We start from the raw sequence: 57,671 nt of genomic DNA, 5'->3' as shown, positions 1-57,671 counted from the left end.
CGCAATGCAGCGCCTTCACGTTGACCGGAATCGCGACGTGCGCGCCGAACTTCTGCGCCTGCACGAACGCGCGGCCCGCCAGTGCCTGACCGGAGATGCCGGTCGGAAAGCCGAGATAGTTTTCGATTCGCGAGCTCGCGCCGGCCTGGCCGCCGGGCGCACGGCTGTCGAGCACGATCACCGAAAGACCTTCCGACGCCGCGTACACTGCAGTGGCGAGCCCGGCCGGTCCTGCGCCCACGATGGCGACGTCGTACACCATCGAGTCGTTCAGATCCGGCAGCAGACCCAGCGCGGTTGCCAGTTCGGGCATGCTCGGACGACGCAGCACCGAGCCGCCCGGGCAGATCACGAGCGGCATGTCTTCCGGCTGCGCGCCGAATTGCTCGACGAGACGCAGTGCTTCCTCGTCGCACTCGTCGATGGTGGAGTGCGGATGGCCATTGCGCGACAGGAAGCCCTGCAGCATGACGAGCCGCGCGTCGGTACTGCTGCCGATGAGGATCGGGCCGCCCGCGCCTTTTTCGATCAACGACACGCGCCGCAGAATCAGCGCGCGCATGATGCGCTCGCCGAGTTCCGCTTCAGCAACGAGCAGCGCGCGCAGCTTCTCCGGGGGAATCAGGAGCGCTTCGACATGGCTGAGCGCCATGCCGCTGACGAGCGCATGGCGTCCGGACAGTTGGCCGACCTCGGCAAGGAAATGCCCCGGTCCATGTTCGCCGATCACGACTTCGCGGCCGATACCGTCGCGTTGATAGATTTTCACGCGCCCTTCGAGCAGCACGAACATGCCCGGCCCCGTGTGGCCGGTCTCGAACAACAACTCGCCCGACTGCCATTTGCCCATTTCGCCGAACTTGCGCACGCGCTCGATCTCCGCCGCGGTGAGCGCGGGGAACATCTGATGCATGCGAGTGGACAGATTGGAGAAAGGCGCGTCGGCGACTACGGCCTCGGGCTGTACTTCGGGTTCTGCAGTGGAAAGCATCGAACCGCTCCTTCGGTGTTCATTGATTGACTGAACGAAGGCGCGACCACGCACGTCCGGCAGCGCGAACAGAGGCGCCGCGGCGTTAAACCGCTTTGGGCGCGATATGCTCGACGGCGGCTTCGGGCGGCGGCATGCCGGGCAGGGCCTCGACGGGCCGACCGGAGTCGCGCCAGGCTTCCATGCCGCCGCGCAACGGCAGCACATCGTCAAAGCCTGCTTCGTTCAACTGCTTGGCCATCCATGCGGCCGAAATTTCATTGGGACACGAACAGTAGATCACCAATTTCTGGTCACGCGGATAAGCAGCGACGATCTGGTCCAGTTGCCGTTCGTCGGCGAATTGCGAGCCCGGAATCACAAACGGGTCGAGCTTGCGTTTCTCGTGCGAGCGAATGTCGAACAGCACCGGCGTCTTGCCCGCGGCGACCAGCGCGGCGAGTTCGTCCACTTCCATACGCGCGGACGCGAGCTTGTTGATGAGCTGACGACGGCGAATCCAGCGGTACACCGCATACAACAGCAACAACGCGATCGCGACGGCGCCGGCTGTGCGCCCGAGCTGCCCCGCCGCAGCGAACACCATGTCGATCTGGTGCGCGAACAACGCACCGACGATCAGTCCGGTGCCCGACCACAACGCGGCACCAATGCTGTCGTAAGTGAGAAAAGTGCGGTAGCGCGTGCCCATGGCGCCCGCCATTGGAATCGACACGATCGACAAACCGGGGACGAACTTGGCGACGGCCAGCACGCGCACGCCCCAACGTCCGAAAAAACGCTCCGTTTTCTTGACGCAGGTGTCACGCGAAAGCGACAGCCGGCAGATGGTTTTCAGAGTGTTGCCGCCGTACACGCGGCCGGCCAGATACCAGGCGCTGTCTCCGATCAGCGTCGCGAATATGGACAGCACCAGCACCGGCAGCAATTGAGTGCCGACAGAGCCCGGATGCATTGCAGCCATCGCGCCGAACAACACGAGCGACGGCATGGCCGGCACGGGCAGCCCGATGGAGGCGGCGAGCACGTTGGCAAAAATGAGCGCCGGGCCGTATTGCTCGACGAGATCATGTAGCATCGACTTACATCCGCGGCCTTTTCAGGCCCGGTGCGCAGTAAAAGAGCAAAGGAGAATGGAGCGATTATGGACCATTTTCAAGGTATGCAAAGCCCTTGAAAATCAGCGGTTATTCGGGGTTGCGAGGTAAGCGCCGTTTGCCCGGCGGCCTGAGCGCGCAGGCCGCGGACAGCAACGCAGCGCAACCCGAACTGAATGAATAACACGTGAAGCTCACGAAGCCGCAATCGGCGCGGCAGTGAGGGTAACGGAAGCGGCGCGCGGCGAGTGCGACGGTTCACGCGGCGCTGTACCGCGCTCATTGCACCCACCGCGTTCACTGCATGGTGGCGCCCGTGCCTTTTTCCGCTACCGGTTGCAGTTACTGACGATGGTTGTGCTGTTCGCCCGGCAACTCGGCGCCGTGCGCGCGAATCGCGGCAATCAGCTCGGCCGGCGTGATCTCGTAGCGCACTTCCCGATGTATGCCTGGCTTGCGCTCATCGACCTCGATCAGCAGGATGCCTTTGCCGTCTTCTGTCGACTCGAGGCGCAGCGTGCGCAGTTCGCGCCCGGTTGCGTCGTCGTATTCGGTGAGCAGGGCCATTGACCCGGAGGACCCGGTAGTGCGCATCGAAGTTGTCCTTGTTCCGTTGTTGATCGAATCATTGTACGGGCAGCATGGCGCGCCGTCTGTCGCGCAAAGTTGACGCTTGAGCGATAGACCGACGCCGCGACGGCGGCCCTCAGCGCATTGAGTTTAACGCGACTCGTCGCCACGACGGCTGCATTTTTCCTGCCCCGTGGCGGTGCAGCCGTTGTTCGCAACTGTCACGCGCGTGACGTGCGGTAGGGATAGACGCAGTGGGCGGGCGAGTGCACCGTGATCGGCAAAAACGCCCGATGCGAGGGGCGCGCAAGAAGCGGTGCGCATCGAAAGGCCATGCGCGGCGCCGCCTGGCGCGCGATGCTATTGTGGGTGGTTGCGCTCTGCGCGCAAGCGCTCCAGTTCGCGCATCTCCTCGCCGCGCAAAGGCGCGTCGCCGTCAAGAAAGAATTCGTCCAGCTGCGGCGGCGCGATGGCGGTGCCGCTCAACATCGCATGAACCTGCCCGCGATGGTGAAGCTGGTGCACGAACAGATGCGGCAACACCTTGCCGACGCTCTCGCGCTGCACGCCGACCGCAGGCCCGCGATCGATCCGCACCTCGCGCTGCAAGTCGTCGCTCGCGAGGGATTCACAGAAGACAAGCAACTCCTGATCGCTGTGCGCCTGGGCATGCCACAGTTGCTCCGCACTCGAATAGGGCACTTCGTCGTCGAAAATCGCAAGGCCTTGGCCGCCGTCGATGAGCGCGTCGAAGTAGTAGCGATCCACCAGCAAGATGTGATTCAACGTGAGTTGCAACGACGGAAAGAAGCTCACCCTGCGCGCTGCGAACGCTTCGTCGGTCAAATTCAGGCACGCGCGATAAAGGCGCAAATTCGACCACGCGTTGTTGCGCGCCATCGCGGTGAAATGCGCACACAAGGCATCGCGCGGTGCGGTGCCTCGCGAATCGGAAGAAGTCATGTGGGCCTCCATGAATACTGCCGCGCGTGAGTCGGCGAGCGTGAGTTTGCGCGCATAAACCGCCGCATGCCCGCAACGCGTAGTCGGTGCGCTCAAACCGCCGTATGTCGGAACGCATAGGCGGCGCGCATAAACCGCCGAAGTCCGGACAGCGTCGTGCCGCTCTTACATCGCCGCATGGCGCGACGCATACTCTGCGCGCATAAGTCCTCGCGCTTCAGACACATCGCCGTGGCCGCGCCAAGCCTCCGCGCTCCAGACAGCGCCGTGGCCGCGCCAAACCTCTGTATTCCTGACACGGTCGTGGCCGCGCCAAGCCTCCGCGCTCCAAACAGCGCCGTGGCCGCGCCAAACCTCTCTATTCCTGACACCGTCGTGGCCGCGCCAAGCCTCCGCATTCCAGACATCGCCGTGGCCGCGCCAAACCTCCGCGCTCCAGACAGCATAGTCGGCGCACAAAAAAACGGCCCGTCTGCCTGGACGGGCCGCTGAACGCCGTTGTTACTCGGGTCAGTCTGCCCCTTACATCCATTGGGCACTGACGCTTGCATCGTGAGGCGTCAATACGTTGCTGTCGAGGTGGGAGTAATGCCGATCTTTCAGACCAATGCGTCCTCGTCCTGTCCGAGTGCCTGAACGTCGTCAGCACCGCGTGCAGATTGCCGGGGCGCGCTTGCCGGGACATCCGGTCCGGCGTCGGCTGAAGCCCGGCGACGGGCCGGCGCAGCGGCATGCGAGGCAGAGAAAGAGGCAGAGGCCGGCGCCGCCGCCGGCTCTGCCACGGTGAACAGGCGCACCGCCTCGCTGAGCACATCGGCTTGCGTGGCCAGACGCTGCGCCGTTGCCGCCGCCTGCTCGACGAGCGCGGCATTCTGCTGCGTGGCGCCGTCCAGATGCGACACTGCCTGGTTCACCTGGCGAATGCCCTCGGCCTGTTCGCTGCTTGCGTTCGCCACTTCCACGATGATTGACGACACGCGTTCGACCGCTTCGTCGATGGCACGCATTTGCGAGGTCGTGCGGGTGACCAGTTCGGTGCCCGTCGCAACCTCGGCGGCGCTTGCTTCGACAACCGACTTGATTTCCTTCGACGACGCCGCGCAACGTTGCGCGAGCATCCGCACTTCGCCTGCGACCACGGCGAACGAGCGGCCCGCTTCGCCCGCGCGCGCCGCTTCGACCGCGGCGTTCAGCGCAAGAATGTTGGTCTGGAAAGCGATGCCATCGATCACGCCAGTGATATCGGCGATACGTCGCGAGGCGGCTGTAATGCCGGCCATGGTCTGCTCGACCTGACCGGCGATCCTGCCGCCCTCCGCCGCGGCGGCCTGAGCGTCTTTCGCGAGATCGAGCGCGCGCACACTGGCGTCTGCGTTCGCTTGCACGGTGGTGGTCAGCTGTTCCATCGTCGCGGCGGTTTCCTCCAGCGAGGCCGCCTGCAATTCCGTGCGGCGCGCAAGGTCCACGTTGCCGCTCGAAATTTCGCGCGCGTTGTCCAGCATGCCGTTGATCTGCTCGCGCACGTCGTAGACGATCGCTGCCAGGTTGGCCTTCAACTGATTCAGTGCTTGCAGTACGTCGCCCAGATCGTCATGACGCGCGACTTGCAGATCGACGGTCAGGTCGCCGGCGGCGAGGCGGGTGGCGAAGCCGCGCATGTCATGCACCGGTGCGCCGACGTGCTTTGTTAGCAGGCACCACGAAACGAAACTAACGGCGCTTGCCGCGGCGAACGCGATCCAGAACTGCGTAGGCGGCGCACCTTGCCACGCGGCGAGGCCAGTCGCTGCGAGCGCGACCGGCGTGAGCGCATAGCCGCCAGCGGCGCGCGTCGCCACGGGCAGACGCGTCAGCGCCTGCAGACGCCCGCGCAGCCCGGTGCGTACCACGACGCCGCGCAGCAGCTTCACGCCGCGCGCTTCGCCCGCCCGCATGCGGGCGTACAAGGCTTCGGCGGCGCGCACCGCGTCGCGGGCGGGCTTGATACGCACGCTCAGATAACCGACCACAACGCCTTGCTTTACCACTGGCGTCACGTTCGCTTGAACCCAGTAATGGTCGCCGTTCTTGCGGCGATTCTTAACGAGGGCAGTCCACGGACGGCCATCGCGAATCGTGGCCCACATATCCGCAAAGGCTTCGCGCGGCATGTCCGGATGGCGGATCAGGTTGTGCGGCTGGCCGATGAGCTCGTCGTGCGTAAAGCCCGACACGGCGACAAAGGCCGGATTGCAGTACTCGATGCGGCCGGTCAGGTCGGTCGCCGAAACAAGCATTTGTGACGCGGGGAATTCGTACTCGTGCCCGGTGACAGGCTGGTTATTGCGCATGGCTTTCCTTGCTGTACTGTCGCCGCGCAGGGCGCGGTCTTACGTCGTTGCAAGGAATAACGGCATTGGCCCTGATGTCTTGAGGGATTCCCACCATTCCACTCAGGTTTATATGCGCCCGCGCCGTTAACGCAGGGTTCGGGTGAGTTGGCGCCGGAGCTGATTTACCAGTGCCGGATGCATCGCGCGGCACCTTCAAAACGACTACACTGCGCCGATGTAGGCCAGCAGACGTGGTTCGCCGGAAATCGCAGCGGTCTGCCTGCGGGAAGCGCAACATACTCGAGCCGATGCAAAAAATCCTTGATCGTACTCAAGAGTCACTCGCTCAAGCGTTTGCCTCGCTCGCAAAAAATTCGAAACGCCAGCAGCGGGTTTATCTCGCGACAATCGGCCTCCTGATGCTGATGGTGGTGGTCTTCGCGCTCGTGCTGGCGGTGGTTGCTGCGTTCAAGCAGCTCGAATACCGCCGTTCCTACGCCTCGCAGAATGCCACCGACCTGTCGCTGCTGCTGCATCGCGAAGAGTCGTTCCTGCGGCGCGCCGAATTCACCCTCGACTATTACTACAGCGCGACCGACGTGCGGCGCGCGCCCGAAGCGGTGGAGCAATCCATCGCGCAGAGCGGCGTGGCGCGCGGCAAGGTGGATCGGGTTGATGCGGACTTCGACATCCTGGTTGGACCGGCCACGCGCGCCGCCTGGGGCACGCCATCCGGCGACAAACTCGGGCGGCTCTACGAAGCGGCGCAATCCACGCTGGTGACGCAGCAGGCGTTCGAACTCGCGCAGCGCTCAACGCTGATCGGACTCGATGACGATTACGCCGTGCTTCTGCCTTCGCTCGCGGGGTCCGCGACGGATGCCGCCGCCGGAGCAACCCATCTCGCTACGTCTGCGTCGCAGGTGGAGGTCATCGCCAGGTTGCGCGAGGCGATCGAGCGCGAACTGCAGGCGCAAACGGGCAAGCGGGTGCCGGCTAAGGGCGAGCGCGTGTGGGTAGGGCCTTATCGCGACCCACTGGGCAACGCGCAGGTGATCTCCGCAGTGAGCGCGTATTACCAGGGGAACACGCCCGTCGCGCTGATCAGCGCAAGCATTCCGCTCGATGTGCTCGCCGCGCGCATCGCGCCGCCAGGCGGTGCGGGCATGACGCTGCTGATGTCGCCTGAGCGCCGCACCCTCGTGTCTTCGGCGGCACTCGACGCGCGAACCAGCGCCATGCTGCAACAGACGGTGGCCGCATCTGCGCCGCACGCTTTCCACTTCGGCCCGGAAGGGGCGGTTTTCCAGGAGCCGTTGATGCCCGGCTTCGGCTCGCTCGTCGGCTATGTGCCTTGGGGCGCGCTGGCGGCGGCGCTCGGCTGGCAACTGGGCGTGATCGGCGGACTTGCGTTGCTGGTGCTGCTCGCAATTGCGCTGACGGCGCGCTTTTTCGGACTGCGGCTTTTGCGCAGTGCGTTCGCCGAGACAACGCGCGCGCTGGAAAGCGAGACGCTCAATCACATCCTGGTGAGCGCGACGCCGATCGGGCTGTGCATCGTCCGGCGAAGCGATTATTCGATATTGACCGCGAACGCGCTCGCGCTCGAGCTGCTGCATATCGAGCCGGGCACGAGCCGCCTGCCGTCGCATATTGCCGCCGAGTTCCTTGCCGAGGCGCCGCATCAGGATTCGGCCGCGGCGTTTGCGCGGGTGGCTGCGTTTGTCGCGCCGGCTGAGTCGCTGCAGCCGGCGCATGCCGCGACCGCCCAATCTGGCGACGCTTCGACCTCGGCTGAAGCCGGCGCGCAGCCTGCCCAGTTCCTGCAGTTCACCTACGCACCCGCGCGCTATGCGGGCGAGGACGTGTTGTTCTGCGCGGTGCTCGACGTGACTGCTCAGCACACGCTCGAGCAACAGTTGCGGCACGCGCAGCAGACATCGGAAGCGATGATGCGTGCGCGCACGAATTTCTTTGCGGCGATGAGCCACGAAATCCGCACGCCATTGAACGCGCTGCTCGGCAACCTGGAGCTGTTCGCGCGCACGCCCGGGCTCGAGGCGCATAGCCAGCGGCTTGCCAGTCTGAACGTGGCGGGCGATGCGTTGCGCCGTGTCGTGAACGACATTCTCGATTTCTCCAAGATCGATGCGGGCGAAATGCTGCTGGTGCGCGAACCGTTTGCGCTGCTCGACGCGTTCGAGAACATTGCGCTTTCGTATGCGTCGATGGCCGGCGATCGACCCGTGCGCTTCTATTCGCTGCTGTCGCCGACGCTGGATCGCACTGTGGTGGGCGACAGGCTGCGCATCGCGCAGGTCATCAACAATCTGTTGAGCAATGCGTTCAAGTTCACGTCGAGCGGCAAGATCACGCTGCAGGCGGAAGTCGTCGGCAATGCGGAGGGTGAGCCGGTTTTGCACTGCCGCGTGTCCGATTCGGGGCCCGGCATGAGCGACGAGCTGGTCGCGCGCCTGTTCAAGCCGTTCGTGCAAGGTGAGGCGGGCGTGTCGCGCGGCGCGGAAAGCACCGGCCTCGGGCTCGTGATCTGCGCGCGCCTGTGCGAACTGATGGGCGGCGCGATTTCGGCGGACAGCGTGGTGGGCGTGGGCAGCGTGTTCAATGTATCGATTCCGCTCGCCGCGACACCGGACGAGCGGCCGGCGCAGCCGCAGCGAGCGGACCGCGGACCGCTCCTCGCGCTGTTCCACGACCGCCAGGTCGTCGATCTGCTTGGCCGCTGGCTCGAACATTTCGGCTGGACCGCCCACGTCGTGTCCACGTTGGCGGACGCGCAGGCGTGGTTGCGGGTCAACCGGCCGAAGGCGCTGATCGTGTCGGGCGCCTACGATCTCGCTACGATTGCTGGCTTGCGTGCGTTGCAGCGGGTGGGCGTCGTCTGGATCACGCGAGAGGGGCCGCATCGGCCGCAGGCGCGCGGCGAGGGCGTGCTCGAGGTAACCGAATTCAGCGGGACGGCAGTCCGCACGGCTATCGAGCTGGCCGCTGAAGGCATGCCGGTTGCCGCCCCTGCATGCGCGGCGTCTGACGCGCAGCCTGGCGCGGTCCCTGCGCTAGCCGCGCCTCCCGCATTGCAGGGGCTTGCGGTTCTCGTCGCTGAAGATAATCCGCTGATACAAAGTCTGATCGCCGAACAGCTTGCCACGCTCGGTTGCGCGCCGACCGTCGCGGCGGACGGCGCGCAGGCGCTCAGCCTCTTTCAGTCGACGCGGTTCGACGTCGTGCTCACCGATATCCACATGCCGGACATGGACGGTTACGGACTCCTCGCCGCGCTGCGCAAGCGCGACGCGCAGGTGCCGGTGCTTGCGTTCAGCGCGGTAGCCGAAAATCACGAGGCGCAGAGCTGGCTCGAGCGTGGCTTTAGCGGCCATGTGTCGAAGCCTGCTTCGTTGGGCGAACTGGAGGCCGCGTTGGTTGCGGTAGCGCCTGCGATGGAAGACCGGGTTGTTCGAGCAGGCGCGACAGAGGGGACGACAGAAGGAGCAACAGCGGTTGCGACGGCGGGTGCCAGAGCGAGTGCTGCAGCGGTTGCCACAGCAGGCGCCGCAGCGCCCGGCGTCATCCACGCCGCCGCGTCCGGCGCCATGCCTCGCGCCGACCATGCCGACCACGCCGCCGCGCCCGAGCCCGCGTCCCGGTCCACATCCACACTGCCATCCACGGCGGCGGCATCCACTCCGCCCGCCAAACCCGCCCCGCTCGCCGCCGACGACAAAGCCCGCTACACAGCCATGCTCAAGGAGCATTTGCGCAACGATCTGCCACGGCTTCTCGCCATCGTCGACGAAGAAGACCGGGAGGCGCTGGCCGGCTGGGCGCATAGCGCGAGCGGCGCATTTGTCATCGTGCAGGAGCCGAGGTTCGTCGAAGAGTGCAGGCAGTTGCAACGGCTATGCAACGACAGCGAACGCTGGACCACCGAAATGGACGAGCGCGCCATTTCGCTGCACGACGCCTTGTGCGACCACTATGGAATGGACGAAGAGTCGGCGCATTGAACCGCGCCCCACGCGCCGCGCTTAGCCGGGCCGCCGCGCGATGAAGTCGATTTCCACCAGCGCGTCGCGCGCCAATGCAGTCACGCCGATGCAGGTTCGCGCAGGCAGGGCGTCGGCGGGAAAGTACGCGCGGTAGATTTCGTTCATCGCCGCATAGTCGCGCTTGAACTCGGTCAGGAAAATGCGCACGGCGACCACGTGTTGCAGGCCGAGACCGAGGCCATTCAGCACGAGCATGAGGTTGTCCATCACGCGTTTCGTCTGCGCGACCACGCCTTCGGGAAGCGGTGCGGCGTCGTCGGTAGGCGAGGTCGGCATCTGGCCGGTGAGGAACACCCAGCCGTCGGCTTCGGTGGCGTGTGAGAAGGGGCCGACCGGCGTGGGGGCGCCGGGGATCATCCAGAAAGCGGGGGTCGGGCTCATGGAGCGTGCACCTCAAGGCTGCGAGTGTCGGGTGCACACCATAACCGGTCAAAAGTGGCGATGCCGGCGCGCCGACCGGCATCGTGCTCCGCAACCCGTTTTAAACCAGCCCGGTCGCGTAATAAACGCCGATCACGAAGAACACCGCCAGCGTCTTGATGACAGTGACCGCGAAAATGTCGCGATACGACTGACGGTGCGTGAGTCCGGTCACGGCCAGCAACGTGATCACCGCGCCGTTGTGCGGCAGCGTGTCCATGCCGCCGCTCGCCATGGCGACCACGCGGTGCAGTACTTCCATCGGAATGTGCGCGGCTTCGGCGCCCTTGATGAACACGTCCGACATGGCCGCGAGCGCGATGCTCATGCCGCCCGACGCGGAGCCGGTAATGCCCGCCAGCGAACTGACCGACACGGCTGCGTTGACAAGCGGATTCGGAATGCTCTTGAGCGCGTCGCTGACCACGAGAAAGCCAGGCAATGCAGCGATGACACCGCCGAAACCATATTCCGACGCCGTGTTGAGCGACGCCAGCAGCGCGCCCGCCACGGCTGCCTTGGTGCCGATTGCAAAGCGCTCGCGCACGCGACCGAAGGCAGTCAGCACGACGAGGACGATGCCGAGCAGAAGCGCGCCTTCGACAGCCCAGATGGCAACCACGGTCTTGATCGTCGTGGTGAGCGGTGCGTGGACGCCCGGCAGGATATCCGGCGCGACGGTGTACGAGGTGCCGTACGCGGTCGGGATCCAGCGGGTCAGCGCGAAATTTGCGACGCCCACCAGCACGAGCGGCGCGATGGCCAGCAGCGGATGCGGCAGTTGCTTCGACTCCACACGCTCCGGCTCGTTGACGAGCTCCGTGCCGTAGCCCTCGCCCGCCGCCATTGCGGCGCGACGGCGCCACTCGAGATAGCTCAGACCGACCACGATGATGAACAGCGAACCGATCACGCCGAGCGCGGGCGCAGCCCACGACGTCGTCTTGAAGAACGTCGTCGGGATGATGTTCTGGATCTGCGGCGTGCCCGGCAGGGAATCCATCGTGAACGAGAATGCGCCGAGTGCGATGGCGCCCGGCATCAGCCGCTTGGGAATATTGCTCTGCCGATACAGCTCGGCCGCGAACGGATACACCGCGAACACCACGACGAACAGGGAGACGCCGCCGTAGGTGAGCAGCGCGCACACCGCGACGATCACCGCATTGGCGCGCGAACGGCCAATGTAGCGAATTGCGGCTGCCACGATCGACTCAGAGAAGCCGGACAGTTCGATGACCTTACCGAACACGGCGCCCAGCAGAAACACCGGGAAATACAGTTTGACGAAGCCGACCATCTTCTCCATGAAGATGCCGGTGAATACGGGCGCGACGGCGGCCGGGTCGACCAGCAGGACGGCGGCCAGCGCGGCGATAGGCGCGAAGAGAATAACGCTGTAGCCGCGATAGGCGGCGAACATCAGAAACGCCAGCGCGGCAAGGACGATAACAAAGGACATTGAGTCTCCGGAAACTTGGTTTGTTCTACGTGTGCGCCGTCTCCAGCTAGCGACGGCATGGCGCCCGCGAACGCAGGTTCCATGCCATGCGAGCCGCAACGGCTAGCGCGCGGGGCGCGCCGGGCCAAAGCGGACAAAAGCCGGAGAACAGGGTGCTGCTGATTGTACCGAAACGTCTCCAATCGGGGACGCGAATCGTGCGATGTTTGTAGCTGTCAGGGTAAAACCCTTGTCGCGCCAGGTTGTCCGCGATCTCCCTAATGAGATAAGCTTGTCTACGATAAGAGACGAGCGGCAAGTAGAACGATAGACGGAGACAGCGACAAGATGATGAACGACTGGGCGGGACTTCCCGCCACCTATAGCGACGTGCTCCGCCGCGCAATGGACTCGCTTTTTCGCACTTTCGAAAACTTCAGCGAAGGCACCTTTATTGTCGACGCCGAAGCGCGCGTCGTCTGGATCAACAAGCGCTACGCGGCGCGCTTTGGTTTTGCCGACCCGCAGCAGGCCATCGGCCGCGACTGCGAAGCGGTCATTCCCAACAGCCTGATGCGCGAGGTCGTGAAGACCGGCAAGCCGATCCTGCTCGACATTCTGGAGACGGACCGAGAGCCACTCGTCGTCACGCGACTGCCATTGAAGGACGATTCCGGCGAGACGGTCGGCGCAGTCGGTTTCGCGCTGTTCGACGAACTGAAGGCGCTCACGCCGCTCTTTTCGCATTACTCACGCGTGCAGGAAGAATTGATCGCGACGCGTCAGTCGCTCGCGCAGGCCCGGCGGGCCAAATACACGTTCGGCAGCTTTGTCGGCACCAGCGCGGCGAGCCTGGAGGTGAAGCGCCAGGCGCGCCGCGCCGCACAGCTGGAATCGCCGGTGCTTCTGCTCGGCGAAACCGGCACGGGCAAAGAACTGCTCGCGCACGCGATTCACGGCGGCTCGGCACGCGCGAACCAGCCGCTCGTAACGGTGAACGTGGCGGCGATTCCGGACACGCTGCTGGAAGTCGAGTTCTTCGGCGCTGCGCCTGGCGCGTACACGGGCGCGGACCGCAAGGGGCGCGTCGGCAAGTTCGAACTGGCGAACGGCGGCACGCTCTTTCTCGACGAGATCGGCGATATGCCGTTGCCTTTGCAGGGCAAGCTGTTGCGCGTGTTGCAGGACAAGGAGTTCGAGCCGCTCGGCTCGAACCGGATCGTGCGCGCGGATGTGCGGATCATCGCCGCGACTTCGGCGGATCTGCCCGCGCTCGTCGCGGCGGGACGCTTTCGCGCGGATCTGTTCTACCGCCTGAACGTGCTGACCCTCCACGCGCCCCCGTTGCGCGAGCGCGCGTCCGACATCGAGGCGCTTGCGTATGCCATGCTCGAGGATCTGTCGAGTCAGACACGCAGTGGCAGCCACTACGAATTGCAGGACGACGCATTGCGCCTGCTGTGCTCCTATGCGTGGCCCGGCAACGTGCGGGAATTGCGCAATACGCTGGAGCGCGCCGTCATGCTGTCGGACAGCGAGCGCATCGACGCGCGCGCGCTCGCGCCCTTCATCGGTTCGGGGCAGGCGAGCGGCGGGCTCGGCGCGCAGCTTCCCGCGTCGGGCGGCAAGCCGCCGGCGGCCGCTGCCACCGATACAGCCGCGCAGCCGCTGTCTTGGAGCGACGCAATGGCGGCGTTCGAAAAACGCTTCTTGAGCGATGCGCTGCGCGCGAACGGCGGCCGTGTGATCGAGACCGCCGCGCAAATCGGCATGGGGCGGGCGACGCTCTACAAGAAGATCGCGGCGCACGGCATCGAGGTTTGAGCGAACCCGCTCTGCCGCGGGGGCACGCAGTGTAAGAGTCGCGTGGCACAATCGCGTGATCGAAAAACAAGACGTGATCGGGGTTTCACATGAACCGGAGCTTCTCTTTGCTTGCGCGCCGTGCCTACGCCATGCTGGTGGTCGCGGGCTGCGTCACGCTGGCCGGCTGCGGCAGCAGCGCGCCGCTCTTTCTGTCGGATGGCCGTCCGACTACGCTCGTCGAATGTCCCGCAGGTTCCGACTCCTGCGCGCAGCAGGCCGCCGCAAGCTGCGGCGGCGCATTCGACACGGTGCGCCGCTCCACGAGCAACGGCACGCTTAGCCTGATCTACGCCTGCCGGGCCAAATGAGTCAGCCGGCGCGCTGCGTCCTGCGCGCCGCCCCGACAGCCGCTGTCTTTTCGACGGCAAAGCGCCCGCTTTCGGTTTTAATCGCGGCTTCGACGGGAATTTCGACTCGACTCGCGCCCTATGCGCCTCATCATTGGCGCCGACAGCCGCAATTCCGATAAGTGCAGCAGCGTCATAAATATGTGCGTCTAATGCGCTCTGACGGCGAATAGCACGACTATGCGAATTGCATATTAGAGCGATGTTACGCGATTTATTCCAAACGGATCGACAGCGATAAAAAGTCACGGTATTTTTCCGCACTGGAGTGAAGTCGGTGCGCCAGGCAACGGAACGTGAAATCCCGCAGCAGTATTCTTTTTTCACAGGTTCGGTAGCGCATGCGATCAGCAGCTTTTGCCGGATAGCCGAGGCCGCCGGCAGAAGCGGGAAGAACTTTCCGATCGAAAAAACCGTCGGGTAAGAACGGCACGACCAGTGCAACAGGTTGCGTTTCGAATTAAGTCAACGAGTATTCCGGGGAAAAGAATGAATCACCACCAACTCGAAAAAGACATCCAACATCTCGAACACGTCATTTCGCACATTTCAGCTGAAGACCGTATACCGCTGTCGTATTGGCGCAATCGAATCGATTCCGTTTCCGGTGCGGTTCGTATGCCGACGCAGGTCAATCGCATCAAGCGTTTGAATGCGGCGCTGGCGGCTCTTGAAGAGAGGCAGAAAGACTGACGCGGGCGGGGGCCACTGCTTTATCACTTCCATCGACTACGCCACGCCGGGACACGCATCGACATGCAAGTAGCGGGATTTTCATCGGCCCGGCTCGCGGCCCTGACGAGGACTTTGCAGGACTACGTGCAGCGGGGCGATGTGTCCGGCGTGGTGGCGCTCGTGTGGCGGCGCGGCGCAACCGGCTACTTCGAGGCGCTCGGCCTGCGCGACGAGGCGGGGCAGTTGCCGATGGAGCGTGACACGCTGTTTCGCATTGCGTCGATGACCAAGCCGGTGACGAGCGCCGCCATCCTGATGCTGGTGGAGGAAGACCGGCTCGCGCTCGACACGCCGATCGCGCAGTGGCTGCCGGAGCTCGCCGCACCGCGCGTGTTGCGCGACCCCGGCGGCCCGCTCGACGAAACCGATGCGGTGCGAACGCCGCTCACCGTGCTCGACCTGCTCACGCACCGCGCCGGCTTCGCTTATCACTTCACCGCGACGGGGCCGCTCGCGCAAGCGTACGCGGCCGCTTTCAACGGCCTTGACTCGCACGGCGATGTTGACGCCTGGCTCGCGCGCATCGCCGAATTGCCGTTGATGTTTCAGCCTGGCTCGCGCTGGCACTACGGCATTGCCACCGACGTGCTGGGCGCGCTGATCACGAGAGTGTCCGGCATGTCGTTGGGCGAATTTTTCCGCACGCGGATCTTCGAGCCGCTCGGCATGCGCGACGCCGCATTCTGGGTGCCCGAGCCGCAGCTCGCGCGGCTAGCCACGGCGTATGGCGTGGATGCCGGCACGCGGCGGCGCGTGGTGGAGGATCACGCGTCGTCGAGCCGTTGGGCGAATCCGGCGCGTTTTCAGAGCGGCGGCGGCGGGCTCGTTTCCACTGCAGAGGACTACCTGCAGTTCGCGCAGCTGCTGTTGCGGCGGGGACGCGTCGGGGACACGCGCCTGCTGTCGCATCGCTCGGTCGATTTGATGCGCTCGAACTTCCTGACGCGTGACCAGCGGCGCCTGCCGGCTTTCGGTCATGTGATGTGGGCGGGACAGGGGTTCGGCCTGGGCCTCTCCATCGTCGACGACCCGGCGCAGCAGTTGCCGCAGGGCTATCGCTCGGTAGGCTCGTTCGGCTGGCCCGGTGCCTTCGGCACAAGCTGGTTTGCCGATCCGGTGGAAGATGTGATCGGACTCATGCTGATCCAGCGCCGCTCAATCGAGCCGTTTCCCATGGCAGTCGACTTCGAGCGCCGCGTGTACGATGCAATCGACGATTGAATGCGCGCGTGTCGTCGGCCTCGCTGCTGTTCTTTCAGGCGTCGCACTTTGACAGGCTGTCTATCCGGCGTTTTATTTGTCTGGTAGCGTCCGCAGTTCGGTTCGCCACAATCATTCGGAGCATCTGTCATGGCCTCATACAAGCAGTTGACCGCTCAGTTGGAAAAGCTTCACAAAGAGGTGGCGGCGGCCCGCGAAAAGGAGATCGCGCAGGCGATCGCCGACATCAGGCAGAAGATTGCCGAATACGATCTAACCGCCGAGGAACTCGGTTTTGCGAAAACTCGCCCGGCGGCGCGTAAAGGCGCCGCGGTCGCCAAGTATCGCAATCCTAAAACCGGCGAGACCTGGAGCGGCCGTGGCCGCTCGCCGGCCTGGCTTGCCGGCAAGAATCGCGATCGTTTTCTGATTGAAGCGTAGGGTGGGGCGGTGCGCCTTCGTACGCATGCGCTTGCACTTGCGCGCCGCGTCACGGGAAGCTCATAAACGGTGATGCTGTGAGCGGTTCTTTTCGCACCGCTCAGCAGTTCCCGAAAACGCTCACCTTTCGAAGCAGTCGGCACTGATTGCCTAAAAGCGAAGCGTCGTTGCGTCGACGTCCCAGTTTGCTTCGGTGAACCTGGCTTCGACGCTGCCCGCACCCCAAGTGTGGTGAGCCCATCAGAGTCTATGCGTCTCACCAATGCGCCGCTCAGCCGCGCCAGCCTTTGCTGGCGGGCATTCCCAGGCTGTACGAAGAATCGGACAGGGCTCGCCGACGCGCAAGTCATCGCTTCAAGACATGCGCCCGCAGCGGACCACGGCGTCGTGCAGGTGCGAGAAGCGCCTCGGCCGTGCTCACCTTTCGCTGTGCTACACACATTTGACGCGCCGAGTCCCGAAAACGCTCACCTTTGCATGCGTCGCGCTTGCCCGGCCCCTGCGTCTTTGTGCCCGTGTGGAGAAATCCGGAGTTGAGTTCGCCTCGTATCCAGTATCAAAACTCTTCGCGAGGCAGTGCCAGGCGCTGGATGCCACCACCCGTCATCGCATTTCACGCCACGGCAGAGCCTTAGGTGCGCCGCCCCCGCGTCGGCGGCTTTCCCACGTCCGCGCTCCCGGCGTGTATCATTCGTTCCCTGCGCTGTTCTGCGCTGGCGATTATCCGTATTGTCGAACGCTCGTTCCCGACCTGTTTTCCGACGCGGCCCGGTTGCCATTGTGATGCGGGTTCCCGACCCGAGTCGCGCAGCTCGACGCCGCCGCGCCACGCGCGGCAGCCCGGAGGCCATTCGCTTCCGGACCGCCGAACCCCTATCTGTGACCGCCAGACCCGATGTCAGTCTCCGAACTCAAACGCCGCCGCACGTTCGCGGTCATTTCCCACCCGGACGCGGGTAAAACCACGCTGACCGAAAAGCTGCTGCTGTTCTCGGGCGCGATCCAGATCGCCGGCACCGTGAAGGGCCGCAAGAGCAATCGCTACGCGACGTCCGACTGGATGGAAATCGAAAAGCAGCGCGGCATTTCCGTTGCGAGTTCGGTGATGCAGTTCGAGTACGGCGATGCGGTCATCAATCTGCTCGACACGCCGGGCCACGAAGACTTCTCCGAAGACACCTACCGCGTGCTGACGGCGGTGGATGCCGCCGTGATGGTGATCGACGGCGCGAACGGTGTCGAAGCGCAGACGCTGAAGCTGCTCGAAGTCTGCCGCAGCCGCAAGACGCCCATCGTCACCTTCATCAACAAGCTCGACCGCGAAGTGCGCGAGCCGCTCGAACTGCTCGACGAGATCGAGCAACACCTGGGCGTCGCGGCGGTGCCGTTCACGTGGCCGATCGGCATGGGCAAGGATTTCCAGGGCGTCTACGACATTCAGCGCGACCAGGTGCGCCTGTTCCGCGCCGGCCAGGACAAGGCAGGCGGCGAAGTGGAAACGTTGCAGGCTTTGAGCGACGAAGAAGGCGAACGCCGCTTCGGCCACGCCTGGGTCAAGGCCAAGGAAGAAATCGACCTGATTACCGGCGCCACGCCTGACTTCGACCGCGAGCAGTTTCTCGCCGGCCAGCAGTCGCCGGTGCTGTTCGGCTCCGCGATCAACAACTTCGGCGTGAAGGAAATTCTCGACGCGCTCGTGGATCTGGCGCCGCCGCCGTCGATGCGCATGACCGTGCAGCGTCCGGTGATGCCCGACGAGCCGAAGTTTACCGGCGTCGTCTTCAAGGTTCAGGCGAACATGGACCTGGCGCACCGCGACCGCGTGGCGTTCATTCGCGTCTGCTCGGGCCGTTTCGAGCGTGGCATGGCGGTGAAGGTGACGCGTTCGAACAAGACCTTCCGCGCCAATAACGTCGTGACGTTTCTGTCCCAGCGGCGCGAGACGGTGAGCGAGGCGTATCCGGGCGACATTATCGGGATTCCGAATCACGGCACGCTGAGTCTCGGCGACACGCTGACCGAAGGCGAAGCGCTGCAATTCGTCGGTCTGCCGTTTTTCGCGCCGGAAATTTTCCAGACGGTCGAAGTGGTCGACCCCATGCGCGCCAAGCAACTCGGCGAAGCATTGAAGCAACTCGGCGAAGAAGGCGCGATTCAGGTGTTCCGTCCGGAAGTGGGCGGTTTGATGATTCTCGGCGCGGTCGGCCAACTGCAGTTCGAAGTGGTGTCGCACCGTCTTTCGACCGAGTACAAGGTCGACGTGCGCATGGCGCCGGCGCGTTACCGCATGTCGCGCTGGGTAACCTGCGACGACCCGGCAGAATTGCGCCGCTTCACGGATTCATACGCCGCGCGAATTGCGCTCGACGCATCGGACGCGCCGACGTACCTCGCGTCGCACGTGTCGGAGATCGAGGTCGCGCAAAAGGCGTGGCCGAAAATTGTCTTCAACGAGTTGCGCGAGCACTCCGGCGCGCCGTTCAAGAAGGCGATGTAACCGGCACGGAGCCCGCACGCCGCAGGCGCGCTTGCAACAAGACAAAGCCGCGTAGTGCAGTCATGCACACGCGGCTTTTTCATTGCGGATTGCTGCCGCCGCATTGCCGGCTCCGACGGTTTGCGCCTCGTCAGCATTTCCAGTACTTCCTCCCGCAGCCGGTCAGCAAAACCCGCCACGTACTTGATCCCGGCGTGCTGCGACCCGACGTCGAGCCAGTAGCCGGGCGGGCCGCTTACTTGCACGTCCAGGAACTGGGCGAGGCTGCCGTCCGCCGGCTCCTCCACAGTCATGTCAGCAGGATATTCCGGAAGCGCCGCGCGTTTGCGTCACTTCGCCTATCCTGACGAAGACGCGCGCGCCGACAACCGAGCGGCGCGCCCTTTATTCGCGGAGTGCCTGTGACCGTTCGCAATCTCGACGCGTTGTTCCGACCCAGATCCGTCGCTGTGATCGGCGCTTCAGAGCGGCCCGGCAGCACCGGCGCGATGGTGTGGACGCGCTTGCTGGAAGGCGGCTTCGAGGGCCCGCTGTGGCCCGTCAATCCCAAGTACGAAACGCTTGGCGGCCACGCTGTGATCGGCGACACGGGCGACTTGCCGCAAGCGCCCACCGTCGCGCTGATATGCACGCCGCCCGCAAGCTGGCCCTCGATCATTCACAAGCTGGGCGGTTTGGGAACGCGCGCGGCCATCATCATCGGCGAAGCGCGCTCCGACGACGACCGGCTCGCGTTGCGGCATGCGCTTGCGGCGGCGCGGCCGCATCTGTTGCGAATCGTCGGGCCGGGCAGTCTGGGCGTCGTCACGCCGGCGCTGCGCGCGCAGCTCGGCGCGCCGTCCTGCACGGTGAAGGCGGGCGGCGTCGCCTGGGTGTCACAGTCGAACGCGCTGACCAATGCGGTGCTGGGCTGGGCGCAGGCGCGCGGCCTCGGGTTCTCGCACGCAGTGGCATTGGGCGCAGAGGCAGACGTGGACGCGGGCGACGTGCTCGACTATCTGGCGAGCGACCCCGGCACGCGCGCGATTCTGCTGGAGCTCGACAGCGTGCGCGCGGCGCGCAAATTCATGTCGGCGGCACGCGCGGCGGCGCGCAACAAGCCGGTGCTGGCGCTGCGCTCTGGGCGCGCCGATCCGGCAGACGCGCTTTACACCGCTGCGTTCCGGCGCGCGGGCATGGTGCGGGTGGACGCGCTCGACGATCTGCTCGACGAAATCGAAACGCTCGGCGTGGGCCGCGTCGCCGCCGGCGCGACGGCTACGCTCATCACGAGCGACCGCGGCCTCGCCACGTTGGCGCGCGACGCCTTTGCAGCGGCGGGCGAGACGCTCGCGCCGTGGCCGCAGGAAGCATCGCAGGCGCTGCGCGAGGCGCTGCCGCGCGCGGTGGGCGGCAACCCGTTGCAACTCGGCGACGACGCGCGTCCCGAGCATTTCGGCACCGCGCTGAAACTGCTGGCCGAACATCGCGGCACCGGCACGGCTTTCGTCGTGCACGCGTCGACGCACGGCGCGCCGGTCGGCGAGGTTGCGCAAGCGCTCATTGCGAATCAGCGCTTCGCGTATCGTGGTCTGCTCGCATGCTTTTTCGGCGGCGTCGATGCGGCGACGCGCGACGCGCTGCATGCGCAAGGCATTCCGGTTCACACGACGCCCCAGCGGCTCGCCCGCGCGTTCGCGCGTCTTGTCGACTACCGGATGGGACGCGAACTGCTGATGCAGACGCCCGACGGCCTGCCGGCCGAAGTGCCTGACGCCATTGACGCCGCGCAGACAGAGGCGCGTGCCGCGCTCGCGGCAGGTGAGCGCCAACTTACGGGCGAAGCCGCGGCAGCCTTACTGGGACGTTTCGGGCTACAGATCGAGGCGGCGCATCCCAAAGCGGACGTCAAGGCCGAGGCGCCCGCAGGCGATCCGGGAGACTGCGCCGAGAGCGATGCAGACTCGCTGCACAAGCCGGTGGTCGACATCGCGGTCGAGCTTCATGACGACGACAACTTCGGCCCGGTGTTCCGCTTCACGGCGCCCTCGGCCGACGGCGTTGGCGAGCCGCTGCGCATCTACGGCTTGCCGCCGTTGAACCCGACGCTCGCTCGCGACATCGTCACGCGTTCGCCGTATGCGCGCCTCGTTGCGCCGGAGCCCGCGCTCGCTGCATTGACTGCGCTGTCACAGGCCGTTTGCGATGTCGGCGAAATCGTCGGTCTGAGGCTTACGCTACGCGTGTACCGCGATCACGTGACGGTAGTCGATCCCACGCTCGCCATTGCGCGGACGCGCAGCCGGCTGGCGATTGTGCCGTATCCGCGTTGCTTCGAGGAGACGCTCGACTGGCAGGGTCTGCGCATCACGGTGCGGCCGATACGTCCGGAAGACGAGGCGGCGCACCACGATTTCGTCGAAGCGATGACGCCGGAGGATTTGCGGCTGAGGTTTTTCGGCGCCGTGGGCAGCTTCGATCACTCGCAGCTCGCGCGCATGACGCAGATCGACTATGACCGCGAAATGGCGCTGATTGCGACCGTGCAGAGCGAAGAGGGTGTGCCGCGCACCCTCGGCGTGGTGCGCGCGGTTGCCGATCCCGACAACGAAACGGCAGAGTTCGCGGTGGCCATTCGCTCGGACCAGAAAGGCCGGCGGCTCGGGCGGCTGCTGACGGACCGCATCATCCGCTATGCGCGGGCGCGCGGCACGCACTGGCTCGTCGGCGAGGCGCTGCGGGAGAACACCGCTATGATCGCGCTCGCCAAAGCGAGCGGCTTCACGATCACGCCAACGGAAGACCCGGGGGTGGTGGGTTTCCGGATGGCGCTGGACGAAGACGTGGACCAGCGCCGCTAGCCGCGTAGCCCGCGCAGGCAGCGCAGCCTGCAGTTAGCCCGCCAACCTGGCCGCTGCCTCGTCCACCTGTGCACGCGTCACGGCCAGTTCCTCGAGCCACGCATCCGCATACACGGCGCCGGTCTCGCGCTCGAGCCGCGCAATGGTGGCTGCGCAACGATTCGCATCCTTCGGCGTTGCGATGAACGATTTCACCGACTGTCCAGCCTTGAACGCATCGAACAACGGCACGCGAATGTCGTCAGGCAGCGCGCGCGTGGTCCACTGGTACGGCTTGCCATTGAACGTGAACGACGGCGGCAGCACGCGCTCCTTCTTCGCGGCCGGAATCAGACCATAGGTGCGAGCGGCTTCGCCGATCTGCTCGGGTGAAAACAGCTCGTCCGGGCTGATGTCGAATTGTTGGATGAAAGTCTCGATGCTTTGCATGGCCGCCGCGCGGTCGTCGCGGCGTTTTTGCGCATGAGCGACGATGTCGCGCAGTTCGTCGGCTTCTTCCGGTGTGATCGTGAAGCTCGACTGCTTCTGCTGGAGTTCGGAAAAACGCTGGAATTCGGAGTCGGTCAGAAGTTTCGCCATTGCTATTCGATGGGCGCGCACGAATGACTTCACGCGGCGTCGTTTTTTGAGAGGGCCGCCATTCTAAACCATGTGGGCGCGCTGCCCGCTTCGAAACCGGAGTTTGATGCCGCGTTTTCCGCGCTCAAGGTGCAATCACGCGACACTCGCGACTGGCAGACCGCTAACGTGCCGGTTATATGCCGGTTATGCGCCGCTCATGTGCCGCTCAAAGCGCCGGCTCGCGAAACATTGAAAGCGCCTGCACTGTCTCGCGCAGCAGCGCAGTCGCGGCTGCCAGCGTGGGCGCGACATATTCGTCGATACGCCTGAGGTACGGGCAGGTGAGCGCCGCGATCGCCTGGCCGGATGGGCCGAGCACGGGGAAGGTGACGTCGGTCACGCCGAACGTCTGCTGGCTGTCCTTCTGCGAAAAGCCGGCCGCCCGAATCCGCTCGCACGCTGCTTCGAGCGCCTCGCGGTCGATAGTCACTTCGCCTTTGACCTTGGTGTGCTCGGCGAGCATCTGCGCGCGCTGTTCGACCGTCTGGAATGCAAGCATCACGCGCCCGGAGCCCGTATCGATCAGACCGACCCGCGAGCCGAGACGCACCGACATACCCCAGGTGCCCGGCCCGTCCACCTGGGCGATGACGAGCAGATTGCCGCGGTCGTACACGGCCAGGTGACACGATTGCTCGGCGGCATCGGCGAAACGCTGCATGAGCGGCAACGCTTCGGAGATGAGCCGGTTCATCGGCGGGTGACGATGGGCCAGCGCGTACAGCTTCAGGCTCAGCGAATAACGGTCGCCGCCCTTGGAGCGCACCACATACTGCCGCGCGACCAGACGTTCGAGCATGCGGTACATCTCGCTGGCATTGCGCCCGAGCAGCTTCGTGATCTCGGCGCGCGTGAGTCCCTCTTTCTGCTCGGCGAGCAATTCGAGAATGTCGAGGCCTTTGTCGAGCGCGGGCGCGCGATAACGGTCGGCATCGTCTTTGTCGTCTGCGTCCATCGTGGGGAAATTCCGTGAGCTGTTCTCAATAGCCGGCGCTTGAGTGTAAGTGCGGTAGCTGTTTCCGTGCGAGCCGATGCGTCCAGGGAAAATACGGACCCTTGATGCAGTGCACATTCCTTGACTTCGAGAAGTCCGTATATGAATAATATATTCATTGGTGAATGAATGCACGCCATTGCCCGCCAATGCCCATAACAAAGCGCAGGACGAAGTGCCGGCTTACATCGCCGGCCACGCAGTTCAACAACGCATATCAGGAGACAGCCCATGTCGTTCGCGAAAGAGCCGCAGCCGGCTCGCCAGTCGTTTCGCCGTTCCTTCCGCAGTTCGTTTAGTCGGTCGCTTGCCACGGCGGCCGCGGCCGCATGCGTCGTCGGCTTTGCATTGGGGGGCGCTGCGCAGGCCGCGGAGGCGGGCAAGGTCGGCCTCGGCCTGCCGCTGCTGACCTCGCCGTTCTGGCAGTCGTACAACAACTATCTGCCGAAGTACGCGAAGGAGATGGGCATTGACATCCTCGCGCCGGTCAATTCGAACGGCGATCCGGTGCAGCAGATCACCGACATGAACAATTTGCTGAACCTCGGCGCGAAGGGCATCGTGGTCGGACCTCTCGATTCGGCCGCGATCAGCCGCGCGCTCGACGCCGCGACCGCGCGCAACGTGCCGGTAGTCGCCGTCGACGTCGCGCCGACTCAGGGCAAGATCGCGATGGTCGTGCGCGCGGACAACCACGCCTATGGCGAGAAAGCGTGCAAATACATTGGCGAGCATGTGAAGTCGGGCAAGGTCGTGCAGATCATGGGCGACCTCGGCTCGGTGAACGGACGCGACCGCTCCGAAGCATTCCGCTCGTGCCTGAAGGGCTATCCCGGTCTGAAGTTGCTGGAAATCCCGGCGAGCTGGAAGGGCGATGTGGCGGCCACCGGCCTGGATAGCCTGCTGACCGCAAATCCCGACGTGAAGGCCATCTACATGCAGGCAGGCGGCGTGTATCTGTCGCCGACGCTGCAAACGCTGCGCCGCAAGCAGATGCTGTTTCCGGCCGGCGACGCGAAGCACGTTGTGATCGTCAGCAACGACGGCATTCCGCAGGAGTTCGACGCGATCCGCCGCGGCGACATCGACGCCACCGTGTCCCAGCCTGCCGATTCGTACGCGAAGTACGGCCTGTACTACATCAAGGCGGCGTTGGCGGGGCAGACCTTCAAGCCGGGCCCGACCGATCACGGCAGCACCATCATCCAGCTGGCGCCGGGCATTCTCGAAGACCAGTTGCCCGCGCCGCTCGTGACGAAGTCGAATGTCGACGACAAGGCGCTGTGGGGCAACACGGTCAAATGAGCGGCCCAATGAGCGAGCTCACGTCATCCGCGCTCAATGCTTCGGTGGTCGAAGCATTGAGCGTCACCAAACGCTATGGCTCGACGGCGGCGCTGAACGACGTGAGCATTCGCGTGCTGCCCGGCGAGTCACATGCGCTGGTCGGGCGTAACGGCGCGGGCAAGTCGACGCTCGTGTCGATCCTGACCGGCCTGCGCAAGCCCGATACCGGCGAAGTGCGCTTTAACGGCGAGAGCGCGCCGCCACTTGCGGACCGCGATGCGTGGCGCGAGCGCGTGGCCTGCGTCTATCAACATTCGACGATCATTCGCGAGCTCTCCGTTGCGGAGAATCTGTTCATGAACCGGCAGCCGTCGCGCGGCGGCGTGATCGACTGGCGAACCATGCGCCGCGACGCGCGCGCCTTGCTCGACCACTGGAAGATCGACGTGCGCGAAGACGCGCGCGCCGGCGACCTGAGCGTCGAAGCACGGCAGCTTGTCGAGATTGCGCGCGCGTTGTCCTACGGCGCGCGCTTCATCATTCTCGACGAGCCCACCGCGCAGCTCGACGGCGACGAAATCAAGCGTCTGTTCCGGCGTATCGAGGAATTGCAGCGCGAAGGCGTGACGTTTCTGTTCATCTCGCATCATTTGCAAGAGGTGTATGAGATCTGTCAGGCAGTCACGGTCCTGCGCGATGCGCGGCATATCGTGAGCGCGCCCGTTTCCGCGTTGCCTCGCGAGCAGCTGATCGAAGCGATGACCGGCGAACGCGGCGGCCTGCTGGTCGCAGACGCGGCGGCGCGGGAGCCTTTGCCCGCGAGCACCGCGACCGCGCTGCAAGTGGATCAGTTGAGCGGCGCCGATTACGAAGACGTGTCGTTCCATGTGCGCCGCGGCGAAGTGGTCGGTCTGACGGGCGCGACGAGCAGCGGCCGCACGAGCGTAGCCGAAGCGATTGCCGGTCTGCGCGCGGCGAAGCGCGGCACGATCAGCGTGGACGGCGCGACGCTGCCGCCCGGCGATGTGCCTGCGGCGCTCGCGCACGGTGTCGGCTGCGTGCCGAAAGATCGCCATCACGAAGGACTCGTGTTGACGCAATCCATTGCCGAGAACGCGTCGATGACGATTGCGCGGCTCTTCGGCAAGTTCGGCATCGCGACCCCGGCGAGGAAAAACGCCTTCGGCCAGAAGATGATCGAAGCGCTCGGCATCGTCGCGCAAGGACCGGAGCACGTTGTCGCCGGTCTGTCGGGCGGCAATCAGCAGAAGGTCGTGATGGCGCGCGCGCTCGCCACCAACCCGAACGTGCTCGTGCTGATCGACCCGACGGCGGGGGTGGACGTGAAGTCGAAAGAGGCGCTGCTCTCCGTCGTGGAGCGCGTGCGCGAAGAAGGCAAGGCTGTGCTCGTCGTGTCGGGCGAGCTCGACGATCTGCGCACCTGTGACCGGGTACTCGTCATGTTTCGTGGCCGCATTGCGGCTGAATTTCCCGCGGGCTGGCAGGACCAGGATCTGATTGCATCTGTTGAAGGAGTGAGTCTCCATGAAGAATAGTCTGCCGAGTCCCGCGTTCAGCGCGGCGCAGGGTCAGGGTCCGCTCCATGCACCGGGGCCCGCGCCCGCGCCGCGCGGCAAACGCGGTCGCGCGCAGCTTGCGCGCCTGCGTGAGCTCGCGTTGTTGCCGGCGCTCGTACTGCTGATCGTGATCGGCGCATTCGTGAGCCCGAGCTTTCTCACGCGAGCGAATCTGATCAGCGTGCTCGGCGCTTCGGCGGCGCTCGCGCTGGTGGTGCTCGCCGAGTCGCTGATCGTGCTGACGGGCAAGTTCGATTTATCGCTGGAATCGACAGTCGGCATAGCGCCCGCTGTCGGCGCGATGCTCGTGATGCCGGCGGCGTCCGCAGGGTTCGGCACGCAATGGCCCGCGGCAGCAGGCTTGCTGGCCATTCTCGCAGTCGGCGCGGCGATCGGCGTGATCAACGGCTTTCTGGTGGTGCGCTTACGGCTGAACGCGTTCATCGTCACGCTCGCCATGCTGATCGTGCTGCGCGGCATGCTGGTCGGCGCGACCAAGGGCGGCACGCTGTTTGACATGCCGCCGTCGTTCTTCTCGCTTGCGACCACCATCGTGCTCGGCTTGCCGTTGTCGGTGTGGCTCGCCGCAGCGGCCTTCGCGATTGCCGCGTTCATGTTGCGCTATCACCGTCTGGGCCGCGCGTTGTACGCCATCGGCGGCAATCCGGAGGCGGCACGCGCGGCCGGCATTCGCGTCGAGCGCATCACGTGGGGCGTGTTCGTTCTTGGCAGCGTGCTCGCCTCGGTGGGCGGGCTGATCGTGACCGGCTACGTCGGCGCAATCAACGCGAATCAGGGCAACGGCATGATCTTCACGGTATTCGCGGCGGCGGTGATCGGCGGCATTTCGCTCGACGGCGGCAAGGGCACGATGATCGGTGCGCTCTCCGGCGTGCTGCTGCTCGGCGTCGTGCAGAACCTGCTGACGCTCGCCCAGGTGCCCTCGTTCTGGATTCAGGCGATTTACGGCGCGATCATTCTCGGCTCGCTGATGGTGGCTCGCCTCGCAAGCGGCGAAGGTCAGAACTGAAGCAAGGCCAACCCAACCGCCTCACGGAGAAACCATTTGACGAGCCGCACACAAGAAACCGATCCGCGACTGATCCTGCTCAGTCCGGACGACAACTGCCTCATTGCCGGGGCGCGGCTGGATGCCGGCACGCACATCGAGATCGAAGGCGAGCGCGTCACACTCGCGCGGACCATCGAACTGGGCCACAAGCTGGCGCGCCGCGATCTCGCGAAAGACGACAAGGTGCTGCGCTACGGCGCCGTGATCGGTCACGTCACCGAAGACGTGCGGCGCGGCGAGCATCTGCATACGCACAACCTGGAAAGCGATTACCTGCCGACGTACACGCACGACGCGGGTCATCAATTCGTACATCACTGATTTGCGCATAACGACGCGGCCTTGCGCCGCGCGGGAACGATCATGGCTGAGACATCCGTAGCAAGCGCCTCTGCGCAACCGCCGATGCTGCAGGGCTACCTTCGTAGCGACGGCCGCAAGGGCATCCGCAATGTGGTCGCGGTCGCGTATCTGGTCGAGTGCGCGCATCACGTGGCGCGCGAAATCGTCACGCAGTTTCGCGAGCCGCTCGACGCATTCGGCGACGCGCAAGCCGCGCACGAGCCGCCCGTCCCGCCGGTCCATCTGATCGGCTTTCCGGGCTGCTATCCGAACGAATACGCCGAGAAAATGCTCGAGCGGCTCGCCACGCATCCGAACGTCGGCGCGGTGCTGTTTGTCTCGTTGGGATGCGAGAGCATGAACAAGCACTATCTCGTCGACGCCGTGCGTGCGAGCGGCCGCCCTGTCGAAGTGCTCACCATCCAGGAGAAGGGCGGCACGCGCAGTACGATTCAGTATGGCGTGGACTGGGTGCGCGGCGCGCGCGCGCAACTCGCCGTGCAACAGAAAGTGCCGATGGCGTTGAGCGAACTGGTGGTCGGCACGATTTGCGGCGGTTCGGACGGCACCAGCGGCATTACCGCGAATCCGGCCGTGGGCCGCGCGTTCGATCATCTGATCGACGCGGGCGCGACCTGCATTTTCGAGGAGACCGGCGAACTCGTCGGCTGTGAGTTTCATATGAAGACGCGCGCGGCGCGGCCGGAACTCGGCGACGCGATCGTCGAGTGTGTCGCCAAGGCAGCGCGTTATTACTCGATTCTCGGCCACGGCAGTTTTGCGGTCGGCAACGCGGACGGCGGCCTCACCACACAGGAAGAAAAGTCGCTCGGCGCGTATGCGAAAAGCGGTGCCTCGCCGATTGCGGGCATCGTCAAACCGGGCGACATTCCGCCGACCGGCGGCCTGTATCTGCTCGACGTCGTGCCGGACGGCGAGCCGCGCTTCGGCTTTCCGAACATTAGCGACAATGCGGAGATCGGCGAGCTGATTGCTTGCGGCGCGCATGTGATTCTGTTCACCACCGGGCGCGGTTCGGTGGTCGGCTCGGCCATCTCGCCGGTCATCAAGATCTGCGCGAATCCGGCCACGTATCGCAATCTTTCGGGCGACATGGATGTCGACGCGGGCCGCATTCTCGAAGGCCGCGGCACGCTCGACGAAGTGGGCCGCGAGGTGTTCGAGCAGACGCTGGCCGTGTCGCAAGGCGCCGCGTCGAAATCCGAAATGCTGGGACACCAGGAATTCATCCTCACCTATAAGACGTTCGAGCCAGTCGGGCCCGGCTGCCTGCCGTCGAGCGCGGGCGCGCCGCGCCGTGTGATGGCTATGCAGCAGCAATGATGAATTGCAGTGAGCGCTGGCTGTCGGTGTGATACAAAGAACGTTCTACAGGAGACGCGTTAAATGACCGCAACGAACGGTTCAAAGGTCCGGCAGCGCCGCGGCGTTGGCCGCGGCACGCTGCAAGTGACGGGATTGAGCCTCGGCACCGCGCCGCTCGGCGGCCTGTATCGCGATCTGTCGGACGAAGATGCGCAGGCAACCGTCGCTGCCGCATGGGACGCGGGCGTGCGCTATTTCGACACCGCGCCGCATTACGGCAACACCAAGGCGGAGCATCGGCTGGGCAACGCATTGCGGCGCTATCCGCGCAGCGAATATGTTCTGTCGACTAAAGTCGGCCGCCGCTTCGTGCCGCGCACGACACCTTACGAGGGCAAGGAGGGCTGGCAGAACCCGCTGCCCTTCGAGGCCGTCTACGACTACACGCACGACGGTATTCTCCGTTCGTTCCAAGACAGCCAGCAGCGTCTCGGCATTATCGACATCGACATTCTGCTGGTGCACGACATTGGCCGTGTGACGCACGGCGAGATGAATTCCCACTACTGGCGGCAACTGACGCAAGGCGGCGGTTTTCGCGCGCTCGACGAATTGCGCTCGGCAGGCGCGGTTAAGGCAGTGGGACTTGGCGTGAACGAAGGCGCGGTAATACTCGAGGCGATGGCCGAGTTCGATATCGATTGCGCGTTGCTCGCCGGGCGTTATACGCTCCTCGAGCAGACCACTCTCGACGACCTCTTGCCGGCATGCGAGAAGCGCGGCGTCAGCATCCTGTTAGGCGGCGCGTTCAACTCGGGCATTCTGGCGCGCGGCGTCGAAGGCGATCTGAAATTCAACTACGGCGAGGCGCCGCGCGAAGTGATCGAGCGCGTTGCGCGGCTCGAGGCAGTATGCCGCGACCACGGCGTGCCGCTCGCGGCCGCGGCCTTGCAGTTTCCGTATGCGCATCCGGCGGTCGCCACCGTGCTGACCGGCGCGCGCAGTGCCGACGAATTGCGCGAGAACGCGGCGTCGTTCGAGTTGCCCATCCCAGCGGCCTTGTGGTCCGCGCTGCGCGAAGCGGGCCTGCTCGACGCCCGCGCGCCCGCGCCAGAGGACTGATCTGACGATGCATATCGACGCTCACCAGCACTACTGGGACCCAACCCGCGGCGATTACGGGTGGCTCACGCCGGAGCTGGAGATTCTGTACAGGCCGTTCGGGCCGGCCGACCTCAAACCGTTGCGGGAGCGAGCGGGCATCGGGAAAACGGTGGTCGTGCAGGCGGCCCCGACCATCGACGAAACGCGTTATCTGCTCGACATTGCGCGCGACGAGCCGTCTATTGCCGGCGTGGTCGGCTGGGTGCCGCTGCTGTTGCCAACCGCGCCGGCCCTGATCGGCGCGCTCGCCCACGAGCCGAAGTTCAAGGGCGTGCGGCCCATGCTGCAAGACCTGCCCGACGATACCTGGATCGCCAATCCGGATCTCGCGCCGGCCGTTGAAGCGCTGATCGCCCACGACCTCGCGTTCGACGCGCTGATCTACGCGCGGCACGTCGAACACGTGGAGACGTTCGCGCGCCGCTTCCCGGCGCTGCGCATCGTGGTGGATCACGGCGCGAAGCCGCCTATCCGTTACGGTCAGGCCGGCTGGCAAAGCTGGGCCGATGCGATTGCGCGGCTCGCCCAGTTGCCGCACGTGCATTGCAAGCTGTCGGGCCTCGCGACCGAGGCTTCGCCGGGCTGGACCGAGGAAACGCTGCGGCCCTACGTCGAGCATCTGCTGGCCACCTTCGGCCCGGCGCGGCTCATGTGGGGCAGCGACTGGCCGGTGCTCGAACTGAACGGCGATTATCTGCTGTGGCATTCGGTGGCGAACACGCTGCTTGCGTCGCTCGGCGAGGGCGAGCGCGAAGCGGTTTTCGGCGGCAACGCCGCTGCGTTTTATCGACTGTGACGTCGCGAGCAAAAGCGTCGCGAACACAGCTTAAGCCCACTCAACTGGAGTCGTAGATGACACAAAGACTGGCCGGCAAGACAGCATTGATCACCGCGGCGGGACAAGGTATCGGCCTTGCGACCGCCGAAGCGTTCGCCCGCGAAGGCGCACGCGTGATTGCAACCGACATCCGCATCGAGGGGCTCGCCGGCAAGCCGGTCGAGGCACGCAAGCTCGACGTGCTCGACGGCGACGCGATCAAGGCACTGGCCGCCGAAGTGGGCACCATCGACGTGCTGTTCAACTGCGCGGGCTTCGTCCATGCAGGCTCGATTCTCGAGTGCAGCGAGGAAGACTGGGACTTCGCGTTCGACCTGAACGTGAAGGCAATGTACCGGATGATCCGCGCGTTCCTGCCCGCCATGCTCGAGCGCGGCGGCGGATCGATCATCAATATGTCGTCGGCGGCTTCGAGCGTGAAGGGCGTGCCCAACCGCTTCGCGTATAGCGCTTCGAAAGCGGCGGTGATCGGGCTCACCAAGTCGGTCGCCGCGGATTTCATCACGCGTGGTATACGCTGTAATGCGATCTGCCCCGGCACGGTGTCGTCGCCGTCGCTTGAGCAGCGGATCGCGCAGCAGGCCGCGGCGCAAGGCGCGTCGCTCGAAGCGGTGCAGGCGGCGTTTGTCGCGCGCCAGCCGATGGGCCGCATCGGCAAACCGGAAGAGATTGCCGCGCTTGCGCTGTATCTCGCGTCGGACGAGTCGTCGTTCACGACGGGTTACGCACATGTGATCGACGGCGGCTGGTCGAACTGAAAAATGCGGCCGCATGAGTGCGCACGCTGATGTATTAACCGAACACCACTGAAACCCAGAGGAAAGTGCAACGATGAAACTGCTTCGTTACGGGCCGAAAGGCCAGGAAAAGCCAGGCTTGCTCGACGCGCAAGGCAAGATTCGCGACCTGTCAGGCGTGGTTGCCGACATCGACGGCGCGGCGTTGACCGACGCGGGCCTCGCCAAGCTGCGCGCGCTCGACCCGGCAACGCTGCCGGTCGTGGAAGGCAATCCGCGTATGGGCCCGTGCGTGGGCAAGATCGGCAAGTTCATCTGCATCGGCCTGAACTACGCGGACCACGCAGCCGAATCGAATCTGCCCGTGCCCGCCGAACCGGTGATCTTCAACAAGTGGACGAGCGCGATTTCCGGTCCCAACGACGACGTGGAAATTCCGCGCGGCTCGAAGAAGACCGATTGGGAAGTTGAACTCGGCGTCGTGATCGGCAAGCCTGCCAAGTACGTCGACGAGGCGAACGCGCTCGATTACGTAGCCGGCTATTGCGTGATCAACGACGTGTCGGAGCGCGAATGGCAGATCGAACGCGGCGGCACGTGGGACAAAGGCAAGGGCTTCGACACCTTCGGTCCCATCGGCCCGTGGATGGTTACGCGCGACGAAGTCGCCGATCCGCAGAATCTGAGCCTGTGGCTCGAAGTGGACGGTCACCGCTACCAGAACGGCAATACGAAGACGATGGTGTTCGGCGTCGCCAAGCTGGTTTCGTATGTGTCGCAGTGCATGAGCCTGCAACCGGGCGATGTCATTTCCACCGGCACGCCGCCTGGCGTGGGCATGGGTGTGAAGCCGAATCCGGTGTATCTGAAGCCAGGGCAGACCATTCGCCTGGGCATCGAGGGTCTCGGCGAGCAAACGCAGAAAACCTACGCGGCCGAGTAAGCCGTTCTTTGGCGGCGCGCAGGCGCTCGTGCTTCAGGCCGTAGGAGTGCCCACGCGCGGCAATTTCCGTCAACTGGCCGGTTCCTGCTCGCCGTTCTCGCCGATCCGGTTGACGGTGCCTTGCGCCACCGCGACCAGTTTCTCGCGGTTGCCGTCCATCACGAAGATATTGCACTGGCAGGTCGCCTGGTGGCGGCCTGCATACACCACCTCCGCCCGTGCGATCAGCGTGCCGTTCACCGCCGGCCGCAGGTAGTTGATCTTGTATTCCCCCGTCACAACCTTCGGCCCGAGCGAGAGCGCGCCGGCAAAGGTCAGCGCGTTGTCGGCCAGATAGCTGATCACGCCGCCGTGCACGAAGCCGTGCTGCTGCCTCAGTTCGTCGCGAATCGGCAGGCTCAGCGCGAGTTCGCCGGTGCCGGTGTACATCAGCTCGGCGCCTAGCAGCATGCTGAACGGCTGAGCGTGCAATGCGCCGCGCGCCCGGTCGAGTAGATCAGTCATTGTGATTCCTTCGAGGAAGGCCCGCGGTGGCAGCGCGCGCGAGCTTGCGCGCGTCGGTCCCTACCCACTCTAGGAAGCGCCCACGCACGCCGTCAAGGTGAATCGGAAATATCTGCGCGGCGTTGCCGGGACGAATGACGAAATTTCAGACGTTGGCCGACGTAAGTGCAACGTAAACGCAACGTAAGGCGAACTTTGACGAATTTGACCTTCAGCAAGCAGGCGTGCTGCCGTTAACCCTGACGTAGCTTCCGTAATTCTTTGCATTCAGGTGTTCACGATGTTCAGCAAGATAAAGGTCGCATCCGGCCTGTTGTGTGTTCTGGCCGCGTTCTGCATTTTTCAGCTTGTCACGGTGGGGTTGGGGTTCTGGTCGTTGACGCGCACCCATGACGACGTTGGCGATCTTTCGAACATAGCGCTCAAGCAGGTGAACGCGGTCAACGAAACCACGCAGCATCTGATGGACGCGCGCATCAACCTGTCGCGCGCCGGTACGCGTATGGTGCGCGGCGGCGCCGAGCCGACCGACATCGTCCAGCATGCCCGCGAGCAGCTCGCGGCCGCCGACCAGTCGTTCAACGCCTTCGCGAACGTACCGAAAACCAGCGACGAGAACAGCGCCCGCGCGGCGGCGCTCGGCGAGCGCTACAAAAAGCTGCACGGCGCGCTTACCGAGCTGGCCCAGTTTCTCGACGCGAACAATATCCAGGCGTTTCTCGACCAGCCGACGCAGTCGTTCCAGGACGCTTATCTGAGCGAGCTGCACAACTTCACGCAGTTCGGCAGCGCGGCGAGCCGCGCGTCGCTGGACTCGATCGACACCCGGATGGCGGCGTTCCGCGTCGTCAGCATTGCGATTCTGGTGGCGCTTGTCGGCGGGACCTTTGCGGTTCATCTTGCCTTGCGCCGCGGTGTGGTCGCGCCGCTGGAAGAGGTCGGCCGCCACTTCGAGCGCATTGCGCAAGGGCGTCTCGATCAGCCTATCGCCGCGCGCGGCACCAACGAAATCGGCCGGCTTTTCTCGGGCCTCGCGAAGATGCAGGCCAGTGTCGCCCGCACGGTGCAGACCGTGCGCGAATCCGCCGACTCGATTCATCTGGGCGCCGATGAAATCGCAACAGGCAACGCCGATCTTTCCGCGCGGACGGAGAATCAGGCGGCATCGCTTGAAGAAACAGCATCCAGCATGGAGGAACTCACCGCCACGGTGCGTCAGAATGCCGACCACGCGCGCGAGGCCAATGCACTCGCCGAGACCGCGCTCGAAGCGACGTCGCGCGGCAGCGAAGTGGTGGATAAGGTGGTCGACAAGATGCGCGGCATTGCGCAGAGTTCGGACAAGATCGCGGAGATCATTTCGGTGATCGACGGTATCGCGTTCCAGACCAACATCCTCGCGCTGAATGCGGCCGTGGAGGCGGCGCGTGCGGGCGAGCAGGGTCGCGGTTTTGCGGTCGTGGCCGGCGAAGTGCGCGGTTTGGCGCAGCGCAGCGCGCAGTCGGCGAAGGAAATCAAGACGCTGATCAGCGAGTCGGTTGCAGAGATTCAGGGTGGTTCGGCGCTGGTCGAGCACGCAGGCGAGGCAATGAGCAACGTGTCCGCGTCCATTTCGCGCGTCACGCAGATGATGGCGGAGATCAGCGCCTCGTCGCTCGAGCAGAGTACCGGCATCGAGCAGGTCAACCAGGCCGTGGTGCAGATGGACGAGATGACGCAGCAAAACGCGGCGCTCGTTGAGGAAGCGGCAGCAGCGGCGGCTTCGCTGCATCAACAGACGCAGCAATTGAAGGAGGCGGTTTCCGTCTTCGAAATTTCGGAGTCTGTGTTGCGCACACAACAGTTCGATGAAAACCCGCCCAGATCTGCGCAATTTGCGTTGTCGCGGATGCGCGCGATTTAAATTGTCTGCGCTCAAAAATCAGGCAGCGGGAAAAAGAAAATGGCCCGCAAAAGCGGGCCATTTTTGTATTGGACGCGAGCGCTCAGGCTTGCGTCAGCCTACCTCGTCGTACCGTGGGTACTTAGGCCGGCGTGATGTTCGCAGCTTGCTTGCCCTTCGGGCCTTGCTTCACTTCGAACGACACCTTTTGGTTTTCCTGCAGGGACTTGAAGCCGCTGCCTTGAACTTCCGAAAAGTGTGCAAAGAGGTCTTCGCCGCCGTCGTCCGGCGTGATGAAGCCAAAGCCCTTTGCATCGTTAAACCACTTCACAGTACCTGTTGCCATTTTTGATCCAGTAAATGTTGTGTATTGCATTCGCACCCGCTGTTTCTCAACCCGAGATCGAGCGCGAAGTACGAGTTGTATCACGTCTTTATGACGGACGCCAATCAAGCCGTATTCGGGTATTCCCCGGCTTCGGTGTTTTTTTGTCCTGGCAAGCGTGAAAAAACCCGCTTTTAATGCCAGGGTTAACCATTTGGCATAAAAATGCCGCGCGCCTTCAGCGCCGGCCTTGCCCGCTTCAGGCAGGCAAGGCTTCAAAAGCCGTGGCGAGGTGATAAGGCGTGGTCGACGGCATATCGGCGCGCGCGACCTCGCCGCTCGCCGTTTTGCATTCGAACCAGCCTTGCGGCCGCAGAAAGCGCTGCCGGAACAGTTCCATTTGCCGTGGCAAGACCGCGCGCACGGCCGCTTCGTCGTGGCTCGCGAGCGCGCGCAGATATTCAGTTTGTGCCCAGATGCGCTGAATCGGGTCTTTGATGCTTCCGTCTTCTTCGAGTGACGCGACCACGCCGCCGGTTTGCTGGTCCACGCCGAAGCGCTGCGCAAACTCGAACCCGCGCGCGAGGCTTTCCGCCAGACCCGAGCCCTCGAACAGCCCGCCCGCCTGCTTGACCAGCCAGAACCACTCGAACTGATGCCCGGGTTCCAGGCGATTGTCTGCCGTGCCGACCGGCAATTCGGCGATGCAACCCGAAGGCGCATGCACGAAGTGGCCAGCGACCGCACCGGCGAGGCGCCGCAGCGCGGCGTCGAAAGCGTTGTCGCGCGTGGCCTGGCGGGCGGCGAGCCATGCTTCCGTCAGATGCATCAACGGGTTCTGGATGGGCGTGCCGGTCACTTCTGCGAAGTCCGTGCTGAGCGCGGCGTTGAAGAGATCGCCGGGGGCGGCAAAGCGCGTTTGAATGAGCGCTGACGTGCGATGCACGATCTCGAGCGCGTCCCGGTTGCCGGAGCGCCGGCCATATTCGGCACATGCGAACACGACGAACGCATGCGTGTACAGGTCCTTGACGGTGTCGAGCGGGGCGCCGTGCTCGTCCACGCTATAGAACCAACCGCCGTGTTGTGGGTCCTGAAACGTGTGCGTGAGCGAGTCGAACAGAACCTGCGCATGGGCGGCGTCGCCGGCCTGCGAGAACACGAACAGTTGACGCGCGCACGCCATAGCCCGGTAACGCTGGACCGGCGCGGGACGATGATCTTCACCGAGTGCCTCATATGGCAAGCTGAGCGCGGTGTTAAAGCCCGCGTTGCGCCACATGGGCAGGATCACGCCGTTAAAGTGATCGCGCAGTGCGGCGGCGAGCGCGATCGTCGAGGCGGCGTCAAGGTTCGGGCTGGGCATAGTCAAATTCAAACGCGTTGATTCGCAGCGCCCGTGAGCGGGCCTGATTCCGGCGGCCGTGCGGGCGCGGCGGCGCACACAGGTATGCCACCTGGCGAACCGGCCGCAGCAGCGACAGCACGCGGCTTAGCATAATGCAAACGGATGCGTGCCGGCGCCCGAAATGAGTGAGGAAAACGCTGCAAAAATTTCAACAAGGAGAGAACGATGCTGGGTAATCTCGAACTCATCTCCCGCCTGGTGTTTGCGGCCGCGCTCGGCAGCGTCATAGGCTTCGAGCGCGAGCGGCTGTCGTGGGCGGCCGGCTTGCGCACTCACATGCTTGTGTGCGTGGGCTCGGCGCTGATCATGATCGTGTCGGCCTACGGCTTTGCCGACGTGCTCGGCGGCGAACACGTCGTGCTCGACCCTTCGCGGATGGCGGCCCAGGTTGTCTCCGGCATCGGCTTTCTGGGCGCGGGTTCAATTCTGCTGCGCGGCGAAATCGTGCGCGGGCTGACGACGGCGGCGAGCCTCTGGTCGGTCGCGGCCATCGGGCTTGCGGTCGGCGGCGGGCTTTATACGGCGTCGATCGCAGCGACCGTGATCATTCTGATCATCCTTGCGGGCATCAAGCCGCTCGAGCGGCGTTTCATTACGGTGAAGCAGCGGCGCCAGGTGACGATGCTAGTGGAGCGCGGCGCCGTGACGTTTCACTCGCTGCACGACGAACTGGGCGCGGCCAGCTCGCGCGTCAAACAGTTCGTGATGCAGCAGAACGACGAAACGCCCGAATGCGACGAGGTGATGATCACGCTGCATCGCGTGTCCAATGTCGAATATGAGGCGATTTGCACGCGCTTGCGTCAACTGCGGGGCGTGAGGGAGTTCCGGCAGGACGACGCGGCCGGTTGAAACGGAAAATCGTCGGCGAATGGCTTCGGCGGCGGTGGACGCCATGCGACAATGCGGTCTCGAAAAATTCCAATGGCATTGACGAGCGGTGCCGGCGCCCGCTCCCCGGCGACCACCGCGTTTTTCTCTATGGCAGATTCCGCAGTATCCAAGCAGTCCGGGCCTGAGCGCGCCGCTTCGAAGAAGCGTCGCCAGGCCACCGTCTCCACCGAAACCGAAAAGAAGCTGGCGCGCGCCGCGCGCTCTGCACAACGCCTCGCGCAACTGAGCGACGTCTCGCGCGACGACAGCACGCTCGACCTGTTCCCCGACGATCCCACCCGCGCCACGCTGGAAGCGATGAATATCGACATCCGCCAAGGGACGCTGCACGGCTTCGAATTGCCCGATGTGGTGCTCGCGGCGGTCGGCGCGCTGGATACGGCTGCTGACACCGCATCGCTCGATGCAAGGACCGGGCGCCGCTCGCCGCGCGCTGCAAGAACCGATGAGCCGGCCGCGGTCCACGCGCAATTGAGCGGGCTGGAGATCGAGCCGTTGCCGGCAGAGGCGGCGGCCGCGGCGCACGAACCGTCGGCCGGAGGCATCGCTGACGCGGGCCACGCAGCGACTGCGCCGCTCACGCCCGCGATGGCGGCCGCCACGGTGGCGCGTAGCATCACCGCGCTGCGTCAGGCCGCGGACCGGAGCGCCGCCGAGGCGGCAGAAGCGACTGGGTCGCGCAACGGCGCAAGGCCGGTGCAGCCGGTGCAGCCGGTGCCCGTGAAAGGGCGCGGCGAAGCGGCGGCCGGTGGGATGAGCCGGACTGACCGGATGCCAGCGTCGGCCGCGGGCCTGCCGGGTGAATCTGTGACGCTGGACACGGAACGGAGGTTGCCGCGCGAGGTGGCTGCTTCGGCGACGACCGATGCGAAAGTGCGACCGGCGGCGGCATCGGCGGTGATCACGGCGACGGACACAGAAGCGTCCGGCACGGCCGCATCGGCAGGCGTGGGTTCGGAAGCGCCCGCCTCGGCGGCATCGGCGGAAAGAGTTATAGGAGTGCCCGGCTCGGCGGCATCGGCAGGAGTGGGTACAGGAGCGCCCGGCCCGGCAGCATCGGCGGGGAAAGTTATAGGAGTGCCGGGCTCGGCGACATCGACGGGCGTGGACACAGAAGCGCCCGGCTCGGCAGCATCGGCGGAAAGAGTTATAGGAGCGCCCGGCCCAGCGGCATCGGCAGCAAGGGGTACAGGAGTGCCCGGCCCAGCGGCTTCGGGAGCAAGGGGTACAGAATCGCCCGGCCCAGCGGCATCAACAGGAAGAGGTCGAGAAGCGCCCGGGTTGGCGGCACCCGCAGGCGTGCGCACAAAAGCGCACGAAGCGCGACGCCCGGAAGCCGCCTCACCAACCGCGCCGGAACTCGACCGGGCGCGCGCGACGGCCTTTGCGGACACCGTCGACGCGTTGTACGGCGTGATCGCCGACCAGCGCCGCGCGGCCACCGATCATTCGCGCCGCATGAAATGGATGCTGTCTATTGTGGTCGGCGCGCTGCTGATGACCGTCGCAATTGGCATCACGCAAACCGTGCTTCTAATGCGTCTGACGCGCGAGACGACTGCACAGCAGCATCGCGTCGAACAGATGATGCAAAACCAGCAGGCCGCAATGTCCAGTCTGCTCGACACCCAGATGGCGATGGCCAATGCCGCCGCTCAGGCCGCCGCACAAGCCGCTGCACCCGGGGCCGCGCTGGCGCCGGCGTCCCCGGCATCGCAGCAGGCGGCCGCGGCGCCGGCGTCCTCCAGCGGCAAGCGCGCGGTCCATGCACAGCGCATTCACAAGTCGAAAACGGCCACCACGCGTTAGGAGTGCGCGCTGCCTGCCGGGCCGGCTGCAGCGCTCTCTCACCACCTCCCTCCGATAGATGCCGTAAGGCAGGCGTCGCCTGCCGCTCGTCGCAAGCCCGATGGGCCGCTCTACACTCTGCATGCTGCTGCCGCGACGCCGAATCGGACACGCCAGCGCCTCATTCCGCCGAAGCCAACATGCCGACTAGCGAACACAAATATTCCATTGAAGACCTGATCGCCGCACTCCTGCGCGACCAGGGCATACATGACGGGCACTGGGCGTTGAACGTCGAGTTTTCCGCTACGGGCGCCGCCGTCAAACAGCAGGAGCAGCCGGCACGCACGCTGCCTGGCCTGATCGTGTCCGTCAATAGCGCCACGCTGGCGGCCGCCGACCCATCGGCGCAAGGTGCCGTCGATGCGGCCGTCGTCAATCCGCGCAAAACTGCGGTGGCGAGGCGGCGCGCATCCAACCGCAAGCTCACGCCGCCCACCCTTCAATAGGCACAAGAGCCGCCGGCATGCCGGCAGCCGCCCGGCTCCCAAGAAACGGGGACGTTGTCATGTTGCAACGCAGTATGGCCTTTGTCCCATCTTCCAAGGCGCTCTTTCCCGTTTATGCTGCATTGCACTAGCTTTTGACTAGGGAAAACCCTATAATGCTTCTTAAGGGAAAACCCTAGCAATTGCAGCAACTAACCGGGAGTCGCCATGAGCTTCATCTTTGCATTGTTCCAAAAGGTCAGCGACCTCTTTGCGTCGCCCCACCTGCCGCTGGACGCGGACTACTCTTACGCGGCGCGTGCCCGCGAGGCCGAGCGCCAGCGTAAGGCGCAAGCTACGCTGTTCGGCATCAAGCTGACCGACTGATAGCAAGCAGTCCAACCGGCGTGCTAGTACCGCCGGGTGCGCACAAGAAGTGCGCGAGCATCAATTCGAGCCACTGCCCGCGAGAGCGTGCGGTGGCTTTTGTTTGTCCGGCGCGGAGGCCAACTCCGGGCCGCCTATTTTTCGGCTTATCAATAATTTCCCGTCCGAAATGGATGTAACGGCGGCTGACACGATCCTCTGGCGACCCACCCGCGTCCAATCCGGCAAGCGTTGACCGGCGGGCGTCCTGAGAGAAAAGACGGTTCCGCTATCCGCCCCTATCTTTGAAATGCACGCTTACAAGTGCTCACGTCTTCGTGCGGTTGGGGTCGTTAAAGTGGGTTCCAGACGCGCCGCATGGTGTGCGGGCCCGGAAGTCCGGGCCTGGACCAAGCGGCGTGGGCGTGATCCAACTTTGATGGGAGAGAACCATGAAAATTTTCAACAAGACATCGCGAACCGTTCTCGCAGCGTTGCTCGCCGGCGGCGCCATGCTGGCTGCAGGCGGCGCATCCGCTCAGGAACGTGTGATCGTCGACCACGGCCCGGCGCCGGTTGTTTATGGCGAGCCGCACATGATGCCGGTGGGCGTGTCGATCGATATCGGCTGGCACGGCGATCGTTATTACGACGGCCACCGCTACTGGAGACATGACGAGTGGATGCGCCACCATCCGCACGACTACGATCCGCGTCATCATGGCCGGGACGAACACCGTCCGCCTCCGCGCTACTGATCTGCCCGTGCCCCGCGCCGCTCTACCCGTCTACGCGGCGCGATTCCGGCAAAGCCGGCTTTTCCGTGAGAGAGCCGGCTTTGTCGCATTTGGCATGGCGCCTGCACGGGCTGCGCTATGCTTGAATGCTTTCATGGATGTGAGCGAGGGAACCCCGTGAACCAGGCAGACAAGTCAGTTGGCACAGCAAGCGCAGGAAATGCAGTGATAGGCGTGGTAGGCACGGGGCTGATGGGCGTGGGCATAGCGACGCAAAGCGCATTGCACGGCTTTCGGACGGTGGTCCACGACGTCGACCCGGCGCGCCTCGCGAGCGTCGCGCCGAAAGCGCAAGCGGTGCTCGACGAACTCATCGACGCCGGCCGTATCGGCCCCGAGGCAAAGCAGGCGGCGCTCGCGCGCATCGAGACGCACGCGGAACTGGAGGTCATGCGCGCCGCTGATTTCGTGATCGAAGCGATTCCTGAGGTGCTCGAACTGAAGCATCGCCTGTACGAAAAGCTGACGGTGTTGCTTGCCGATCACGCCATTCTCGCCAGCAATACGAGCGGATTTACTCCGGACCAGCTCGCCGCGCCGTTGCGAGCCAAAGAGCGCTTTGTCATCGCACATTTCTGGAACCCGCCGCACATGATTCCGCTTGTGGAAGTGGTGCCTGGAAGCGCGACCGGGTCCGACATCACCACAAAAACCGCCGCGTTGATGAGCGCTATCGGTATGGAACCGGTAGTCCTGACCAAGGCGATTCCAGGGTTTGTCGGCAACCGTCTGCAGTTTGCGGTATTGCGCGAGGCGCTGAACATCGTGCGCTCGGGCGCGGCGACGCCGGAGGTGGTGGACCGCGTCATGAAGGCGTCGCTCGGGCGCCGCTGGGGAATCGTGGGTCCGCTGGAAGCGGCGGACATGGGCGGCCTGGATACTTTCCTCGACATCTCGACGCATCTGATGCCCGAACTTGCAAAAGACGAAGACGTGCTCGACCTGCTGCGCGAGCAGGTCGACGCCGGGCGCGTGGGCGTGCGCAGCGGGGCCGGATTTTATGACTGGGACGACGTGCATCTCGCGCAAGTGAGCGAAGGGCGCAAGCGGGTGATTGGGCGAGGGTAGAGCCCACGCCGCGCCGGACTCTGCGGTATAACTGTTCGTTATTCTTTCCCTTGCTCCTAGCGAATGTCTCATTACTTCTACGATCCCGCGGCTGGCCACAATCTGCCGCACGATCCTTTCAAGGCAATCGTCGCCCCGCGTCTGATTGGATGGATCGCTTCGCGCGACACCCAAGGCACGCTCAATCTCGCGCCTTACAGCTTTTTCGGCGCATTTGCGACCTTTCCGCCGATCATCGGTTTTTGCAGCGAAGGGCGTAAAGACAGCGTCTCCAACATCGAAGCCACCGGCGAGTTCGTCTGGAATCTCGCGACGAAACCGCTTGCGGAGCAGATGAACCGCTCGTCAGCGCCGGTCGCGCCGCATGTGGACGAGTTCGAACTCGCGGGGCTCACGCCCGCGCCTGGGCGCAACGTGCGGGTGCCGCACGTTGCCGAGTCGCCGGCCGCGCTCGAATGCAGGCTGCTGCAGGTGGTGCGCCTGCACGATCTGGACGGCAGGCCGATGGACAACTATCTGTCGCTCGGTCAGGTGGTGGGCGTGCACATCGACGAGGCGTACCTCAAGGACGGCCTTTTTGATACTCACGCGGCGCAGCCGATCATGCGCGCCGGTTATCGAGCGGATTACGCGGAAATCGGCGAGATGTTCCAGATGTTCCGGCCCACCGCCTAGGGCGGTGGGCGCTGCGAAAAGCGGCGCGGTTCAGGCACGCGGAAAGCGCGCCAGAAGACAAGCAGGAGCGCTAGCCGGCGCACGCTTCCTGAACGCGAGCCGGGCATGCTCGAAGCCGCTCGCAAGTCCGCCCATCACGCCCTTTACCGCCCTTTACCGCCGCTTACCGCCCTTTAGCGCCGTTCGTTTTCCAGCTTGAACACGCTGACCACTTGCGCCAGACGCGCCGCGTGATCGCGCAGTTCGGCGGCGGCCTCTTCGGCCTGGCCGACAATCGTCGCATTCTGCTGCGTCGCTTCGCCAATTTGCGTGACGGCGAGGTTGACCTGCTCGATGCCACCCGACTGCTCGCGCGACGCGACGCTGATTTCCGCCATGATCGCGCGTACCTGGCCGACCTGCTGGACGATGCCTTGCATGGTGCTGCTGGCCTGCTCGGCGATCTGGAAACCGCTTTGCACGGTCGTCGTCGATTCGGCGATCAGACCTTCGATCTCCTTCACCGAAGCTGCGCTGCGCTGCGCGAGCGCGCGCACTTCGGAGGCGACGACCGCAAAGCCTTTGCCGTGCTCACCCGCGCGTGCTGCCTCGACGGCCGCGTTGAGCGCAAGAATGTTGGTCTGGAATGCGATGCCTTCAATCACACTCGTGATCTCGGCGATTTTCTGCGACGAGCGGCTGATGTCGCCCATTGTCGACACCACACGTTCCACCGCGCGGCCGCCTTCGAGCGCCGCGTCGGCCGCGCGCGTGACGAGCGTGTTCGCCTGCGTCGCGTGATCGGCGTTCTGCTGCACCGTGGACGTGATCTGCTCCATGCTCGCCGCGGTTTCTTCCAGGCTGCTTGCCTGGGTTGCAATGCGCGAGGCGATATGGCCGCTGCCCGTGGCGATTTTCTCGGTGCCTTCCGACATATCGGTCGACGCGCTGCGCACTTGCGAAACAATGCGCGCGAGACCTTCGCCGATGCCGTCTATCGAGCGCATCAGCCGGCCGATCTCGTCGCCGCGCCGGCTTGCGCTCTCGGCGACTCGCACGCTCAGGTCGCCTGACGCAAAGCGCTCCGACGCCTTGACGGCTTCTTCGAGCGGCCGGCTGACGAGGCGCCGCACCGCCAACAGGAACACCACCGCGAATACGCCGACCAGCACGAAGCCCGCGACGAGGAAACGATTGCGCGTCGCGTTGATTTCTGCCATCACTTCGTCGCGCGGCGCGACCCCGCCCACCAGCCATTGCCACTCGGGCACGGTGACGAACGAAACGAATTTGTCGCGCGCGCCTTGCTCGCCGAGCGTGGCGTCGGCGGAACTGTATTCGAGCCGGCCTTCCTTCATGTCGAGCATCTGCTGATACGGCGCGTTCGCATTGTCCGCGGCCTGGCCGGCCGCAGCCGGATGGACGATCAGCTTGCCGCGATCCGCGCCTTTCGACGCGTTCACCACAAAGTAATAGCCGCTATCGCCGATCTTCAGGTTGCGGATGCCGTCCTGCACCTGCTGGATTTCCTGATCGACGTTCACGCCGACAAAGAGCGCGCCGATCACGCGGCCGCTTGCGTCCGTCACCGGACGGTATTGCGTGATCCAGCGTTTGCCGAACAACGCAGCGAGCCCGGTGTACGTCTTGTTGGCGACGAGAAGTGCATACGCCGGTCCGTTGCGATCGAGCAGCGTGCCGATTGCGCGCGAACCGTCCTGTTTTTTCAGCGACGTCGTGACGCGCACGAAGTCGTCGCCGGTGCGCGCGAAGATGGTGGCCACCGCACCGCTGCGTTCCAGAAACTGGTCGGGAATACTGAAGTCCATGTTCAGTACCTTGTCGCCGGCTTTGAACACGGGCGTGGCCACGCCGTTCACGTCGATTTTCTGCGTTTCGTCGAGCGTATAGGTGCTCGGCAGGAAGCTCGCGAACAGCGAGGTCGAGCGGTCCACTTCGGCGGACAGCGCCTTGTCGAACAACGTGATCATTGCGGCGATCGAGCGGTCCTTTTCTGCGATGCGTTCGAGCACCTGGTCGCTGACCTGCTTGCCGGCGCTGCGTGTCAGCGCCCACGTAAAGGAGGCGAAGATCAACGCCACCAGCACGCATGACAGTACGGCGAGCCGGGCGCCGACGCTGGCACGGCGTAAAGAGAGAAGTTCCATGGGCGTGTGTGGAGTGAGAGGGACTAAGCATGCCGGGTGCTCAGGCACTTTCCGGCATCGTGGCTTGTTTACGGCCGCTGGTAACGGTTCCTTTAGCAAGCTGTAAGCATTCGTGTTGTTGCGGCGCCCTTCCCACGCCCAGCGGCGCCGCAGCCGTGCTTCTAGCGTCCTGGCCGCGTCTTAGCGCTTTGCCTTCCACGTGCGCAGCAGTAACGCGTTCGTCACCACGCTCACGCTTGAGAACGCCATGGCGGCGCCTGCCACCATCGGATTGAGCAACCCGAATGCCGCGAGCGGAATGCCGACCAGGTTGTAGACGAAGGCCCAGAACAGGTTCTGCTGGATCTTGCGCCAGGTCTTGCGCGAAATGTCGATCGCGTCGGCTACGAGCGCCGGGTCGCCGCGCATCAGCGTGATGCCGGCTGCATGCATGGCGACGTCGGTTCCGGTTGCCATGGCAATGCCGATGTCGGCGGCGGCGAGCGCGGGCGCGTCGTTGATGCCGTCGCCGGCCATCGCCACAATGCCCGCGCTGCGGATTTTCAGGTCGCGAATCACGCGGGCTTTGTCGTCGGGCAGCACTTGCGCGTGATATTCGTCGATGCCGAGCGCTCGCGCGACGCTCGCCGCGCTGCCGCGATTGTCGCCGGTGACAAGCACGCTCTTCACGCCCATTGCCGAAAGGCGGGTGACGGCGGCGCGCGCGCTCGGCTTCACGGTGTCGCCGAATGCCATGAGCGCGAGCGCGGCGGGCGTCGACGCATTGCGTTGCATGAGCCAGGACACGGTATTTCCCGCCGCCTCGAGTTCGCGAGCCCGCGCTGCGATTTGCGGCGACAGTTCAATGCCGAGTTCTTCGAGCCAGCGCGTGCTGCCGAGCGCAAGCGTACGGCCTTCGACTTGCGCTTCGACACCGCGGCCCGCCACGGCGCGCGCGGCGCTCGCGGTGAGCGCCGGCGCTTTGCCCGCCGCCTCGTACGCGTTGACGACGGCCCGCGCGAGCGGATGATCGCTCTGGCGCTGCACGGCGGCCGCCAGAGCGAGCGCCTCGTCGCGGTTCATGTCGCCGACCGGTTCGAACGCTGTCACCGAAGGTTGGCCGATGGTCAGCGTGCCGGTCTTGTCGAATGCCACGATAGTCACGCTATGAGCGGTTTCGAGCGCTTCGGCGTCCTTGATCAGCACGCCGTGCCGCGCCGCGACGCCCGTTCCGGCCATGATCGCGGCCGGCGTGGCCAGCCCGAGCGCGCACGGGCAGGCAATCACCAGCACGGCGACCGCGTTGAGAATCGCGGTTTCGCCGCCCGCACCCGCCAGCAGCCAGCCGATCAATGTGAGCGCCGCAATCGCCAGAATCGCCGGCACGAAGATTTCGCTGACGCGGTCGACCAGCCGCTGGATCGGCGCTTTCTCGGCTTGCGCGCTTTCCACGAGTCGAATGATCCGCGCGAGCGTCGTTTCGGCGCCTATCGCGGTGGTGCTCACGGCAATTGCACCCTCGCCGTTGATGGAGCCGGCGGTCACCGCATCGCCCACCTGCTTGGCCACCGGCAGGCTTTCGCCGGTAATCAGCGACTCGTCGATGTGAGTGCGGCCTTCGAGCACCGCGCCGTCTACCGGAACGCGTTCGCCCGGTCGCACGACCACGACGGTGCCGACCTGCACTTGCGCGAGCGGCACCTCGCGCTCGCCCGCGCCGACTCGAATGCGCGCGCTGTCGGGCCTTAGCGCCTGAAGCGCGCGGATCGCGTCGGTGGTCTGGCGCTTTGCGCGCGCCTCGAGCCATTTGCCGAAGCGCACAAGCGTGATGACGACCGCCGACGCTTCGAAATACAAATGCATGGTGTCGTTCGGATGGCTCGCGAGCTGATAGACGCTGATGCCATACGCCGCCGACGTGCCGAGCGCTACCAGCAGGTCCATGTTGCCCGCGCCGGCGCGGACTGCGCGGTAAGCCGCGCGGTAGAAGCGCGCGCCGAACACGAATTGCACGACCGACGCGAGGCCGAATTGCGGCCAGGCCGGAAGCATTGCGTGCGCGCCGAACCATTCGGCCGTCATCGGCACGATGAGCGGCAGCGTCAGCAGCGCGCAGAGGAGCACGGCCGCCAGTTCGCGGCGCGTTTCATTGCGTTTGCGCTCGGCTGCGCTGGGCGCGCTCGCGGCGGGAGCGCCCAGCGCGCCGGCGTCGGCGTCGAGAGCGGCGGCGGCGCCTGGCATCGGCGCGGCTTCCGGCGCGGCGACCGGCGCCGCTTCATAGCCGGCTTTCCTGACGGCCGCGATCAGCGCGTCCGCGCTGGTTGCGGCATCGGTCAAATTGACGGTCGCGGTTTCGGTCGCCAGATTCACGGACGCCGCGGCGACGCCCGGCACCTTCGCCAGCGCCTTTTCGACGCGCATCGCGCACGACGCGCAAGTCATCCCGCCGATCTCGAGTTCGGCGGTGCGGGCTGGAGCCGGATTGGCGCCGGTGGGGTGCGCGGCAGTGGCAAGTTCGGTCATGATGGCAATGGCTCGTGGCGGCATGGGCTGCGTAATGAACCCGGTAGAACCCAGTATCGACCCTCCCATGATGGGAAGGTCAAGGGGCTGTGTTCGTCGCGCGGCGACTTTGCTGCAATATGCTATTCACGCCTTTGCGCTTGCCTGGGGAGCGCGGATACGATACAACGCGATGTTGTCGGCGATGCGACGCAATCGGGCCGCGCTGGGTTTGGGAGACCGCGCGAGCACCGTTGCGCCGCGCCGGCGTCTCCCTTTGGACAGCACGTTCCGCCCTCTGAACGAATGATAAAAAATCGCCGAGCAGTGTTTACGAATTACTGGACCTGCGCATCGCTCGCAGGCCTCGCATTCCTGGCTGGTTGCGCCTCGACGCCGTCCACGACGCAAAAGTCCACCGGCTGGATCAAGGACGAAGTCGCCGATTCCTATGTATTCGGCTATCCACTGGTGCTGATGGGCGTCGCGCGCGACGCCGCGGTCGGCACCGAGCCCGGCCGTGCGCCGCTCAACACGCTGCGTCACGCGCAGGCGCTGCCGCCCATCGGCGCGGCCAATCCCATGCTGCCAAGCCTCGACACGCTCGACTCCACCGGCTGGCTGGACGTAGGCAGTGAACCGGTGATCGTCGCATTGCCCGATTCGCGTGGCCGCTATGTGGACGCCCGCGTTCTCGATATGTGGACAAACGTGGTCTGGTCGACGGCGGATCAATTCACGACTCGCGCGAACGGCATCAAGGCGCAGGCTATTGCGTTCGTCGGACCGGGCTGGCAAGGCGACCTGCCGAAAAACGTCAAGCGCGTCGACGTGCCGACCCGCAACGCATGGGTGAGCGTGCGTATTCAGTCGAACGGCACCCGCGACCTGACCGCCGTGCGCAAGCTTCAGCGCGCGATTCGCGTCGCGCCGCTTTCGGTCTATGTGGGCGACACACGCTCAGCGTCGATTGCGCCTGCCCGTAGTGCTGCGGATGCGGCCGCTGGCGCAGTGGGCGCTGCGGGCACGCCTGCCGCGCAGGTCGCCGCGCTCGACGCGAACGGCTTTTTCAACCGGCTCGCGGAAGCGCTCGGCGACAACCCGCCGGCGCCGGCCGATCCGCACGCGCTCAAAATTCTCTCCGATCTCGGCGTGACGCCGGGCGAGCCTGTGAAGCTGCCGGGCGCGGCGGACGCGATCGCCGCCGGTCTCGCCGACGGTCACGAGCGCGTGGTCACTCCTCCGTCGAACCTGCTGACGGGCAATGGCTGGAGCTGGTTCGGCGACGGCGTGGGCAACTACGGTCCGGACTACGCGCTGCGCGCTTACGCGGCCTATGCGCAACCGGGCATCGGCACGAAGGACGACGAAGTGCGCGCGGTCGTGACTCAGGACAGCGACGGCCACGCGCTGAACGGCGCGAATCGTTACGTGATTCGCTTTGCGCCGAATCAGTTGCCGCCGGTGCGTGGCTTCTGGTCGATCACCGCCTATACGAAAGACGGCGCGCTCGGCGAAAGCGCACCGGCCCGGATCGCGGTGGGTGATCGCAACGGCGCGCGCCGCAATCGTGACGGCTCGCTCGACGTGACGGTCTCGTCCACGCGCAGCCGCAGCGGCAACTGGTTGCCGGCGCCGCGCGCCGATCTGCAACTGGTGCTTCGCTTATATGCGCCCAAGCCCCAGGCCACGGACGGCAGCTGGCAACCGCCTGCCGTCGTGCGTCAGTAAATCTGCGCGAGTAGTCGGCCTATGTCCGGCTACTGCGCAAATTTCGAAGCCCGCCCGCGCGGTCCGTCAAACGATCGCGATAAAAATAGAATAAGGTCGCGACAGGATCGCAATAAAAGACGCACGCGCGGCTCCGCCGCGCGGGTAATTGTGTAAGCACGGCTTACATTTCTATCCCCGGAAAGATTCACGACTTATACTGCCGCTTGCGGGATTTTCGTGTCGCGGCGGGCTTGCCGCCGCATTATCCAGAACCAGGCATGGCAAGCATCAACAAAGCATCAATCGCCTCTTCCATGCAGACCATGCGCGATCTCGCGCAGTCGCGCCGCACACGTCGCGTCATGACAGGTCTGCTGATCTTTATCGTACTGTTCGGTCTGCTAGGCTTTTTCGCGGCGCCGCCGCTGATTCGCCACGTCGCCGAACAACAGCTCAGCAAACAACTCGACCGGCCCGCAACCATTGGTCGAATCGCGCTCAATCCATACACGCTGAAACTCGAGGCGGACCGCGTGCATATTGGCGAGCGCGGCGGCGCGGGCAGTTTCGTGGATATCGAACGGCTTATCGTTCAGCCGTCGTGGAGTTCGCTGTTTCGCGCGGCGCCGATTATCGACGAAATACAGCTTGATTCGCCGCGCTTTCATATTGTTCGCTACGACGCGCAGCGCTTCAATTTCACCGATCTGATCGAAAAGTTCTCGAAGCAGCCGAGCGCGCCGGACAGCAAACCAACGCTTTTCTCGGTGTCCAACATTCGTCTTGAAAACGGCCAGATCACGTTCGACGACAAACTGCTTGGCGCAACGCATGTGATCGATCAATGGAAGCTCGGCATTCCGTTTATCGCCACCTTGCCGTCCAAAACCGATATCTTCGTCGAGCCGTTGCTGCGCGCGCGGATTGACGGCAGTCCGATCGCTATCGACGGAAAAACCAAACCGTTTGCCGCGTCGCGCGAATCCGAGGTGTCGTTGCGCTTCGAGGGGCTCGACGTGCCGCGCCTTATCTCGTACGTGCCGACCAGACTGCCGGTGATCGTCCAGGCGGGCAAGCTCTCGACGGATCTCAAGCTCAACTTCGTGATGTCGAACGAGGCGCCTACGCTGCGAGTCGCGGGCACCGTCGATCTGAACGACGTCGACGTGCGCGATCCAACGAAGGCGCCGTTTTTTGCGGCCCGCACGATGCACGTCGCGGCGCGCACGCTCGAGCCGCTGAAAAGCCTCTATCATTTCGACGACATTCGTATCGACGCGCCAAGCGCAAGCCTCGCGCGCGACAGGAACGGCGTACTGAGCGTCGAGCGGATGTTCGCGCCCGCGCCCGCGTCGGCGCCTGCTGCGGCGAAGGCTGAAGCGGCAAGCGCGTCGGCAAGTGCGTTAGCGAGTACGCCGGCAAATGCATCAGCAAGTACGCCGGCAAATGCATCAGCAAGTTCGCCGGCAGTTGCGCCGGCGGCATCCGCGTCGGCGGCCACGTCCGCATCGGTGCCGTCCGCCGCGTCGGCGCCGACGTCCGCATCGGTGGCTTCAGCCGCTTCGGCTTCGCAGGCTGCGCATCAAAACGCAAAGGCCGCACCGCAAACCGCACCGCCGCTCGATCTGTCGATCAAACGCTTCGTGCTCAACGACGGCACGGTGAACGTGCATGACGAAGCGGCTTCGCGTCCCGTCGACGCTGGTATGCAAAAGCTGGCGGTCACGCTCACCGATTTCTCGACGCTCGGCACGGCGCCCGCGCACTACACGCTCAACACCAGCTTCACGCGCAACGGCGGCTCGCTCGGCGCGGCGGGCGCAGTGAGCCTGGCCGCGAAAACTGCCAGCGCCAAGCTCGATATCAAGTCACTGAACCTGCCGCTGCTGCAACCCTATCTCGACGCGGCAACGGCGGCGGAAGTGACCGACGGCGCACTTTCCGCGACCGCCAATATCGGCGCGAACTGGTCGAAGTCGCCGGCTGCGGTCATGGTCGCGGATACGCAGCTCGATCTGCAATCGCTGAAGCTGGCGCCGCGCGGCACCCGGCAACCGGTGATCTGGCTTGCGCAAGGCAGCGTGAAGGTCAGGCAAGTCGACCTGAACGCACGCACGGCAGACGTGACGAGCGTCGACACCACGGGGCTCGCCGTCGATGTGCAACGCCTGAAGGACGGCAGCATCAATCTCGCTTCGCTGGCAGGCGCGCATGAGACCGAACCGCAACGCACGGCGATTCATGCGGCGAAGAAGGCGCAAGCCGAAGGTCCGGCGTGGCACTACAAGATCGGCGAGTTGAACGTGAAGGACGCCACGGCCAATTTCACGGACAACACCACGCCGCAGCCGGTCAAGCTCGACATCGCGCCGCTGCAACTGAAAGTGCAGCAGATCAGCGACGACCTGAGCCGGCCGCTGCCCGTCGAACTGCAAGCCACGCTGAACAGGAAAGGCACGCTCGGCCTGAAGGGCGACGTCACCGCAACGCCGCTCAAGGTCGCAGTCAAAGTGAATGCGAACCGGCTGGACGCAGCCGCTTTCGAACCGTACTTCGGCAGCAAGCTGAATGCGACGATTGCAAGCGCGCTGCTCAACGGCAGCGGCGAGCTTGCGTTGAGCCAGGCGAAGTCGTTGAAGGCGGCCTATCGCGGCGACGTTGCACTCGTGGACGTGCGCATGCTCGACAAGGCAACTTCGGATCCCTTTGCAGGCTGGCGCTCGCTCGCGCTTTCCGGACTGAAGGCGGATTACGACGAGCGCGGCACGTCGGTGGACGCCGAGCGTGTGACCTTCAGCAGGTTCTACGGACGCGTGCTGCTGAACGCGCAAGGCAAGCTCAATCTGAACGACGTGGTCGCGCATGAAAGCGGCGCGGCGCAGTCGCTCACGCGCGACAAGAACGCCAGACCCGGCGCGGAACCCGTGCCGCTGACGCCGCCGACAGCCTCCGCCGTCGTGGCGGCCTCGGCACCCGTGGTGGCGTCGGCGTCGGCTCCGGCGTCGTCCGCTGCGCCTGCGCAGCCTGCTACCGTGACCGCTGCGACGCCGCCGCAAAGTCCGGTGAAGCTGCACTTCGGCCAACTGGTCTTGCAGCAGGGCCGCGTGACTTATACCGACAACTTCGTCAAGCCGAACTTCACCGCTAACCTGGTCGGCATTCAGGGCACTGTCGGCGCGTTCGGCACGCAGTCGACGACCTCCGCGCCCGTCGACATTGCTGCGAAGCTTGCGGCCAATGGTCCGCTGTCGATTCGCGGCAGCGTCAACCCGCTGATAGCAAAGCCCGCACTCGATCTGACCGCGACGGCACACGACATCGAGCTGACCAATCTCACGCCGTATTCCGCGAAGTATGCGGGTTATCCGATCACCAAGGGCAAGCTGAACGTCGATCTTCACTACAAGCTGGAGAACGACCAACTGAACGCGGACAACCACCTGTTCATCGATCAGCTCACGTTCGGCGATCACATCGAAAACGACACGGCGACCAAGCTGCCTGTGCGGCTCGCGATTTCGCTGTTGAAGAATTCGCGCGGCGAGATCGACGTCAATCTGCCGGTGTCCGGCTCGCTGTCGAATCCGGAGTTCAGCATCGGCGGGCTGATCTGGCATGCGGTGCTCAATCTGCTGCAAAAAGCCGTGACCGCGCCGTTCTCGCTGATCGCCAACGCGTTCGGCGGCAGCGGCGAGGAGTTGGGTTACGTGGAATTCGAACCGGGCCTGGCGCAATTGACTGACGTCGACACCAAAAAGCTCGACACGATCGTCACGGCGCTCAGTTCGAAGCCGTCCATCCGGATGGACCTGATCGGCCGCGTCGATCCAAAGGTGGACGAGCCCGCCTTGCGAGCGCTTTACGTGGATCGCCTCGTCAAGCAGCAGAAGATCAAGGACGTGGTGGGCAACGGCGAAAGCGTGGATCTGTCGGCTGTGAAAGTGGACGCGAACGAATACGACAAGTATTTGACGAAGGCCTACAAATCCGCGGACTTCAAGAAGCCACGCAATTTTGTCGGCCTGACCAAGAGCCTGCCCGACGACGACATGAAGAGCGCGCTCGCCGCCAACGCACCCATCGACGAGGCGAGCCTGCGGCGGCTCGCACAGCAGCGGGCGCAGAGCGTGCAGCAGTACCTGGAAGGCAAGATCGACAGCAGCCGCGTGTTTATCGTCGCGCCGAAGCTGGACGCCGATGGTATCAAGGATAAAGGCGCCACCACGCGGGTCGATTTCGGGCTCAAATGAGCGACGTCGCCGCGCGGCGTCCGCAAGCCGCCGCCGCGCGCGTGGCGACCGCGCTGTTCAGGCGGCGCGCGTCGGCTTTTTCAGGGCCGTCTGCTCGATAACGCGCGCGAGCGTGTCGAACGCGGGACCGATCCGGTCGTTCGGCACGCACGCATAGCCGAGCAGCAGTCCGCGCCGCAGGGGCGGATCGCAACTGTAATAGCTCGCGAGCGGCCGCACGATGACGCCCGCGTCGAAAGCGGCCGCCGTCACGGCGCGGTCGTCCGCGTGGTCCGGCAGACCGAGCACCAGGTGCAAGCCGGCTTCGTCGCCCATGACAGGCAGTTCGCTGCCGAAACGCGCGGTGATCGCGTCGATCAGAATCTGCCGGCGCTCGCCATACAACGCACGCATGCGCCGCACATGCGAGGTGAGGTGGCCGTCCATGATGAAATCGGTCATCACCGCCTGCTGCATCAACTGCCCCTCGCGATACAGCTCGGCGATGCCCGTGCGGAACGTGTCCACCAGATGCTCCGGCGCGATCATGTAGCCCATGCGCAGGCCCGGAAAAAGCATCTTGCCGAGACTGCCCACATAAATGACCTGGCCCGCGTCGTCCAGACCCTGGAGCGACGCGAGCGGCCGGCTGCCGTAGCGGAACTCGCTGTCGTAATCGTCCTCGATGATCCACACGTTGTGCTGGCGCGCGTATTCGAGCAGCGTGCGGCGCCGCGCGAGACTCATCACCATGCCGAGCGGATATTGGTGTGACGGCGTGACGAGCGCAAGACGCGGCGGCTGCCGCAGATCTTCTTCGCGCGGGTTGAGGCCCTCGTCGTCGACCGGCACCGGCACGAGCGTAATACCCGACGACTGCAGCACGCTGCGCGCGCCCCAATAGCAAGGCTCCTCCACCCAGGCGCGATCGCCGACGTCGGTCAGCAGGCGTACTGCCAGATCGATGGATTGGTGAATACCCGTAGTGATGATGATCTGATCCGGCGTGCAATTCACCGAACGCGCGACGCGTAGATAGTCCGACAACGCGCGCCGCAGTGGACGGTAGCCACCGCCGGGCGCATAGGTGAGCAGATCGGGGTTCGCTTCCTTCCACAGGCGCGCTTGCAGGCGGCTCCACGTTCGCGCCGGAAATTCCGCGACATCGGGCACGCCCGGCATGAACGCGCCCCACTGTTTCGCGGATACCCCGGCCTGGCCGATCAGGCGCCGACCGCGGCTGGACAAGTCGTTCAGATCGCGCTTTCCCGGCTTGTCCTGCTCGTTCGCCGGCCCGACGGCCGCGACCGCCGGCTTTCTGCGCGTGTTGACGGCGGCCTTGTCGGGCTGCGTGTCGGCCACATAGGTGCCGCTGCCGGTGGTCGAGAGCACGTAGCCTTCGGCGGTCAACTGGTCGTACACATGCAGCACCGTATTGCGCGCGATGCCGAGATCTTCGGCCAGGGTGCGGGAACTCGGCAGCTTCGTGCCGGGCGGCAACTGGCCGGCCAGGATCGCCTGCTGCATCAGCCGCAAAGTCTGCCTGTAGAGCGGCTCCCCGGCCGCGCGATCAAGCCTGGCGGCGAGCCAATCCGACAAGATGATCGTGTCCAAGTGGTTCTATCCGGAATAATGAAATGGTTCCATATTGTAGAACCGTAACGGTCTATAGTGGGCCACGCAATTGATGCAGGCCCGCTGTGACGCAGCAGAAGCCGGCCCGACCGCAGAGGAGACTACGGCGATGAAAACGGATGAAGTGATCGTCAGCTTTCGAGGCGTGCGCAAGACGTACGACGGCGAAACGCTGGTCGTCAAACAACTGGATCTGGACATCTATCAAGGCGAATTCCTGACGCTGCTCGGGCCGTCGGGCTCAGGCAAGACGACCTGCCTGATGATGCTGGCCGGCTTCGAATTTCCAACCGGCGGCGAGATCTGGCTCGACGGCACGCTGCTCAATACGGTGCCGCCGCACAAGCGCAACATCGGCATGGTGTTCCAGAACTATGCGCTGTTCCCGCACCTCACCGTCGAGCAGAACGTTGCGTATCCGCTGACGGTGCGCAAAGTCTCCGCCGAAGAGCGCGCGCATCGCACGAACAACGCATTGAAGATGGTGCGCATGGAGAGCTTCGCGAAGCGTTATCCGGCGCAGCTTTCCGGCGGCCAGCAGCAGCGCATTGCGCTCGCGCGGGCGCTGGTGTTCCAGCCGAAACTCGTGTTGATGGACGAGCCGCTCGGCGCGCTCGACAAGCAGTTGCGCGAACACATGCAGTACGAACTGAAGTCGCTGCACGAGAAGCTCGGCGTGACCTTTGTCTACGTCACGCACGATCAGGGCGAGGCGCTGACCATGTCCGACCGCGTGGCTGTTTTCGACAAAGGCATCGTGCAGCAGCTCGATACGGTGGACCGTCTGTACGAATCGCCGTGCAACGAGTTCGTCGCCAACTTCATCGGCGACAGCAACAAGCTGCGCGGCACGATTGCAAACGTGAACGGCGAGTACTGCGAGTTCCATCTCGCCGACGGCACGCGGCTGACCGGCCGCAACATAGGCGGCGCACGGGCGGGAACGCCGGCCATCGCCTGCATCCGACCCGAACGCATGAAGCTCGCAACGGGCAGCCATGGCAACGGGGCCGTGCGGCCGGGCGCCAATGCGCTCGCCGGCGAAGCGCGCGGGCTCATCTATTTCGGCGACCACGTGCGCATGCGCTGCGGTTTGCCGCAGCAGGACGAGTGTTTCGTCAAGGTGCCGCTGGGTACCGACGCGCTCGAGTCTTTCGCGCCCGGCGCGCCTGTCGCACTGGAGTTCGCGCCGGAGCATCTGCGGGTATTCGCGGGGGCGTGAGCCCGCCAAACGCGCGCATGATTGCATGGAGCGGGGCAATCAGCAGCACATAACAAAGTCGCATGACTGAAGCTGGAAACCACCATTAAAGGAGAGCAACTCACCATGAGCAAGATCGGGAAATCGCGCTGCGCCATTGCTGTCGGTGCTGTGGCGCTCGCGCTGGGCGCGGCGCAGGTCAATGCGGCCGAACTGACGGTCGTCAACTTTGGCGGCGCCAACGGGGACGCGCAAAAGGCAGCCTTCAACCAGCCGTTCGAGTCGCAAACCGGCAACAAGGTGACCGCTGTCGAATACAACGGCGAGCAGGCCAAGGTCAAGGCGATGGTGGAGGCCAAGCATGTGAACTGGGACGTGGTGGAAGTTGAGTCGGGCGATATTGGCCGCGGGTGCGACGAAGGGCTGTATGAAAAGCTCGACTGGTCGAAGCTAGGCAAGAAGTCGGATCTGATTCCGGAAGCCCCGCAAACCTGTGGCGTGGGCTTTTTCGTGTGGTCGACGGCGCTCGCGTATAACGCCGACAAGCTGAAAACCGCGCCGAGCGGCTGGGCCGATTTCTGGGACGTGAAGAAGATTCCGGGCAAGCGTGCGATGCGCAAGGGCGCGCGCTACAACCTCGAGTTTGCGCTGATGGCCGACGGCGTCGCGCCGAAAGACGTCTACAAGGTGCTCGCGACGAAAGAAGGCCAGGACCGCGCCTTCAAGAAACTGGACGAGCTGAAGCCGAACATCCAGTGGTGGGAAGCCGGCGCGCAGCCGCCGCAGTTTCTCGTGGCGGGCGACGTGGTGATGTCGACGGCCTATAACGGCCGGATCGATGCCGCGCAGAAGGAAGGCAAGAACCTGAAGGTCGTGTGGAACGGCAGCATTTATGACCTCGATTACTGGGCAATTCCGAAGGGCTCGCCGAACAAGGCGCTGGCCGAGAAGTACATCGCCTATACGCTTTCGTCCAAGCCGCAGCAGGAGTACGCGCACCACATCGCTTACGGCCCGGTGAACGTGGCGGCGATCAAGGGGCTCGACGCGAAGACGCTCGGCAATCTGCCGAACTCGCCGGCCAATGGCAAGAACGCGGTGCTGCAGAACCTGTCGTTCTGGACCGACCATGGCGACGAGCTGGAGCAGCGTTTTTCGTCGTGGGCTTCGAAGTAATTGATGCGATGACGCGCCGCACGGCAAAGCCGTGCGCGCGCGCGGTTGCGTGTGGCAAGAGGCTTTGCATGGGGCCGGAGTAGCGCGCTGAAGCGCGAACTCCGGCCGACAGCCTTGCATGGGGCCGGAGTAACGCGCTAAAGCGCGAGCTCCGGCCGACAGCTTTGCATGGGGCCGGAGTAACGCGCTAAAGCGCGAGCTCCGGCCGA

The 57,671-nt window shown here is 64.7% G+C and carries 45 protein-coding genes (1 of these 45 running past the window's edge); 29 read left to right on the top strand and 16 right to left on the bottom strand.

The genetic code is table 11. From position 1 onward, the window contains the following. The 5 genes from F757_RS0126100 to F757_RS0126070 form a co-directional block, all read right to left on the bottom strand. Positions 1-991 carry the 5' portion of an FAD-dependent oxidoreductase gene (locus F757_RS0126100; protein ID WP_027213956.1) on the bottom strand. 725 nt of this gene lie to the left of the window's left edge, so 991 of the gene's 1,716 nt are visible here — the first part of the coding sequence; the start codon lies at positions 989-991; the stop codon falls past the left edge of the window. 85 nt (positions 992-1,076) lie between these two features. Further along, complete coding sequence (locus F757_RS0126095) at positions 1,077-2,069, bottom strand: DedA family protein/thiosulfate sulfurtransferase GlpE (protein ID WP_027213955.1); 993 nt, start codon at positions 2,067-2,069, stop codon at positions 1,077-1,079. Positions 2,070-2,430: 361 nt separating this feature from the next. Further along, positions 2,431-2,682, bottom strand: a complete 252-nt coding sequence (locus tag F757_RS0126085; protein WP_013342140.1) for a hypothetical protein — start codon at positions 2,680-2,682, stop codon at positions 2,431-2,433. Between the two features lie 336 nt (positions 2,683-3,018). Continuing rightward, entirely contained in the window at positions 3,019-3,621 is a 603-nt protein-coding gene (locus F757_RS0126080) for a DinB family protein (protein ID WP_035467467.1), read from the bottom strand. A gap of 599 nt (positions 3,622-4,220) precedes the next feature. After that, positions 4,221-5,951, bottom strand: a complete 1,731-nt coding sequence (locus F757_RS0126070; RefSeq protein WP_027213952.1) for a methyl-accepting chemotaxis protein — start codon at positions 5,949-5,951, stop codon at positions 4,221-4,223. Between the two features lie 290 nt (positions 5,952-6,241). Between F757_RS0126070 and F757_RS0126065 the strand changes: the two genes are divergently transcribed. Next, positions 6,242-9,955 (top strand): response regulator, encoded by a 3,714-nt coding sequence (locus F757_RS0126065; protein ID WP_027213951.1) that lies wholly within the window; start codon positions 6,242-6,244, stop codon positions 9,953-9,955. Between the two features lie 21 nt (positions 9,956-9,976). On the opposite strand, the gene F757_RS0126060 is transcribed toward F757_RS0126065, so the two are convergent. Both F757_RS0126060 and F757_RS0126055 read right to left on the bottom strand, forming a co-directional pair. Further along, a complete protein-coding gene (locus F757_RS0126060) occupies positions 9,977-10,378 on the bottom strand; it encodes a RidA family protein (RefSeq protein WP_027213950.1) in 402 nt (133 codons plus the stop codon). 100 nt (positions 10,379-10,478) lie between these two features. Then, positions 10,479-11,879 (bottom strand): GntP family permease, encoded by a 1,401-nt coding sequence (locus tag F757_RS0126055; protein WP_027213949.1) that lies wholly within the window; start codon positions 11,877-11,879, stop codon positions 10,479-10,481. 327 nt (positions 11,880-12,206) lie between these two features. Between F757_RS0126055 and F757_RS0126050 the strand changes: the two genes are divergently transcribed. Then, the gene (locus tag F757_RS0126050; protein WP_027213948.1) at positions 12,207-13,682 is read left to right on the top strand and encodes a sigma-54 interaction domain-containing protein; all 1,476 of its coding nucleotides are present in this window, start codon (positions 12,207-12,209) and stop codon (positions 13,680-13,682) included. 89 nt (positions 13,683-13,771) lie between these two features. After that, on the top strand, positions 13,772-14,032 hold the full coding sequence (locus F757_RS0126045) for a hypothetical protein (protein ID WP_027213947.1): 261 nt from the start codon (positions 13,772-13,774) through the stop codon (positions 14,030-14,032). A 253-nt stretch (positions 14,033-14,285) separates the two neighbouring features. Here F757_RS0126045 and F757_RS35920 read toward each other — a convergent pair whose 3' ends face one another. Further along, complete coding sequence (locus F757_RS35920; RefSeq protein ID WP_156923735.1) at positions 14,286-14,504, bottom strand: hypothetical protein; 219 nt, start codon at positions 14,502-14,504, stop codon at positions 14,286-14,288. 56 nt (positions 14,505-14,560) lie between these two features. Here F757_RS35920 and F757_RS0126040 point away from each other — a divergent pair, with 56 nt between their 5' ends. The 5 genes from F757_RS0126040 to F757_RS0126020 all read left to right on the top strand — a co-directional run bounded on the left by F757_RS0126040 (position 14,561) and on the right by F757_RS0126020 (position 21,784). Then, positions 14,561-14,764, top strand: a complete 204-nt coding sequence (locus F757_RS0126040; protein ID WP_013342132.1) for a hypothetical protein — start codon at positions 14,561-14,563, stop codon at positions 14,762-14,764. Between the two features lie 63 nt (positions 14,765-14,827). Further along, positions 14,828-16,027, top strand: a complete 1,200-nt coding sequence (locus F757_RS0126035) for a serine hydrolase domain-containing protein (RefSeq protein ID WP_027213946.1) — start codon at positions 14,828-14,830, stop codon at positions 16,025-16,027. Positions 16,028-16,156: 129 nt separating this feature from the next. After that, on the top strand, positions 16,157-16,447 hold the full coding sequence (locus tag F757_RS0126030) for an H-NS histone family protein (protein ID WP_027213945.1): 291 nt from the start codon (positions 16,157-16,159) through the stop codon (positions 16,445-16,447). An 895-nt stretch (positions 16,448-17,342) separates the two neighbouring features. Then, on the top strand, positions 17,343-18,944 hold the full coding sequence (locus F757_RS0126025) for a peptide chain release factor 3 (protein ID WP_013342125.1): 1,602 nt from the start codon (positions 17,343-17,345) through the stop codon (positions 18,942-18,944). 401 nt (positions 18,945-19,345) lie between these two features. Beyond that, entirely contained in the window at positions 19,346-21,784 is a 2,439-nt protein-coding gene (locus F757_RS0126020; protein ID WP_027213944.1) for a bifunctional acetate--CoA ligase family protein/GNAT family N-acetyltransferase, read from the top strand. 33 nt (positions 21,785-21,817) lie between these two features. Here F757_RS0126020 and F757_RS0126015 read toward each other — a convergent pair whose 3' ends face one another. Both F757_RS0126015 and F757_RS0126010 read right to left on the bottom strand, forming a co-directional pair. Continuing rightward, a complete protein-coding gene (locus F757_RS0126015) occupies positions 21,818-22,363 on the bottom strand; it encodes a hypothetical protein (protein WP_027213943.1) in 546 nt (181 codons plus the stop codon). A gap of 208 nt (positions 22,364-22,571) precedes the next feature. Then, positions 22,572-23,360, bottom strand: a complete 789-nt coding sequence (locus F757_RS0126010) for an IclR family transcriptional regulator (RefSeq protein WP_027213942.1) — start codon at positions 23,358-23,360, stop codon at positions 22,572-22,574. A gap of 270 nt (positions 23,361-23,630) precedes the next feature. On the opposite strand from F757_RS0126010, the gene F757_RS0126005 reads away from it, so the two are divergent. The 9 genes from F757_RS0126005 (at position 23,631) to F757_RS0125965 (ending at position 32,685) form a co-directional block, all read left to right on the top strand. Beyond that, positions 23,631-24,704: a sugar ABC transporter substrate-binding protein gene (locus F757_RS0126005; protein WP_027213941.1), complete on the top strand. Its 1,074-nt coding sequence runs from the start codon at positions 23,631-23,633 to the stop codon at positions 24,702-24,704. A gap of 8 nt (positions 24,705-24,712) precedes the next feature. Further along, positions 24,713-26,242, top strand: a complete 1,530-nt coding sequence (locus tag F757_RS0126000; RefSeq protein ID WP_027213940.1) for a sugar ABC transporter ATP-binding protein — start codon at positions 24,713-24,715, stop codon at positions 26,240-26,242. Beyond that, complete coding sequence (locus F757_RS0125995) at positions 26,232-27,293, top strand: ABC transporter permease (protein WP_027213939.1); 1,062 nt, start codon at positions 26,232-26,234, stop codon at positions 27,291-27,293. The genes F757_RS0126000 and F757_RS0125995 overlap by 11 nt, the downstream gene beginning before the upstream one ends. Before the next feature lie 36 nt (positions 27,294-27,329). Further along, complete coding sequence (locus F757_RS0125990) at positions 27,330-27,656, top strand: UxaA family hydrolase (protein WP_027213938.1); 327 nt, start codon at positions 27,330-27,332, stop codon at positions 27,654-27,656. A 42-nt stretch (positions 27,657-27,698) separates the two neighbouring features. Continuing rightward, positions 27,699-29,021 (top strand): UxaA family hydrolase, encoded by a 1,323-nt coding sequence (locus tag F757_RS0125985; RefSeq protein WP_027213937.1) that lies wholly within the window; start codon positions 27,699-27,701, stop codon positions 29,019-29,021. A gap of 63 nt (positions 29,022-29,084) precedes the next feature. Continuing rightward, positions 29,085-30,125 (top strand): aldo/keto reductase, encoded by a 1,041-nt coding sequence (locus F757_RS0125980; protein WP_027213936.1) that lies wholly within the window; start codon positions 29,085-29,087, stop codon positions 30,123-30,125. Between the two features lie 7 nt (positions 30,126-30,132). Further along, the gene (locus tag F757_RS0125975; protein ID WP_027213935.1) at positions 30,133-30,963 is read left to right on the top strand and encodes an amidohydrolase family protein; all 831 of its coding nucleotides are present in this window, start codon (positions 30,133-30,135) and stop codon (positions 30,961-30,963) included. 56 nt (positions 30,964-31,019) lie between these two features. Beyond that, complete coding sequence (locus F757_RS0125970; RefSeq protein WP_027213934.1) at positions 31,020-31,763, top strand: SDR family oxidoreductase; 744 nt, start codon at positions 31,020-31,022, stop codon at positions 31,761-31,763. A gap of 73 nt (positions 31,764-31,836) precedes the next feature. Continuing rightward, the gene (locus F757_RS0125965) at positions 31,837-32,685 is read left to right on the top strand and encodes an ureidoglycolate lyase (protein ID WP_027213933.1); all 849 of its coding nucleotides are present in this window, start codon (positions 31,837-31,839) and stop codon (positions 32,683-32,685) included. A gap of 69 nt (positions 32,686-32,754) precedes the next feature. On the opposite strand, the gene F757_RS0125960 is transcribed toward F757_RS0125965, so the two are convergent. Beyond that, positions 32,755-33,189 carry a PaaI family thioesterase gene (locus F757_RS0125960; RefSeq protein WP_027213932.1) on the bottom strand — a complete coding sequence of 145 codons (435 nt, stop codon included), beginning with the start codon at positions 33,187-33,189 and terminating at the stop codon, positions 32,755-32,757. 280 nt (positions 33,190-33,469) lie between these two features. Here F757_RS0125960 and F757_RS0125955 point away from each other — a divergent pair, with 280 nt between their 5' ends. After that, a complete protein-coding gene (locus F757_RS0125955; RefSeq protein WP_027213931.1) occupies positions 33,470-35,092 on the top strand; it encodes a methyl-accepting chemotaxis protein in 1,623 nt (540 codons plus the stop codon). Between the two features lie 121 nt (positions 35,093-35,213). Here F757_RS0125955 and F757_RS0125950 read toward each other — a convergent pair whose 3' ends face one another. Continuing rightward, positions 35,214-35,417, bottom strand: a complete 204-nt coding sequence (locus F757_RS0125950; RefSeq protein ID WP_006047528.1) for a cold-shock protein — start codon at positions 35,415-35,417, stop codon at positions 35,214-35,216. A gap of 238 nt (positions 35,418-35,655) precedes the next feature. Beyond that, positions 35,656-36,762, bottom strand: a complete 1,107-nt coding sequence (locus F757_RS0125945; RefSeq protein ID WP_027213930.1) for an AGE family epimerase/isomerase — start codon at positions 36,760-36,762, stop codon at positions 35,656-35,658. 207 nt (positions 36,763-36,969) lie between these two features. Here F757_RS0125945 and F757_RS0125935 point away from each other — a divergent pair, with 207 nt between their 5' ends. From F757_RS0125935 to F757_RS0125905, 7 genes are all read left to right on the top strand, one after another. Continuing rightward, complete coding sequence (locus F757_RS0125935; protein WP_027213929.1) at positions 36,970-37,656, top strand: MgtC/SapB family protein; 687 nt, start codon at positions 36,970-36,972, stop codon at positions 37,654-37,656. 129 nt (positions 37,657-37,785) lie between these two features. After that, complete coding sequence (locus F757_RS0125930) at positions 37,786-39,507, top strand: hypothetical protein (RefSeq protein ID WP_027213928.1); 1,722 nt, start codon at positions 37,786-37,788, stop codon at positions 39,505-39,507. A gap of 179 nt (positions 39,508-39,686) precedes the next feature. Next, positions 39,687-39,995: a hypothetical protein gene (locus tag F757_RS0125925; RefSeq protein ID WP_027213927.1), complete on the top strand. Its 309-nt coding sequence runs from the start codon at positions 39,687-39,689 to the stop codon at positions 39,993-39,995. A 207-nt stretch (positions 39,996-40,202) separates the two neighbouring features. After that, entirely contained in the window at positions 40,203-40,361 is a 159-nt protein-coding gene (locus tag F757_RS36315) for a hypothetical protein (RefSeq protein WP_167450680.1), read from the top strand. Positions 40,362-40,792: 431 nt separating this feature from the next. Further along, a complete protein-coding gene (locus F757_RS0125915) occupies positions 40,793-41,098 on the top strand; it encodes a hypothetical protein (RefSeq protein ID WP_027213926.1) in 306 nt (101 codons plus the stop codon). A 156-nt stretch (positions 41,099-41,254) separates the two neighbouring features. Next, a complete protein-coding gene (locus F757_RS0125910; RefSeq protein ID WP_084531039.1) occupies positions 41,255-42,205 on the top strand; it encodes a 3-hydroxyacyl-CoA dehydrogenase family protein in 951 nt (316 codons plus the stop codon). A 63-nt stretch (positions 42,206-42,268) separates the two neighbouring features. After that, complete coding sequence (locus tag F757_RS0125905; protein WP_027213924.1) at positions 42,269-42,880, top strand: flavin reductase family protein; 612 nt, start codon at positions 42,269-42,271, stop codon at positions 42,878-42,880. 173 nt (positions 42,881-43,053) lie between these two features. Here the strand turns inward: F757_RS0125905 and F757_RS0125900 are convergent, their stop codons facing one another. Then, positions 43,054-45,027, bottom strand: a complete 1,974-nt coding sequence (locus tag F757_RS0125900; RefSeq protein WP_027213923.1) for a methyl-accepting chemotaxis protein — start codon at positions 45,025-45,027, stop codon at positions 43,054-43,056. A gap of 180 nt (positions 45,028-45,207) precedes the next feature. Next, on the bottom strand, positions 45,208-47,529 hold the full coding sequence (locus F757_RS0125895) for a heavy metal translocating P-type ATPase (RefSeq protein ID WP_232221458.1): 2,322 nt from the start codon (positions 47,527-47,529) through the stop codon (positions 45,208-45,210). 285 nt (positions 47,530-47,814) lie between these two features. On the opposite strand from F757_RS0125895, the gene F757_RS0125890 reads away from it, so the two are divergent. Both F757_RS0125890 and F757_RS0125885 read left to right on the top strand, forming a co-directional pair. Continuing rightward, the gene (locus F757_RS0125890) at positions 47,815-49,239 is read left to right on the top strand and encodes a DUF1254 domain-containing protein (RefSeq protein WP_027213921.1); all 1,425 of its coding nucleotides are present in this window, start codon (positions 47,815-47,817) and stop codon (positions 49,237-49,239) included. 260 nt (positions 49,240-49,499) lie between these two features. Beyond that, on the top strand, positions 49,500-53,471 hold the full coding sequence (locus F757_RS0125885; protein WP_027213920.1) for a DUF748 domain-containing protein: 3,972 nt from the start codon (positions 49,500-49,502) through the stop codon (positions 53,469-53,471). A 57-nt stretch (positions 53,472-53,528) separates the two neighbouring features. On the opposite strand, the gene pdxR is transcribed toward F757_RS0125885, so the two are convergent. Next, positions 53,529-55,064, bottom strand: coding sequence for a MocR-like pyridoxine biosynthesis transcription factor PdxR (pdxR, locus tag F757_RS0125880; RefSeq protein WP_027213919.1), 1,536 nt, complete (start codon positions 55,062-55,064; stop codon positions 53,529-53,531). A 130-nt stretch (positions 55,065-55,194) separates the two neighbouring features. Between pdxR and F757_RS0125875 the strand changes: the two genes are divergently transcribed. Both F757_RS0125875 and F757_RS0125870 read left to right on the top strand, forming a co-directional pair. Continuing rightward, positions 55,195-56,307: an ABC transporter ATP-binding protein gene (locus tag F757_RS0125875; protein WP_027213918.1), complete on the top strand. Its 1,113-nt coding sequence runs from the start codon at positions 55,195-55,197 to the stop codon at positions 56,305-56,307. A 105-nt stretch (positions 56,308-56,412) separates the two neighbouring features. After that, positions 56,413-57,462, top strand: a complete 1,050-nt coding sequence (locus tag F757_RS0125870) for an ABC transporter substrate-binding protein (RefSeq protein WP_027213917.1) — start codon at positions 56,413-56,415, stop codon at positions 57,460-57,462. The last annotated feature ends 209 nt before the right edge of the window (positions 57,463-57,671 follow it).

It is taken from the genome of Burkholderia sp. WSM2232 (assembly GCF_000472545.1).
Lineage (GTDB): Bacteria > Pseudomonadota > Gammaproteobacteria > Burkholderiales > Burkholderiaceae > Paraburkholderia.
Note: the sequence above shows the minus strand (reverse complement) of the source record. Positions and strands in the feature narration are given on the sequence as shown.

Excerpts from the sequence above, each read along its gene's own strand:
- F757_RS0125995 (WP_027213939.1), top strand. The coding sequence starts at position 26,232 with ATGAAGAATAGTCTGCCGAGTCCCGCGTTCAGCGCGGCGCAGGGTCAG.
- F757_RS0125890 (WP_027213921.1), top strand. The coding sequence starts at position 47,815 with ATGATAAAAAATCGCCGAGCAGTGTTTACGAATTACTGGACCTGCGCA.
- F757_RS0126060 (WP_027213950.1), bottom strand. The coding sequence starts at position 10,378 with ATGAGCCCGACCCCCGCTTTCTGGATGATCCCCGGCGCCCCCACGCCG.
- F757_RS0126005 (WP_027213941.1), top strand. The coding sequence starts at position 23,631 with ATGTCGTTCGCGAAAGAGCCGCAGCCGGCTCGCCAGTCGTTTCGCCGT.
- F757_RS0126025 (WP_013342125.1), top strand. The coding sequence starts at position 17,343 with ATGTCAGTCTCCGAACTCAAACGCCGCCGCACGTTCGCGGTCATTTCC.
- F757_RS0126070 (WP_027213952.1), bottom strand. The coding sequence starts at position 5,951 with ATGCGCAATAACCAGCCTGTCACCGGGCACGAGTACGAATTCCCCGCG.
- F757_RS0126030 (WP_027213945.1), top strand. The coding sequence starts at position 16,157 with ATGGCCTCATACAAGCAGTTGACCGCTCAGTTGGAAAAGCTTCACAAA.
- F757_RS0125870 (WP_027213917.1), top strand. The coding sequence starts at position 56,413 with ATGAGCAAGATCGGGAAATCGCGCTGCGCCATTGCTGTCGGTGCTGTG.
- F757_RS0125900 (WP_027213923.1), bottom strand. The coding sequence starts at position 45,027 with ATGGAACTTCTCTCTTTACGCCGTGCCAGCGTCGGCGCCCGGCTCGCC.
- F757_RS0126095 (WP_027213955.1), bottom strand. The coding sequence starts at position 2,069 with ATGCTACATGATCTCGTCGAGCAATACGGCCCGGCGCTCATTTTTGCC.
- F757_RS0126055 (WP_027213949.1), bottom strand. The coding sequence starts at position 11,879 with ATGTCCTTTGTTATCGTCCTTGCCGCGCTGGCGTTTCTGATGTTCGCC.
- F757_RS0125985 (WP_027213937.1), top strand. The coding sequence starts at position 27,699 with ATGGCTGAGACATCCGTAGCAAGCGCCTCTGCGCAACCGCCGATGCTG.
- F757_RS0126045 (WP_027213947.1), top strand. The coding sequence starts at position 13,772 with ATGAACCGGAGCTTCTCTTTGCTTGCGCGCCGTGCCTACGCCATGCTG.
- F757_RS0126010 (WP_027213942.1), bottom strand. The coding sequence starts at position 23,360 with ATGGACGCAGACGACAAAGACGATGCCGACCGTTATCGCGCGCCCGCG.
- F757_RS0126080 (WP_035467467.1), bottom strand. The coding sequence starts at position 3,621 with ATGACTTCTTCCGATTCGCGAGGCACCGCACCGCGCGATGCCTTGTGT.
- F757_RS0125895 (WP_232221458.1), bottom strand. The coding sequence starts at position 47,529 with ATGACCGAACTTGCCACTGCCGCGCACCCCACCGGCGCCAATCCGGCT.
- F757_RS0126050 (WP_027213948.1), top strand. The coding sequence starts at position 12,207 with ATGATGAACGACTGGGCGGGACTTCCCGCCACCTATAGCGACGTGCTC.
- F757_RS0126065 (WP_027213951.1), top strand. The coding sequence starts at position 6,242 with ATGCAAAAAATCCTTGATCGTACTCAAGAGTCACTCGCTCAAGCGTTT.
- F757_RS0125935 (WP_027213929.1), top strand. The coding sequence starts at position 36,970 with ATGCTGGGTAATCTCGAACTCATCTCCCGCCTGGTGTTTGCGGCCGCG.
- F757_RS0126085 (WP_013342140.1), bottom strand. The coding sequence starts at position 2,682 with ATGCGCACTACCGGGTCCTCCGGGTCAATGGCCCTGCTCACCGAATAC.
- F757_RS0125970 (WP_027213934.1), top strand. The coding sequence starts at position 31,020 with ATGACACAAAGACTGGCCGGCAAGACAGCATTGATCACCGCGGCGGGA.
- F757_RS0126015 (WP_027213943.1), bottom strand. The coding sequence starts at position 22,363 with ATGGCGAAACTTCTGACCGACTCCGAATTCCAGCGTTTTTCCGAACTC.
- F757_RS0125965 (WP_027213933.1), top strand. The coding sequence starts at position 31,837 with ATGAAACTGCTTCGTTACGGGCCGAAAGGCCAGGAAAAGCCAGGCTTG.
- F757_RS0126000 (WP_027213940.1), top strand. The coding sequence starts at position 24,713 with ATGAGCGAGCTCACGTCATCCGCGCTCAATGCTTCGGTGGTCGAAGCA.
- F757_RS0125955 (WP_027213931.1), top strand. The coding sequence starts at position 33,470 with ATGTTCAGCAAGATAAAGGTCGCATCCGGCCTGTTGTGTGTTCTGGCC.
- F757_RS0125930 (WP_027213928.1), top strand. The coding sequence starts at position 37,786 with ATGGCAGATTCCGCAGTATCCAAGCAGTCCGGGCCTGAGCGCGCCGCT.
- F757_RS0125905 (WP_027213924.1), top strand. The coding sequence starts at position 42,269 with ATGTCTCATTACTTCTACGATCCCGCGGCTGGCCACAATCTGCCGCAC.
- F757_RS0125885 (WP_027213920.1), top strand. The coding sequence starts at position 49,500 with ATGGCAAGCATCAACAAAGCATCAATCGCCTCTTCCATGCAGACCATG.
- F757_RS36315 (WP_167450680.1), top strand. The coding sequence starts at position 40,203 with ATGAGCTTCATCTTTGCATTGTTCCAAAAGGTCAGCGACCTCTTTGCG.
- F757_RS0125925 (WP_027213927.1), top strand. The coding sequence starts at position 39,687 with ATGCCGACTAGCGAACACAAATATTCCATTGAAGACCTGATCGCCGCA.
- F757_RS0125980 (WP_027213936.1), top strand. The coding sequence starts at position 29,085 with ATGACCGCAACGAACGGTTCAAAGGTCCGGCAGCGCCGCGGCGTTGGC.
- F757_RS0126035 (WP_027213946.1), top strand. The coding sequence starts at position 14,828 with ATGCAAGTAGCGGGATTTTCATCGGCCCGGCTCGCGGCCCTGACGAGG.
- F757_RS0125960 (WP_027213932.1), bottom strand. The coding sequence starts at position 33,189 with ATGACTGATCTACTCGACCGGGCGCGCGGCGCATTGCACGCTCAGCCG.
- F757_RS0125945 (WP_027213930.1), bottom strand. The coding sequence starts at position 36,762 with ATGCCCAGCCCGAACCTTGACGCCGCCTCGACGATCGCGCTCGCCGCC.
- F757_RS0125915 (WP_027213926.1), top strand. The coding sequence starts at position 40,793 with ATGAAAATTTTCAACAAGACATCGCGAACCGTTCTCGCAGCGTTGCTC.
- F757_RS0125875 (WP_027213918.1), top strand. The coding sequence starts at position 55,195 with ATGAAAACGGATGAAGTGATCGTCAGCTTTCGAGGCGTGCGCAAGACG.
- F757_RS0125950 (WP_006047528.1), bottom strand. The coding sequence starts at position 35,417 with ATGGCAACAGGTACTGTGAAGTGGTTTAACGATGCAAAGGGCTTTGGC.
- F757_RS0125975 (WP_027213935.1), top strand. The coding sequence starts at position 30,133 with ATGCATATCGACGCTCACCAGCACTACTGGGACCCAACCCGCGGCGAT.
- F757_RS0126040 (WP_013342132.1), top strand. The coding sequence starts at position 14,561 with ATGAATCACCACCAACTCGAAAAAGACATCCAACATCTCGAACACGTC.